This is a genomic window from Enterococcus caccae ATCC BAA-1240 (genome assembly GCF_000407145.1).
GTDB classification, from domain to species: domain Bacteria; phylum Bacillota; class Bacilli; order Lactobacillales; family Enterococcaceae; genus Enterococcus_L; species Enterococcus_L caccae.
The window spans coordinates 57,672-115,342 of record NZ_KE136472.1; the positions used below are offsets into that span (position 1 = coordinate 57,672).

The window sequence follows — 57,671 nt, forward strand, 5'->3', positions numbered from 1 at the left end:
TTGAACCCAGCGGTGACGATCGCAATGGCTATGACGGGAAGTTTTGAATGGAGTTTAGTTGTACCGTTTGTTGTAGCGCAAGTTCTTGGAGCAATTGTTGGGGCAGTTTTAGTGTGGTTGGCTTATTTACCTCACTGGCAAGCAACAGAAGACCAAGGTGCGATTTTAGGAACCTTTGCTACAGGTCCTGCAATTCGTAATTATCCAGCAAATATGGTTACAGAAGTGATCGGTACATTCGTTTTAGTTTTAGGATTACTTTCATTCTCACAACACAGTTTTACAGATGGTTTAAATCCATTAGTTGTTGGGGCTTTGATTTTATCGATTGGTTTGTCTTTAGGTGGACCTACAGGGTATGCAATCAATCCAGCGCGTGATTTTGGTCCTCGTTTAGCCCATCAATTATTACCGATTTCAACAAAAGGGGATTCTGATTGGAGTTACTCTTGGGTTCCAATCGTGGGACCTGTGATTGGAGCAGTGGTTGCTTCTGGTGTTTACATGATGATGGTTTAATTTTGATATGTTTATTCATAGGTTGGGACAGAAGCTTATTTCCGAAGGGATTGCTCCTGTTTCCACCGTTTATCTGGATTCCATGTGATTGGGGTATGACTCGAAGAGTTATGGCCCAATCACATTTTTTATTCGCTAACCAAGTGATTCAGGCAGAATTAAATTTATGATGAAAAAGACAATAATTTATTTACAAGAGGCTTGTTTTTCTGTACTCTTAGATTGAGTTTATTTTTCAAACATTGGGTGAAATGAATTAGTATGATGGAAAAAAGATAAAACATAAATGGAACAAAAAAACGTCACAGTGCTGTTTTCCTATTTTTCATCGATGCTAAACGGCTCACTCAACTTTCAAAATAAAGGAGGAACAAGTGTGTCCTATCAAGAAATATTGTTTCCGTTTCTCGGAGGATTAGGGATTTTTCTATTTGGTATGAAGTATATGGGGGATGGTTTACAGAAATCTGCAGGGGATTCCTTACGGGAGATTTTGAATACCTTTACATCTACACCTTTAAGATCTGTTTTAGCAGGATTAGTTGTCACGGCGATTATTCAAAGTAGTTCTGGTACGACTGTTTTAACTGTCGGGCTGGTCAGTGTCGGATTTATGTCATTGCGTCAAGCAATCGGTGTGATTATGGGAGCAAATGTCGGGACAACTGTTACAGCTTTTATTATTGGGTTTAATTTAAGTTCGTATTCATTGCCGATCATTGGTGTTGGATCGATTTTACTGTTCTTTTCAAAAAGAGAACGAGTCAATAATGTGGGGCAAATTTTGTTTGGTTTTGGTTGCTTATTTTATGGTTTAAAATTAATGGGTGAAGGAATGGCGCCTTTGAGCACGTTGCCTCAATTTGCGGATTTAATGGTAGATGTTTCTCATCATCCTATTCTAGGCGTAGGGATCGGAACCTTGCTCACGATGGTCTTGCAAAGTTCTAGTGCAACAATCGGAATTTTACAGCAATTGTATAGTCAGGGAAGTTTAGCAATTGGTGCTGTATTGCCAATTTTGTTTGGAGACAACATCGGCACAACAATTACTGCTGTGATTGCAGCATTAGGTGTCAGCGTCGCAGCTAAGCGAACAGCAGCTTCTCACGTGATTTTTAATCTAGTAGGTGCAATTATTTTTACAACGTTGTTGACGCCATTTACAGCGGTCGTTGTTCGTATTTCCAACTTGTTAGATTTAAAACCCGCAATGCAGATTGCCGTTGCGCATGGTTTATTCAATATTTCAAATTTATTGATTCAGTTTTGGTTTATTGGCAAGATTGAATGGCTTGTACGGAAAATTATCCCTGGCAAAGATAAGAGTATTGACTTTAAACCATCTAATTTAAATGAATCGATTATTCACAATTCAGCTACATTAGCTTTGAATCAAGCGAAAATCGAATTATCTCAAATGGGTGAATATGTTCTAGGTGCTTTTGAAGCGACGAAATCGTATTATGAGAAACAAGACAACATTGATAAGGAAAATGCGAGCCAATATGAGACTGCAATCAATGATACAGATAATCGCTTGACTGAATACTTAGTGCAACTTTCGGCAACAGAACTCACGATTTCTGAAAGCCATGAACAAACGATGATGTTAGAGCTAACCAAAGATTTAGAACGAATTGGTGATCATTGCCGTAATATTATACAAAACCTCAATGAAGCAATTCATCTTGAAAAGAAACAAAAAGCGAAAGAGAAAAAGGCGGGTAAAGCTTCTGACCGAGACACACTGATTTTATATGATGAAGATGTAGTAGATTTGTTTGAAAAAGTGTTGAAAAATATTCGTGATTCTTTAGTTGTTTTTGAAAATGATGACAAAGAAATGGCCGCTCATATGATAAGTCGGGAAGAGCAGATCGATCATATGGTCAAAATGCTTCGCAAAAAATATATTTCCATCATGAATAGTGGTAAAGGTCGAGCGGCTGATGGAGTTTTATTTATTGACATAGCCTCGAATTTAGAACGCATGAGTGATCGGACGATCCATATGGCTAAGTATGTTTTAGGCGAACGCTATGGGACCGAAGAAATTGTAATCGATCAGTCAGTGAATCCAGTCATTACTTTGCAAACACAGGAATAAAAAAAGAACCCTTTTTGACATGTTTTAAGCGTCATAAAGGGTTCTTTTCTATGATATGCTTGATTGACTGATATAAAATTTCTAGTGGTTGACTGCTATCGAGTTTTAAAACTGGACTTTTGGAATGGACGATTTGATAATTATGCTCAGCAAATGTCCCAATATCAGAAGGCGTTTGAGCGGTATAATATGTTTTGCACCACTCTAAAAAGTCATTGGTTTGGTATCCTTGTTCATCTAACCAGAGTGAGTCAATACCACCTCTAGCTATTTCTCTTTTTATTAAACGCTGGAATCGTTGCTCGTCATCTAACGTGAGAAAAACTAAAAGGTCTCGATCCGTAAAACCAGTAGGATTCCAAGAAAATACTGAGCCTGAAACGATAAAGCGCTCGAATGTTTCACGATCATCATGGTACATTTTTAAGCGCTGCTGGACTGGATAATTCTCAGAAAAATTTTCATCTTTCCAAAGATAGTCATCCGTATCGATCCACTTAATCTGCTCTTTTTCAGCAATATAATTTCCTAAGGTACTTTTTCCAGTACCAGAGGCGCCAATGAGTTGAATTTTCATCTTTATTCTTCCTCCGTTTAAATAAGAAATAATCTTAAAAGAAAATGCACATTAGACTATTTCATTTACTAAGAATACTTTATAATAAATACTATCAATTGAGAAGAGGGAAGAATATGAAACATAATACTTTTTTGTCATCCGATCAGACAACTACAAGTCATTTTATCTGCTGGGAACCAGAGAAAGAGGCAATCGGAACGGTTCAAATCATCCATGGAATGGCAGAGTATATTGAGCGTTATCATGATTTTGCTAAGTACTTAACTAGTCTAGGCTTTATTGTAGTTGGTCATGATCATTTAGGGCATGGCGAATCTGTAGCGAGCGATCAACCAAAACATGGGTATTTTGGTCAGGGAGAGCCGGTGACTTTTGTGCTGGAAGATATTCATCAGGTCAAAGAGTGGATCGAACATACTTATTCAGGCTTGCCACATTTTATGTTGGGGCATAGTATGGGTTCATTTGCTTTGCGCAATTATTTACAATTGTATAAATCTGAGATTAGCGGTGCTATTTTTATGGGAACTGGTAAAAATGCTTCGATGTTATCACTAGCTCTTTCTCTAACGAAAGGATTAAATCTTACCGCTCCCGAAAAACAAAATAAATGGTTGGATCATATGGCTTTTGGCTCTTTTAGTAAACAATTTCCAGAAGCGGGAAGCTTTAATTGGTTAAGTAAAAATCAAGAAAATGTAAGACGTTATGAAGACGATCCATTAACAGGTTTTACGTTTACGAATAATGGTTTTTATACGTTGTTCCGTTTAGTGGATGGAGCAAATCGTAATGGTTGGGCGCAGAATATTGATCGAGACTTACCGATTTTGGTCATTAGTGGTGAACAAGATCCAGTAGGAGATTTTGGTAAAGGTCCTAGAAAAGTTGCAAAAGAACTTGATGAGGCAGGAATCAGAGATGTATCACTTGTTTTGTTTACCGATTTGCGTCATGAAATTTTGCTGGAAGAAGAAAAAAATGAGGTTTATAAAGCGATTGGCAATTGGTTGGAAAAAAGACTACATCATGAACCAAAAGACTAGAAATCTAGTTGCTATTTAAAGGTTTTTTCTATAAACTACAGAGTAAGGTTAAAAAGATCAAGGAGTAAAAAATAAAGTAATTTATTGTGCTGAATTTTTCTGATAAAGGAGGGCTGGTTGTGGAAAAAACACAGCTAAGAAAACTAGGGTTGGCAAACTTAAAATGGCTTCAAGAACATCCAGAACTAAAAGTGCAAAAAGAACAAGAAATCAGCCAAACACTGTTTCATGATCCATGTTGGGAAAATGCAGAAACGATTGCGATCACTAAATCACTTGATTTTGAATTTGATACGCATATTTTACTTAGTAGAGGGTGGCAAGAAGGAAAACAACTGTTGATGCCGATCACTGGCAAGAATCGAGTGTTGACATTTCATAGGATCACTCCTGAAACCATTTTTGAAAGAACTGCATTTGGTGTAGAAGAACCGAAAGATGCATCTGAAGTTTCTGTTGAAACAATCGATTTAGTCGTTGTACCAGGGATCGTTTTTACGCATGAGGGATTTCGGATTGGTTTTGGCGGAGGATTTTATGATCGTTTTCTAAAACAATATCAAGGAGAAACATGTAGTTTGGTATTCAGTGAACAGATTCAAGAAAACTGGCAAGTAGAGCCTTTTGATTTGCCTGTAAAACGATTATTTATCAGCTAGGAGGAACACATGAATTATCAAACACAAATGAAGATAAAAAGAATATTGAAGCAGCCGCTAGTGACCTATGCCTTACTTGGAATTACAACGATTGTTTTTCTAGGGATGGAACTGACAGGTGGATCAGAAAACGGACAGGTTTTGGTTAACTGGGGTGCGATGTCGCGAGGCGAGATTCTTTATTTACATGAATATTGGCGCTTTTTTACTCCGATGTTTTTACATATCGGTTGGTTGCATTTTGTTGTAAATATGGTGACACTGTATTATGTGGGTTCTCAGGTAGAAAGTATTTATGGTCATTGGCGCTATCTCTTGATTTATTTATTGAGTGGTGTTGCTGGAAATATTGTGAGCTTTACCTTTGGCTCACCCAATAGTATTTCAGCGGGTGCTAGTACGGCCTTGTTTGGATTATTTGGTGCTTTTGTTATCTTAGGTCGTCATTTTAGAAATAATCCAGCCATTTCATTTATGGTTCAACGTTATGCGACGTTTATTGGAATCAACTTGATTTTTAATTTATTTAGTAGTTCTGTAGATATTATGGGACATATTGGCGGCTTGATCGGTGGGCTTTTAGTAGCATCTGCTTTAGCTGTACCAGATCGTTCTGACGAGTTCAATATCCATGAACGAATCATATCTGGTATCCTTTTTGTATTTTTATTAGGCGTTTGTCTACTCTTGGGTTTTAAAAAATTCGGTTTACTTGTATAATAAGGAAGTGCATTTAATGGAAACGCTATATGATGTACAGCAGTTATTTAAACAGTTCGGTATTTACATTTATGTAGGTGCCAGAATTTATGATATCGAGTTGATGATGATCGAATTGAAAAATATTTATGAAGGTCACTTGATCGATAGAGACACGTATCTCCATGCGAGAAGTATTTTACAAAGAGAACATCGAATTGAAGAAAGCAGAGCGACTGAGAAAGGAACCGAGTAAATGGATAAGAAATTGATTGGGATTGATTTAGGCGGAACAACGATTAAGTTTGCGATTTTAACAGCTGATGGAGATGTTCAGCAAAAGTGGAGTATTGAAACGAATATTCTGGATGAAGGTCGTCATATTGTGCCGGATATTATTGAATCAATCAATCATCGAATCTCTCTTTATGAGATGAAGCATGAGGATTTTATCGGAATCGGTATGGGCACGCCAGGTAGTGTAGATATTAAGAAAGGCACAGTAGTTGGTGCTTACAATCTTAATTGGACAAAAAAACAAAATGTAAAAAATCAAATTGAGGAAGCAACTGGAATTCCTTTTATTTTAGATAATGATGCTAATGTGGCCGCTTTAGGTGAACGTTGGAAAGGTGCTGGCGAAAACAATCCTGATGTTGTTTTTATCACACTTGGGACAGGTGTTGGCGGTGGCATTATTGCAGAAGGCAATTTATTACATGGTGTTAACGGCTGTGCTGGTGAAATTGGTCATGTAACGGTTGATCCAGGAGGATTTGAATGTACGTGTGGTAAACGAGGTTGTCTAGAAACTGTTTCTAGTGCTACAGGGGTGGTTCGGGTTGCTCGGCATATGTCGGAAGAATATGCAGGTGATTCTCAGTTAAAACAAGCCATTGATGATGGTCAAGATGTTTCAAGTAAAGATGTCTTTGAATATGCGCAAGCTGATGATCCATTTGCTTTGATGGTGGTTGATCGTGTGTGTTATTTCTTAGGTCTTGCAATTGGTAATGTAGGGAATACTTTGAATCCGTCTAGTGTGGTCATTGGCGGTGGTGTTTCTGCGGCGGGTGAATTTTTACGTAGCCGTGTTCAAACATATTTTGAAGAATTTACTTTCCCAGAAGTTCGTAACAGCACGCAAGTTAAACTTGCTCAATTAGGAAATGAAGCGGGCGTTATTGGAGCTGCTTCACTTGCGTTACAATTTATGGAGAAAGAGTAAGAAAGGGATTTTGGAATGAACGTTTTATGGATTATCAACGGAGTTTTATTAACGATTTTACTAGCAATGGGAATCAATGAATTATATCTTAGAATCATGGCAAAACGATCTGCCAAAACAATCACTGAAGAAGAGTTTAAAGAGGGCATGAGAAAAGCACAAATTATTGATGTCCGTGAGAAAGACTCATTTGATGCTGGTCATATTCTTGGTGCACGCAGTATGCCTTATACAACGATTAAAACAACGTTGAATTCCATTCGAAAAGATCAGCCTGTTTATATTTATGATCAAAAAAAATCATTAAGTATTCGTACAGCAAATCAATTACGTAAAAATGGTTATAAAGATCTTTATATTTTAAAAGGCGGTTATGAAGGCTGGACTGGTAAAACGAAAAAGAAAAATGCTTAATCAATAAAGTACAGAGAAATAAACGAGTGTTCAAGAGATGGACAACGTTTGCTTCTCTGTGTTTTTTTCTTCTAAAGAAAAATAGTAAATTGTTTCTTTTTTTATTCATTACGGTAAAATAAGGATGAGGTGTTGCATATGATTCAAATTAAAAGAGCGTATGAAGAAACCAGTCCTACTGATGGTTATCGTATACTAGTCGATAGACTGTGGCCTAGAGGAATGTCAAAGGAAAAAGAACACTTGGATGTATGGCTAAAAACTATCGCACCAAGTAATGAACTTAGAAAATGGTTTGGTCATGATCCCACTAAATTTGCTGAATTTAAAGAAAAATATATCGCTGAACTCAGGTCAGCAGACGGACAGAAATCGCTTCAAGAATTAGTAAAACTCATGAAAGAACAACCAACACTGACACTAATTTATAGTGCAAAAGATGAAAAAAATAATAATGCAGTCGTTTTAAAAGAAATCTTAGAAAAAATGAATCAAGCAAAGTTTTGAACTAAACTAGTTTGAAAGGAGGAAGTGAAATGAAAATTGCAATCATTGGCGGGGGTCCCAGAGGACTTTCAATTTTGGAACGAATTGTTGAGTGGTCAAGAGAAGAGCAAGTCATCCAAATTACAATGTTTGATCCATATGGTCCAGGTGGAAAAGTCTGGCGAGAAGATCAGCCGCTATCTTTGTTGATGAATTCGGTCGCTTCCCAAGTCACATTATTTACAGATGAAACCCTGAGTACCAAAGGTCCTGTAGCTAAAGGACCTAATTTATATGAGTGGGCTCAAATTGAGGGACCTGTTTTTATCAAAAAAAATAATATAGACAATAAAGTAAAACTACTGGAAGAATGTGAAACGTTAGGACCCAATGACCACTGCTCAAGAGTGTTTTATGGGATATATCAAAAATGGTTCTATGAATATGTTCAAACTCGAATGACAGAACAGACATCTGTAAAGTTTTTTAAAGATACCGTTCGAGCTGCGAAAATATCAAATAATAAGTTTCTGGTCTATACTAAAGCAGTTGAAACAACGGTTGACACGGTTGTTTTAGCTTTGGGTCATCAAGAAAATGAACTGGTCGGTCGTGAGAAAGAGTTAGCCGCTTATGCTAGGGAGCATCGCTTATTTTACTGTTCTCCTAAAAATGCAGCTGATGCATATCTTGAGGCAATCACTGAAGACACAACTGTGTTGATAAGAGGTTTAGGCTTGGTTTTTTATGATTATCTGACATTGCTGACGAGTGGTCGTGGTGGAACTTTTGAAGAGATAAATGGAACATTGGTTTATCAGCCATCAGGAAAAGAACCTAAAATCATTGCAGGTTCTAGTCGTGGAATTCCTTATCATGCTAGAGGTGTTAACCAAAAAGGTTACGGTGAAGAGTACCAACCACGGTTTCTAAAGGAAAAGAGCTTAAATAAGTTTAAAAGAAAAGGGAAGTTTCCAGCTGAACAGTTTTTTGAGCTTCTAAAGAAAGAAGTAGAGTTTGTTTATTATTCTGCACTAATCAAAACAGATTACCTTGATGTAAATAGCACTCGATTTACTGAGGACTTTATTCGAAGCAGAGGAGATCTGTCCGTTTTAAAAAAATATAGTATCCATGAAAAAGATTTTTGGGACTGGTCTGTTATTCAACACCCAGATCAAACAATAAGTAAGCAAGACTCTTTTCAGGAATTTACTGTAGCTTATTTAAACTGGGATTTAGAACAGGCAAAAAGAGGGACGATTTCAGGACCTTTTGCAGCAGCATTGGATAGCTTAAAAGATTTACGAGATGAGGTACGTTTTATGCTAGATCATCATCTATTTTCAGATGATGAGACCAAAAAATGGTTGTGGGATTGGTTTACACCATTAAATTCTTTTTTATCAATTGGTCCGCCTTTAGAGCGTACATCCGAACTAAATGCTTTAATCAAAGCGGGAATCGTAACGTTGCTTGGTCCAGAAATGGAGTTAACAACGACATCTGGTCAGTTCATCGGCTATTCTAGAAAAGAGCCGAACATAAAATATAAAACCCATTTTCTAATAGAAGCTAGATTATCTAAAACGGCTAATCAACTTAGTTTAAATCCAGTCGTCCAACAATTATTAGCAGATGAGATCGCAAGTTTGCATCAATTGGAATTAGATTCTGGTGAATATTATCAAACAGGAGCCCTTTTAGTTGATCATAAAACAAATCAAATTCGATCTAAATCTGGAGAAATCGTCAATGGTTTATTCTGTTATGGTATACCCACAGAAGGAATCCACTGGCTGACAGCGGCAACTTCAAGACCTGGGACAGATCCTTGGAATCTTAGGGAGGCCGATTTGATTGCTGAAACTATTTTTGAAGGAAAGAGAACGGTGAATGAGAATGACAAGGGTTGAGCTGTTATTTTCTTGCACTGTTGTTTATAGAAAAAATTTTTTACTCTTCAATCAGGGCTAACTAGCTCATCCAATTTTCGATAATCTAGTCACACAAAGGAACCCTCTATGAAAATAAATAATTTTCATAGAGGGTTAAACGTTTTGTTTATCGAGAAATACGTTTGCGCATTGCTTTTTTACGGTTTTCCTCAATCATATCTTCTTTTTCTTCGATTGGGTCAAGAACTGTTTTCTTGATTGTAGCCGCAAAGCCAACAACAGCAGCACATGTTACTGCTGTTCCCACAAGCATACCTGAAATAAATTTTTTCATATGTATTCTCCTTTCCATTAGTTAGTCAACTCCATTATGAACTAAAGTAAGAAAAAAATCCAATAGATTGTAGTAAACTTAAAGAGTACTTATATTTTCACTTTCTATGTCTACAGAGTTACTGCCCCATCTGGTTTGAAAACATTTACTAAAAAACTTGGTAAGATTTAGTAAATGTTTTGTAATTCATTTAAGAGGTGATTTTTTTTGGAAAATAAGTTAAAAAAACGATTTCTTGCTGTGTTTGGAAAAGACGAAGAAGCGTTTTTTTGCACCTGGAAGAATCATCTTGATTGGCGAACATACAGATTATAATGGCGGACATGTCTTTCTAGCTGCAATTACGCTAGGAATATATGGTGTTGTTAGGAAACGACAAGATCAGAGTATTCGCCTGTATTCAGAGAATTTTGCTGAAGTAGGAATCATTGAGCTTATATTAAATGATTTATCCTATAAAAAGGAAGATGGCTGGACAAATTATTCTAAAGGGATGGTTCATTATTTAATGAACGATAGCTATCCTATTGATCAGGGGATGGCTATTCTATTTTACGGTATGATTCCAAATGATGCAGGGCTCTCTTCCTCTGCTTCAATCGAATTGTTGACAGGTGTTATGTTAAACGATTTATTTGATTTGGATATTCACATGTTGAATCTTGTGAAGACTGGACAATGAGTCGGAAATCATTTTATCGGTGTAAAATCTGGAATTATGGATCAGTTTGCATTTGGTATGGGGATGTGAGACAAGGCTATTTTAATAGATACAAATACATTAGACTCTGAATTAGTATCAGCAAAATTCAGCGAATGTGTGATTGTAATCATGAACACGAACAAACGTAGAGAATTAGCTGATTCAAAATATAATGAACGACGGACAGAGTATGAACTAGTATTACGCCGCCTTCAAACTATCTTACCAATTCAATTATTAGGAGAATTGACAGAGGAACAGTTCGAACAACATAAAGGAATTATTGTGGATCCATGGTTAATCAGGCGAGCAAAACATGCAGTAACGGAAAATCAACGAACAATCAAAGCAAAGAATGCATTAGGAAAAAATGATTTAAAAGGCTTTGGTCAATTACTGAACGCTTCTCATACTTCATTAAAAGAGGATTATGAAGTGACTATTAGTAGCTACAGCACAAAAACAACCAGGTCTAGTAGGCGCGTGTATGACAGGCGCTGGTTTTGGTGGTTGTGCTATAGCCTTAGTGAAGGAAAAGGAATTAGAGTATTTTATTGAGCAAGTTGGAAAAGTATACAAAGAGAAGATTGGTTACTCAGCAGATTTTTATAGTGCAACTGTTGATGATGGAGCAAGAAAGCTGTAAAATAAAGAATACTTGAAAATACATTCTGTTTTCTGATACCGTTAAATCAAGGAGGCAAGAACATGGCAATTTTAGTTTTAGGTGGAGCAGGTTATATTGGTTCACATGCAGTAGATCAACTGGTTCATAAAGGATATCAAGTTGTTGTGATCGACAATCTCCAAACGGGTCATAGACAATCGATTCATGAAAAAGCTAAATTTTATCAAGGTGATATTAGAGATAAAAAATTTATGCAAGAGGTTTTAAAAAAGGAAACGATCGATGATGTGATTCATTTTGCTGCAAGTTCACTAGTTGGTGAGTCAGTAGAAAAACCATTGGAGTACTTTAATAACAATGTTCAGGGGACACAAATTGTATTAGAAGTCATGGAAGAATTTGGTATCAAAAATATCGTATTCTCATCAACAGCTGCTACATACGGGGAACCAAAAGAGATGCCTATGGTTGAAACGATGGCGACAAATCCGGAAAATCCATACGGTGAAAGCAAATTGATGATGGAAAAAATGATGAAATGGTGCGATAAAGCTTATGGGATAAAGTATGTTGCACTTCGTTATTTCAATGTAGCAGGTGCAAAATCGGATGCTTCAATTGGAGAAGACCATGATCCTGAAACACATTTAATACCGATTATTTTACAAACAGCTTTAGGGCAAAGAGCGTATCTAGGAATTTATGGTGATGACTACGATACACCAGATGGGACCTGTATCCGTGATTATGTTTATATTGAAGACCTAATTGCTGCTCACATTGCTGCGTTGGATTATTTGCAAAAAGGCAATGAAAGCAATGTATTCAATTTAGGTAGTAATACAGGCTATTCAGTTAAAGAAATGTTGGAAGCTGCACGAGAAGTAACAAACAAAGAGATACCAGCAAAAGTACTTCCGCGTCGTCAAGGTGATCCTAGTAAACTTGTCGCTTCAAGTGAGAAAGCTAAGGTGATTTTAGGTTGGCAACCTAAAGTCACAGACATTAAACAGATCATCGAAACCGCTTGGAATTGGCATGTTAGCCATCCAAAAGGGTATGAATAGTCTTCTATTGTTATTTATCTTCATAGGCTAACTTTTCAGGAAAAAAATGATTGTTATAAAAAACTCAGTCATTAATCCTATTTTCTACGAGACGGAGTGAGCCTGCTAGGCTTTTAAATTAGGAGGAATCGTTGTGTCAATTAGTCAAACTATTACTGATTTTGTCACGTTGGCAATTCAAGCTGGCGGTTGGATGGAGTTGGACCGTCTTTATTTACAGAATCGTGTTCTCGCGATGATTGGTGAAGAATCTTTAGATTCAGTTTCGCCAACAACAGTGACAAAAACATCGTTAGAATTACTAGATGAACTAGTCGATCGAGCGATAAAGAATAGCATTATTCAACAAGGGTCAGTTGATTTAGAGAGTTTTGAAGCACAATTAATGGATTTTTTAACACCACCGCCTTCAGTTGTTAATGCTTTATTTGCCCAACATTATGAAAAAGATCCAGCTGATGCGACTGACTATTTCTATAAATTAAGTAAAGAAAATGATTATATTAAGACTCGAGCAATTGCTAAAAATATTGTTTTCTCAGCAGAAACAGAGTATGGTCCATTAGAAATTACGATCAATTTGTCAAGACAAGAAAAAGAACCAAAACAAATTGCTGCAGCGCACCAAGTAACGCAAGCAGATTATCCAAAGTGCGTGTTGTGTATGGAAAATGAGGGGTACAAAGGTCGGGCTAATTATCCAGCTAGAACGAATCATCGGGTTATTCGGATGAATTTAGATGGAGAGAGTTGGGGATTTCAGTATTCACCATATGCTTATTATAATGAACATTCGATTATTTTATCTGAAGAGCATCGTCCCGTGATGATTTCTAAAGAGACATTTCGCCGATTGACTAGGATCATTGAAGTATTGCCGCATTATTTTGTCGGTTCAAATGCGGACTTACCAATTGTAGGTGGTTCGATTTTAATGCATGATCATTATCAAGCTGGACGGCATATTTTTCCAATGGAGAGAGCAGAGATTGAACATTATTTTGAATTGAATGATTTTCCGTTAATGAATGCAGGTCTTGTTAAATGGCCGATGTCTGTGATTAGATTGCAAAGTCCGAATTCAGAAGACTTAGTTGAAGCGGCCACATTGATTTTGGAGAAATGGCGAAACTATTCCGATGAGTCTGTCTCAATTCGAGCTTTCTCAGAGGATGGAACGCCACATCACACCATCACACCGATTGCTCGCCGCAAAGGTCAACTATTTGAACTAGACTTAGTATTGCGTGATAATAATACTTCTGCAGAGCATCCTGATGGCATTTTTCATCCTCATCCAGAGGTGCAACATATTATAAAGGAAAATATTGGACTGTTCGAAGTGATGGGATTAGCTGTATTGCCGCCTCGATTAAATGATGAGCTACAAGAAGTAGAAAAGTATGTTTTAGGGAAAGAAAATCGTATCGCTGATTACCATAAGGAATGGGCAAATCAAATGAAAAAAGACTATTCTCTTAAAGAAGGAAACGCAAAAGAAGTGATTCAACAAGAAGTAGGGAAAATATTTGCTCGCGTTTTAGCGGATGCTGGTGTTTATAAACGAACGGAAGAAGGTCACAAAGCGTTTAAACGATTTATTGACAGTCTATAAAGAAGGTAGGTGAATAGATGGCAACGATCAAAGACATTGCAAGACTAGCAGACGTTTCACCAGCTACAGTTTCCAGAGTATTGAACTATGATCCAGATCTTTCTGTTGGAATCAAGACAAAGCAAAAAATTTTTGAAGCTGCAGAAGAGTTAAATTATACAAAACATACAAAAAATGCAAAGACAGCTAAGATAAAACTTGTATTGGTTCAATGGTACAATGAATCTGAGGAACTTGAAGATATATATTATTTATCTATTCGTTTAGGAATCGAAAAGAAAGCGGAAGAAATGAATGTTGAATTAGTCAAACGTTCAATGGATGAGCTTGAGAATGAAACTGCTAATGGGATTTTAGCGTTAGGTAAATTCGATAAAGCGGAGGCGGATTATCTCTTCGATAAGAACCCTAATCTCCTGTTTATCGATTTTGATGCCCTTGATTTAGGTTATAATTCTCTAGTAATCGATTTTCACCAAAGCATGTCTTCTGTTTTGACTTACTTGACTCAACACGGGCATCAAAAAATTGGCATGATTGCTGGAGAAGAATATACTCGAGGAAGTCATGAATTCCTTGAAGATAAACGATTGACCTTCTTTAAAGAAATTTTAGAACAAAAAGAAATGTTAAACGAAGCATTTATTTTAAGTGCGCCATTTACGGTGGTCAGCGGTTATGAAGTAATGAAGCAGTTTTTGAAAGAGCACCCGAAGGAATTTCCAAGTGCTTTTTTCGCTTCTAGTGATGCTCTAGCTGTAGGGGTTTTAAAAGCGATTCAAGAAGTAGGTCTTAAAGTACCCGAAGATATTTCAGTAATTGGATTTAATGATATTAGCGTAGCTAAATATGTTAGCCCGCCATTGACTACAATAAAAATCCATACAGAATGGTTAGGAGAACTTGCTATTGAAACGATTCTTGCTCTTATTTATGAACAAGCGCCAATAGCAAGAAAAATTACGATTGCAACGGAATTGATAGAAAGAGCATCAACGAGATAAAACTCATTGATGCTCTAATTTTTTTATTTGTACGCAATAACAAAGACATTAATTGTATCATTAACACAGCTCTGAAGTGTGATGCGCTCGCCGCCACCTGTACCTACAGTAAGATCCCAGTAGTCAGTCCCTGTACCAACCTCGATACCATAATCATCTAATTGGAGCAATGTGCGTACCGTATACGTTGTAGGTGTACCATTTGCATCTGTCACAACGATTTGACTACCTGCTCCTAATGAAAAGACTGTAGAAAAAGCGCCAGGATTATGCCCGATAAAATGAGTATTTTGCCCATCATCGCCTGATTGGACAGCAGCCCCTCCCCATGTAGAGGCAACACCGCTAGGATTTGAATCGATCACACTTTGTCCACTGCCTTGCCCACCGTTTTGATAAGGTATCGTTTGTCCGTTCATTGTAATCGTCATTGGTGAAAAATCTGTTGCTACAGCTGCTGTTGTTGTAACAGGCTGTGGGACATCAATAGGTGTTGTAGCAGGTTCAATTTCTGGTTGCTCAGCTTGTGGTGCAGTGGCAATAGGTTCGCTTTTTGGAATAATATGGAATATTCTATCCGCGCTACCTGTATTACCAGTAGCATCTGTTACTGAATAATGGATTGTTTGAGTACCTAAAACAGATGTGTCCAACGGTTTATCCACTAATAAGTTTGCTGTCACATCTCCATCTTTATTATCAGTTGCCGTAACTTCCTCATAAATGTCGACCTGAGTGTTTTGTTCGATAGTTTCTTCAGGTGCAGTAATAGTTGGTGCAGTAGTATCTTTTGCAGTATTTGTGGCAACTATCTGTTCCTTTTTTTGTTTGTTTTTTGCTGTGGTTATTATTTTTTTGGACTCTTTGCCAGTTGGAACATTTTTTACTAAGATAACTTTTGCTTTTTTTGGTTCATCATTCAAGCTGTTTGCACGACTGTAAGTATCGGTGAAAATATAACCACCGATAAACAATAGAATACCTAAAATACCAATAAAACCAGCAATAATCGTGTGTTTAATTGTGTTTTTTTTCATGTAGAATCCCTCCCAAATTGTGGTGAGATTTTCCATTTATCGATAAATTTTAAATCCGCGCTTTTATATTTTTATAATAAGACCCAACTTTAAATAAACCAATTGAGTTGCGTTTTCGTTTAATTCAAAAACAACGATAAAGATGCTATAATTATTGTTAAATAAGGATTTCTTCAAAAATTTCTCAACTATTGGAAATTTTTGAAGAACTTAATAGAAAGTAAGAAAGAGGAGATAAAATGGAACGATTGTTATCGCCGTCGATGCATCGGAGAGTACTGTTGTTGAACTTATTAAACGGTCCGAACAGCTGGATTACCTCTGATTATTTAGCTGAAAGTATTGATTGCTCGAAAAAAACGATCATGTTGGATTGTCAGTACATAGAGGATCGTTGGTCAGATTATTTGACGATAGAAACATCCAGAAAACATGGAATTCGTTTGATTGCCTCGCCGCATAAGTCGATTTATGAAATTTATATTGAAATTATGAAAGAATCAAATGCTTTTACTTTGTTAGAATCAATTTTTTTTGAACCAATGCAACCTGCATCTTTTTGGGAAAAGAAATTATTTTTAAGCAATTCTAGTTTGTATCGGTTGTCTAATTTAATCAGTTCTGCTTTAAAAGACCGCAATATTCAAATGAGCCGTTCCCCATATTTTGTTCATGGTAAAGATGAGCGCCAAGTTCGTTATTTCTTTACAAGCTATTTTATAGAAGTGTATGGAATTCGTGATTGGCCATTTCATTTAGATCGTGAAAAAGTATTCAATCTTTCCAATAAAATCAACAAAAAATTTGATTTAGAGTTAAATGATAGTCAAATCGTTCATTTAGCTTATTCAATTGCAGTCACAATTATTAGAGAACGACAAGGTTTTTTAATTCAGAAACGAAAAGATCCCATCAATAGTTTTGTTAAAATGACAATTGATGTTAGAAAATACCAAGCGGATGTAGAAGAGATTGCTGAGCCATTAAACGTAGTTCTACCTGATAATTGGTATGAAGATTTTTGTTATTCCATTTTTTGGTGGGACTTTGGTTGGGACAATGAACAAGAGAAAATAAATGTTATTCACCAAGCTGAAAATTTGGTGACAACCATTAAAGATGCGCTTTCTATTTCCATTTCAGAACAAAGTAAAGTCAGCATTGTCCGTTTGATTGAATACATCTATGCAAAACACAAGATGTTTCCTTATAAAAAATTTATGGTTTACGATCGTTACTTATATTCTAGCAGGGCGATCAAACAGAATTTTATTGTTTTTACGGCAGTGGCTACTAAAGCACTTAGTGTGTTGGAGACGAAGATGAAGTTTCCTTGGAAAACAATGTATTTAGATGGAATCCTTCATGAAATGGCGATTCGCTGGCAAGATCTTAGTAGACTTACAGAAGAAATGAGGCATCAATTATCTGTTTTGGTTCTAAGCGATTTAGGGAAAGAGCACGCTCAATTGCTTAGCTCAGTTTTAAAAGAAAACTTCCAAAACAAGATTAAACTTTCTGTTCAGGAGAGTCATTTTTATGAACAGTTAGTGAATAGCTCCGATCAAAAGTATGATTTGTATGTCTCAAATTATGCAGTTGAAACAGTAGATGAAAAAATGAATATGATCGTAGAAGATATACCGTCGTTTAAAAATATTACAGATCTACGAAAATATATTGAAAAAAGACGGTTAGTCCTACCGAAAGATATTGCCTATTTAAATGCTTGAATCGTTATTTTAATTACTTGATCAAACTTATTATTTTTTTGAAATTAAAATAAAGATTGTCATTTAATAAATAAAAATGCTATACTAAAATAATAGTATTATTATTTTAAAGGAGAGAATTATGAAAAAGAAAGCGTACAGAAACACACCTGCATTTGTCTTTCTAAGTTGGGGATCATTTGCCTTTTTTGTGGCATTGATGTTGATTGGTTTATATACTTTAAAAGAACCATTGATGGTTAAAGGATATTATTTGATGGGATCAGTGGGATTGATTTCTTCCTCGTTTACACTGTCAAAAGTGATTAGAGATAATCAAGAAGATGAAGAACGTTATAACCAAATGTTCCGTGCGATGGACGGTCCAGCTAAAAATGAAGAAATAGATACACATATTTAATGTGTTTTAGAAACATACTGAGATTAGAAAAGGGAAACGTATCGAAAGATGAGTTTTTTCTATAATCTTAGTATGTTTTTTTGAAAGTTTTTTAATGAGTTTGCTTTTTTTAATGCCTTATCCATAAAAATCACGTATAATAGTAGATAGTGAAAATTCGAGGGAGGGGTAAAGTATGGCTTATCAAGCTTTGTATCGTGTCTGGCGTTCACAGCGTTTTGATGACGTTGTTGGACAAAAAGCAATTACGCAGACGTTAAAAAATGCGATCATCCAAAAGAAAACCTCGCATGCCTATTTGTTTACTGGCCCAAGGGGAACTGGTAAGACGAGTGCGGCGAAAATTTTTGCTAAAGCGATCAACTGTAAACATAGTGTGGATGGGGAACCATGTAATCAATGTGAAACCTGCGTTGCGATCACTGAAGGACGCTTGAATGATGTGATCGAGATCGATGCGGCGAGTAATAATGGTGTTGAAGAAATTCGTGATATCCGTGATAAAGCAAAGTATGCACCAACACAAGCTGAGTATAAAGTCTATATCATTGATGAAGTACATATGTTGTCAACAGGGGCTTTTAATGCATTGCTGAAAACGTTGGAAGAGCCACCGCAAAATGTTATTTTTATCTTAGCGACAACTGAACCTCATAAGATTCCATTAACAATCATCTCAAGAACGCAGCGTTTTGACTTTAAACGTATCAGTACACAAGATATCGTGGATCATTTAGGATATATTTTAAAACAAATCGATGTTGAGTTTGAAGAGCAAGCGTTATATGTTATTGGGCGAGCAGCAGAAGGTGGAATGCGAGATGCCTTGAGTATTTTAGATCAGACGATTTCATTTAGCGATGAAAAAATCACATTGCAAGATGCCATGCAAGTCACCGGTAGTTTAACGTATGAAATGATGGATCAATATATTTCGAGTTGTGTAACAGGTGATGTGGAGCAAGCTTTGGAAATACTGGAATCGATTCTCAGTTCAGGCAAAGAAGCAAGACGATTTTTAGAGGATCTATTATTATATTGCCGTGACCTACTAATGTTTCAACAGGCACCTAATTTGCTAGCAGAAAAAGTTGGTAATCTGACTGAGAACTTCAAAGGTTTGGCAGGCCAGACCGCTGCTGATAAAATCTATCAAATGATTCAAATTTTAAGTGATACTCAAAATGATATCCGTTTTACAAATAATGCGAATATTTATCTTGAGGTAGCCACAGTTAAATTGGCAAAATCTGTTAGAAAACCAGTCGAAATTTCAACTGAGGTACAACCTATAGCAACAGTCGAAATTGCTGATTTACAACAACAGATCGAACAATTGCAAAAAGAATTAACTGAATTGAAAAAACATGGTGTTACGGCTAAAGAAGCTGAACCTGTCAAAGTAACACGAGCAACTAGCAGTAAAAATGCTCTGCGAATTCCGACAGAATTAGTCTATAAAGTACTGAATGAAGCAACTAAAGAACATTTATTAAACGTTAAAAATGTTTGGGAAGATTTATTACAAATGATGTCTGTGACCCAAAGAGCTATGCTGAAAGCCAGTGAGCCGGTTGCCGCAGGTCCAAATGGGTTGGTAATTGCATTTGAGTATGAAATTGTCTGTGGTCGGGCTATGGAAGATGAAGAAATGCAGTTAGCTGTTCATAATAATTTAAGCCGTTTGGTGAATAATTATGCGCCTGACATGGTTTGTATAACCAAAGAAAGTTGGCCGAAGCTACGCCAGTCATTTATCAGCCAAAATAAAGAACCAGCAGAAGATCAACCAAACGAAGACCAATCTGTTTCAAGTCAAGAGAATCATTTATTAGCTGATGAAGAACCAGCAGAAGAAGTCAATAACCAAGTAGTAGACGAAGCGATCGCAATGTTTGGCGAAGCGCTTGTTGAAGTAATAAACGATTAAGAGGAGACGATAGTTATGATGCGAGGCATGGGAAATATGCAAGGGATGATGAAACAAGTCCAAAAAATGCAAAAAGATATGGAAAAAGCACAAGCAGAATTAAACGTAAGAGAATTTGTAGGAGCTTCAACGAATGATTTAGTTACAGCGACATTCACTGGCGACCGCAAAATGAAAGATATCGCTATTAAAGAAGATGTTGTTGATCCAGAAGATGTAGAAATGTTACAAGACTTAGTAATCATGGCTGTAAACGATGCATTAACAAAAGTTGAGAAAGAAACAGAAGCAACAATGGGTAAATATGCTAAAGGTATGCCAGGGTTCTAATCAAGGTATACTTCCAACGTAAACATCTAGATCGGATAAAATGAAAAGCCAAAAGATAAATGAAAAAGCATTTATCCTTTGGCTTTTTGTTGCTTTCTATAGTAATCAGACGTAATGATTCATTTAACCTCGATGAATCAAGCGTTAATAGAGCATCAATACCAATAACATACAATCAAAATTTGTTAGATGCCTAGGATGGGACAGAAGCGTTTAAGCCCGAGAACCAAGTAGGTACTGTGCCACAATGTTTATCTGCGACGAGCGAGAAAGCATCAATTCGTTGCTCGTTGTGTTTTACAGCAATTTCAGCTTATTTCTAAAGGGATTGCTTCTGCTTCCACCGTTTATTCGCATTTAGGGTGTGAAACAAAGGTGATTGTTCATCCTTGTTTTTTTGAGGTACCAAAGTGTAAGAAAAAATGTCGTAAAGTTTTTATTTTTATTTGAACGGAGACAGAACATATAGAAGCAAAGAAAAGTTATTATTCTGTAAAAACACTTATAAAAAATGGTATAATACATGTTAGCTCTACAATGAATACATAATTTACAACCAATCGTCCATCGTTTGTGTTTGAAAGGATTTGTTGAAATGCATTACCCAGAACCCATAGCCAAATTAGTCGAAAGTTATATGAAATTACCAGGTATCGGTCAAAAAACAGCTGTACGTTTGGCTTTTTATACACTTGATATGAAAGAAGAAGATGTGAATGCTTTTGCAAAATCTTTGATCAGTGTAAAACGTGATCTGCATTTTTGCAGTATCTGTGGAAATATTACAGAAGAAGATCCATGTGAAATTTGTCAAGATAAGAGCAGAGACCGCAGTATTATTTTAGTTGTAGAAGAATCTAAAGATGTGATGGCAATGGAAAAAATGCGTGAATATCACGGTCTCTATCATGTACTTCATGGTGTGTTATCGCCAATGGAAGGAACAGGACCAGAGGATATCAATATTGCATCATTGATCCAACGTCTCCACGACGATGAGGTCAAAGAAGTGATTATTGCTACAAATGCTACGACAGAAGGTGAAGCTACCGCGATGTATCTTTCTCGTCTGATTAAACCAGCGGGAATTGTAGTGACAAGATTAGCTCATGGCTTGTCAGTCGGTAGTGATATCGAGTATGCAGATGAGGTTACTTTATTAAAAGCTGTAGAGGGACGCAGGGAACTTTAAGATATAAACAAAAATGAGAATGGATAGAAGTGTTTAATCCCGAGAACCACGTAGGTACTGTGTGCCACAATGTTTATCTGCGACGAGCCTTTAGCGAGAAAGCATCAACTCGTTCCTCGTTGTGTTTTACAGCAATTTCAGCATATTTCTGAAGGGATTGCTTTTGCTCCTACCGTTTATCAGGATTCCATGTGAGTGGGATATGACTCGAAGAGTTATGTCCCACTCGCATTTTTTATTCTACAATACTAATGGTAAAACCATCATATCCTTTTACGCCAACTGTCTCTATAGCTGTCGAAGTCAGTTTAGGGGATGCAGCTAAATCGTCTATAAAAGATCGAACCCCTAAAACTCTATTGTCAGTACTATTTGGATCAATGACTGTACCATCACGTACCACATTATCACCAATAATAATAGTTCCAGAGCGAGCAAGTTGTAAGGCATAATCTAAATAAACGGAGTTACTTTCTTTATCTGCATCAATAAAAATCAAATCAAAAGGTGGTGTCTGATCACGCACCATATTTTCTAAGCTATCAGCAGCGGGGCCAACTAAAATTGTCGTTTTATTAGAAACTCCAGCTAGGGATAGATTTTCTGAAGCAACTTCAGCATGTTTCTTATCGAATTCAAGTGAAATAACTTCTCCATCTTTATCCAGTGCTTTAGCAAACCAGAGTGTACTATAACCACCTAATGTCCCGATTTCTAAAATTCGTTTGGCACCTTTGATTTTTGCAAGAAGATAAAGAAATTTACCTTGAGAAGGAGAAACATCGTGAGGTGGTAATTGATGTTTTTGGTTATTCGCTAGGATCTGATCAAAAATTGGGTCTTTTTCTATTAACTTTTCAATAAAATAATCATCAACTGCAGTAAAGACTTTTTCCAAATGACTCACTCCTATTTTTTATTGATGTTGCTAAACTAATTATACCTCTATTTTTGTATAGAGTGGCAGTTTTTGTCTTTTACATAGTGTGACGGTAGATTACTTCGTTAGATATGTTTTTATAATAGGTTTTTTTAAAAAAATAAATACATATAAAAAATATAATTATTGTATAATTTTAAAGTAGATAAAAAAACTAAATAAATTAGTAACAGGAGTGGAGAAGATGCAGGGGAAGTTTTACAACTCAATTAAGGTGTTTATTTTAAGTATTGTATTTATGGGTGCTTTATTCAGTTTAACATTGTTATTTAAAACAAAAACAGAAGCAAAAGAAATTAATAATGTGATTCAAAATGTAAAAATCACCAATGAAAATGGGGAAGATCAAACTTCCTTTAAATCGTGGGATATTATTCAAGTTAATATGGATTGGAGTATCCCAAATGGAAGTGCTCAAAAGGGTGACACAACATTGATCGATTTACCTGCTGAGTTAGATTTGGTCAATAGTTTGACTTTTGATGTACTGGATGAAAGTGGTGCAATTGTGGCTACCGCAGTTGCGGATAAAGGAGCAAAAACAGTTTTATTGACGTATACCGATTATGTCGAAACGCACTCTAATGTAAAGGGAAAATTGCAGTTTTTCAGCCGTTTTGATAGGCAAGTGATCGAGGAATATGGCACGATTCAACTAATATTCCCAATCAATAAAACTACAGAGATTTCTACAGAAGTTGAGGTTGAAAAAGCCACAGACGATCCGAATGAAGTCATCAATAAATGGTCTTGGTTTTCAGCGGATTCCCGAACACTCTACTGGGAAGTACGAGTAAATGCAAGCGGACAAGCGTTTCCTAATGCTGTAGTTACAGACATTTTTCAAACAGAAAACTATACATTAGTCCCTGCATCGATCAAAGTGACCTCAGCAGAATTTCCAGATGCAGATAAAGGAATTTTTGATAATCCAATCAATAAAGTTGATATTACCAATCAAGTAACCATCCATTATCTCCCAAATGGTTTTACAGTCGATTTTGGGAATATGCCTGAAGGAATCGGCTACCTTATTTCGTATGACACGTCGATTGATCATCAACCTCAAGATCAAGAAGTATTTGCTAATAGTGCAACTTTAGAAAGTAATGAAGTAACGATTGCTTCCAAAGAAGTTAACACACACTACTCTGATGGAAGCGGAACGGGAACCGGTGATGTATTCTCTATACAGTTAATGAAACTATCAGAGGATGGTGTTGTTTTAGCAGGTGCAGAATTTGATGTCTATAGAGATTCAAACAATCAGCGCGTCGGTCAAATTAGTACAAATGAGCAAGGCATAGGTGAAATAAGTAATTTATTGCAAGAAGATTATACAGTGATAGAAACTAAGGCACCTAGCGGATTTGTATTAGATACTACACCGATAAAGATTTCTTCTACTGATTTTCAAAACAAGATTGCCTTCAAACAAGTGACGAACAAGGCTGAACCAATCTTCGGATCTGTTCGATTATTTAAAATTGATCAGGCAACGAAGGAAAAATTAGCAGATGTTGTCTTTGAACTTCAAGACAGTGTTGGAAAGACGTTGCAAACAGATCTTGTAACGGATGGAAAGGGCCAATTGATCGTCCGAGGCCTGGTACCAGGTAAGTATCAATTTGTCGAGACTAAAGCTTTGAAAGGCTACATCATAAAGAAAGAGCCCATCCCTTTTGAAATTGTTTCAGGAAACACTGAACCTTTGGAAATAGTGGTTGAAAATCAAAAAGAAGAAACACCAGAACTATTTCAAGAGAGCAATACTAAAGGTCGGGTAGAGCAAAATAATGCTAATCAACAAAAAGATAAACGATTGCCAAAAGCTGGAGAAAAGGCAGTTAACAATTTATTTTTGCTTGGCAGTCTTTGTTTAAGCGTAGGAACAATTATTCTTTTTGGCAAACATAAAAAAGTTTAGGCAATTATGAATCAAAACAATAGAACTAGGCTAAAGTCCGAGAGACTTTTTAGTCTAGTTTTTTTATTCATCAGTATTTTTTTTAATTATAAGGAATTCAATTAGACTGATTGTAACAGATAAAGTATAATAGATAGAAGGAATCAAAGTAAGTAAGGGGATTAGTGAAGTGCAAGGTATTTTTATAACAATCGAAGGACCAGATGGCGCAGGAAAGACAAGTGTATTGAATGAGTTGTACCCAAGACTTGATTTGGCAGCAGAAAGAAGTATCATTAAGACCAGAGAACCTGGTGGTATTCCCATTGCTGAGAAGATTCGTCAAATCATTTTAGATCCGAAAAATCAGGAGATGGATGAGCGGACAGAAGCGTTGCTTTATGCGGCAGCTAGACGTCAGCATTTGATGGAGAAGGTTTTACCTGCTTTAGAAGCCGGAAAAATCGTTTTATGTGACCGCTTTGTAGATAGTTCTTTAGCTTATCAAGGAGCAGGTCGACGTATTGGTGTAGAAGCAATTGCTACAATCAATGAATTTGCGATTGAAGGAACTGTTCCTGATTTTACGATTTATTTGGATGTAGACTCTGATACTGGTTTAAATCGTATCAAAAATCATCGCCAGCAACAAATCGATCGGTTGGATTCAGAAGGTCTTGAATTTCACCAACGAGTTCGCCACGAATATTTAAAATTAGTAGAAGAAAATCCAGACAGAATCACGAAAATCGATGCCAGAATGAGTTTGGAAGATGTTGTGGAAGCAACGTTTCAAGCTATCGTAAACCGTTATCCAGAATACTTTAGAAATTAGGAAGGTGACCGAATATGAAAATTATTTTAGCAATTGTCCAAGATAAAGATAGTAACCGTTTAGCCAATGAATTTATTGATGCCAATATTCGTGCGACAAAGCTTTCATCAACGGGCGGCTTTTTAAAAGCTGGAAATAGTACGTTTATTGTTGGGATCGATGATGATCGAGTAGAAGAAGCATTGGAATTGATTAAAAAAACGTGCCAATCTCGTAAACAATATGTGTCAACTCCTGTAACACTTGATATTACGATGGATGGACAAGTACCTTATCCTGTCGAGGTTGAGGTAGGAGGAGCAACAGTCTTTGTTCTTCCAGTTGAAGGGTTCCATCAATATTAGAATGAATGAAGCCTTTGTTTTAAGTGAGCAACAACCGTTGCTTTACCAGCAACTTCAAAAAAGTTTTGAGCATGGTCGTCTTGCCCATGCTTATCTTTTTGAAGGCGATACAGGAACTGGTAAAAAAGAATTTGGTTTATGGATGGCAAAACATGTTTTTTGTACAAACCTGATGGATAACAATCCTTGTAATCAGTGTAATAATTGTTTAAGAATCAATGACAATGAGCATCCGGATGTACTGCGGATTGGACCCGATGGTCAAACGATCAAAGTCGATCAAATCCGATCGTTGAAAGCTGAATTTAGTAAAAGTGGGGTAGAGACAGCTCAGAAAGTTTTCTTGATAGAGCAAGCGGATAAAATGAGTGTAGGTGCGGCGAACAGTTTATTAAAATTTTTAGAAGAACCAGAGGGAAAAGTCTTGGCGATTTTAGAGACAACTTCTTTAGCCAAAATCTTACCAACGATTCAATCACGCTGTCAGGTTCTTCATTTTCAACCTTTAGTCAAGGAAAAATTAGTTCATGCTTTGACAGAGTCAGGAATCAACAAAATTACAGCAAATCTTTTAGCAGAACTCACCAATAGTTTTGACAAAGCAGTTGAAATCTCTCAAGATGAATGGTTTAATGAAGCTAGGGAAATTACTCAACAATGGTTTGATTATATGATAAAGGATGATTTACAAGCTTTTGTCTATGTTCAAAAAAAGATGGTCAAAGTTTTTAAAGAAAAGGACCAGCAAGCGTTGAGTTTTGATTTATTACTTGCTTATTATCGCAAGCAACTCACAGAAAGTGTAGCGCAAGAACAACTCAAAAAGGTGATAGAACAACAAGCACAACGAGTTGAATTGATTTTAAAGGCGAGGCAAAAGTGGGAAGCCAATGTCAGTTGGCAAAGCGTCTGCGAACAATTAGTAATACGTATGATCCACCCTAAAACATAAATAGGAGGATGAAAATGGTAGAAGTAGTAGGAGTTCGCTTCCGTGAAGCAGGTCATATCTATTATTTTGCTCCTGGAAAATCAGAGTATTTTTACAATGATAAAGTACTTGTGGAATCACAGCAGTCTAAACAGCTGGCCACAGTGGCGATACCGAAAAAAACGATCGATCCGGAAGATTTACCTGAGGAATTAAAACCCATTTTAAATAAAGCATCAGAAACTGATTTAGAAAAAGAACAAAAGAACGTGGATGATGCCCAAGCAGCATTAAGTGTGGCCAAAGAAAAAATTCGAGCACACGAATTAGAAATGAAATTGATTCGTGTTGAATATACATTTGACCGTAGCAAAATGGTCTTTTATTTTACTGCTGATGGTCGAATCGATTTCCGTGAACTTGTCAAAGATTTAGCCGCTATTTTTCGTACAAGGATCGAATTGCGTCAAATCGGTGTTCGAGACGAAGCGAAAATTTTAGGTGGAATAGGTCCTTGTGGCAGACAATTATGTTGTTCCACATTCTTAGGTGACTTTATGCCCGTTTCAATCAAAATGGCAAAAGATCAAGGTCTATCTTTAAATCCAGTAAAAATTTCTGGTTTATGCGGGCGCTTGATGTGTTGTTTAAAATACGAAAATGATGAATACGAAGCAGCGAAGAAAGAATTACCTGATTATGGTAAAGATGTGATCACGCCAGATGGAAAAGGCCGTGTAGTTGGTTTAAATTTGTTGAGCCGTATTATCAAAGTCCGATTAGTCGGACGTGAAACAGCAGTAGAATATGATTATGAAGAAATCAAAGAAGCAACAGAAAAAGCTCAAGCCGAAAAAGGTGATCACAATGGATAAACGTTCTTTATACGATGGTCTGAGTTCTTTAGAGACGGATCTACAAGGAACTTTGGGGCAATTATCAGAGATAAAAGAAGCTCTTCATGAGTTAGTTGAAAAAAATACAACACTTGAAATCGAAAATCAGCGTTTACGAGAACATTTGCAAGAACTGACTAAATTAGCCAGTGACCCTAATGATCCAGCTAAGCAAGAGTTGTCTAAATCTCGAATGAATTTAGAAAAACTTTATGAAGAAGGATTTCATGTTTGTAACATTTTGTATGGCTCACGTCGTGAGAATGATGAAGAATGTGCTTTTTGTTTAGATGTTATTTACGGTGAACGATATAAATAAATTTTAATCAATTCAAATGGAGAGAGGATGGGACAGAAGCGTTTATTTCCGAAGGGATTGCTTCTGCTTTCACCTCGCATTTAAGGTGTGAAACAAAAGTGACTTTTACTTTTGTCCCACACCCTCTTTTTATTATTAACCTAAGTGCTGAAAAGGAGTAATTATGCAAAAACAAAAAAGTTTTGATTCATCTAGCATTGGGCAACTATATTTGGTGCCTACACCGATCGGTAATTTGGAAGATATGAGCTTTCGCTGTATCAATAGTTTAAAAGAGGCAACAATCATAGCAAGTGAAGATACTCGTAATACACAAAAATTATTGAATCATTTTGAAATCACAACGCCCCAAATTAGTTTTCATGAGCATAATTACAAGGAACGTATTCCTCAGTTTATAGAACGTTTGGCAGCTGGTGAAATGATCGCTCAAGTCAGTGATGCGGGGATGCCGTCGATTAGTGATCCAGGCCATGAGTTAGTGGAAGCCTGTATTGAAGCGGGCATTAAAGTTGTTGCGTTACCTGGCCCAACTGCGGGGATCACGGCATTGATTGCTTCAGGTTTAACACCACAGCCGTTCACATTTTATGGTTTTTTACCTAGAAAGAAAAAAGAACAACTTGAAGTTATGGAAACACTGAAATCAAATCAGCCTACTCAAATTTTTTATGAGTCACCTCATCGAATCGCTACCACTGTAAAACATTTTTCAGAAGTTTTTGGGGAAGAGCGCAAAGCTGTAGTTTGTCGTGAATTGACGAAACTTCATGAAGAGTATTTGCGTGGTACTTTGGCTGAATTAAGGAATTATTTGGCAGAACATACAGTAAAAGGGGAGTGCTGTCTTTTAGTTGAAGGAATTGACGGATCAGAAGTAAGCGAAAATACAGATTTGGAACTTTCTATCAAGGAACATATTGAAGTGCTGATGAATACAGGCAGTTCATCAAAAGAAGCAATCAAAGAAGTTGCAAAGCTACGTGGATTGAAAAAACAAGAAGTTTATAAAGAATATCATGTAGATTGATTTGAATAATGCAGAAAGTGGCTGGGATGTGACTCGTGGAGTTATGTCCCGGCCACTTGTTGATTGGTATACTTGAATATAATTGAAATTAAATTGAAAACGTTCTATTGGTATAGATGTTATTTTTTGTAACGTGAATTGTCAGAAAAATCAAATTATTTTCATGGAACGAGGAATTTTTACTAGGATAAATTAAAAAACGATGCTAAAATAACCGACAAAGCTAAATGAAGGTTGGCTTAACTTGAGAGAATCGGAGGGGTTTTATGGAAACAGGAAATATCGCATTCATTATGATTTGCTCGGCTATGGTTTTTTTGATGACACCTGCTTTAGCGTTTTTTTACGGCGGCTTAGAACGAAGGAAAAATATTCTCAATACAATGATGATGGTGATTTGTGTGATGGGGTTGGCTTCAGTTCTTTGGATTATGTTAGGTTATTCTCTGTCTTTTAGTGGAGAAAACTTATTTGTCGGTAACGTTGATAAGCTGTTTTTTAAACATGTTTCGATGACCCAAGGTGATAAGATTCCAGAAGGATTGTTTGCTGGGTTTCAAATGATGTTTGCCTTGATCACGACAGCAATCATTACGGGTGCTGTCGTTGGTCGAATGAGGTTTTCGGCAATCTTTTTATTTATTGCTATTTGGTCGATCGTTGTGTATTATCCCATGGCGCACATGGTTTGGGGTGGAGGTTTTTTAGACAAGATAGGATCGATCGATTTTGCTGGTGGAAATGTAGTTCACATTAGTTCGGGGATTTCAGGGCTAGTTTTAGCTATTGTGTTAGGTCAACGTCGAGAATATCGGCAAACAGAATATCGTCCTCATAACATACCGTTTGTAGTTTTAGGTGCTGGCTTACTTTGGTTTGGTTGGTTCGGTTTTAACGCTGGTTCTGCATTAGCAGCCGATGGTTTGGCCATTCATGCTATGTTAACGACAAATACAGCGGCGGCAAGTGGAATGCTTTCATGGATGTTGATTGAAAAACTGGCAATCGGCAAACCAACTGTTGTTGGAGCATGTACAGGGGCTGTTGTGGGGTTAGTAGCAATCACACCAGGTGCCGGATTTGTTTCGCTGTGGAGTTCATTTGTTCTTGGGGCTTTAGTTAGTCCATTTTGTTATTATTTTATTTCGTTTGTTAAACATAAATTTGGTTATGATGATGCGTTGGATGCGTTCGGCTGTCACGGTGTTGGCGGGATTTTTGGCGGCATCATGACGGGGATTTTTGCAGATCCTGCTGTTGATGGAAAAACTGGCTTGTTGTATGGTGGAACAGAATTATTCGTGGCGCAAGTCGCTAGTATTGCTTTTACGATCGTATTTGCTGGTTTTGCTAGTTTTCTGATCATAAAAGGGATTCAATTATTTATGCCGATCCGAGTATCAGCTAAAGAAGAAGCAGTAGGATTAGATCGAATCGAGCACGATGAAACAGCTTATCCGACATTTATGGGGTTAGATTCATAGGAGGAAAATAGATGAAAAAAGTAGAAGCGATTATTCAGCAAGAAAAACTAGAAGAGCTGAAAGTAAAAATGGATAACAGTTTTGAAGCAATGGGGATGACAGTTACTCAAGTACTGGGTTTTGGCAATCAAAAAGGGTTAAAAGAATATGTGCGTGGCCAAGAAATCATCACAACGCTATTACCAAAAGTAAAAGTTAGTTTTGTTGTTTTAGACGAAAAAGTGGAAGAAGTGATTTCATTAATAATGGCTATTTGTCAAACTGGTGAAGTGGGGGACGGCAAGATATTTGTTTATCATGTAGAGGAGGCAATCAGGATCAGAACAGGTGAACGAGGGGCAAAAGCAATTTAATGATCCTCAAGAAAGAAGTGGAGCTAAGAATAGCTTTGCTTCTTTTTCTTTAAATAAAATAAGTTGTAAATGAACAAATGTTCGTATATAATGTTTGTAAAAGACAGCAGAAATATTAAGGAGAAAAAGATGATTGTTGAAGATGTTCTATATGGTTCATTTGAGGTTGAAGAAATTTTAGCCGCATTGATTTTATCAGATGAGGTACAGCGATTAAAAGATATTCATATGGCTGGTCCTGCATATTTGATCAATCCAGTTTGGAATGAAACGAGATATGAGCATTCTGTTGGTGTTATGCTGTTGATTAGACGTCTGGGAGGAAGCTTAGAAGAACAGATTGCCGGTTTACTGCATGATGTATCACATACTGCCTATTCTCATGTAATTGATTTAGCTTTAGCTAATGAAGCGGATGATTATCATGAAAAAATCAAATTTCAATTAATTGAAAAGTCAGCGCTCCCACTTATTTTAAACGACTATGGTTTTGACTATCAACAGATTTTATCTCATGATGAGCAATGGTCGTTGTTAGAACAAGATGCACCTTTAGTATGCTGTGATAGGATCGATTATACTCTGAGGGAAGTTCAACGTTACTTTTCTGTTCCTTTAGAAGAAATTCAACAATTTTTGAACGCAATCAACATAATAGAGAAGCAAATCATTTTAAATTCAAGTGAATGGGCGATATGGTTTATAGACCAGTATCGAAAAGTCGTGATCGACTTTTTCTATGATCCTTTAAATATTTGTAGCTATGAGTGGATGGCACAGGCAATTCGTATTGGATTAAGGAATCAAGAAGTTACATTAGATGATTTGCTGATGACTGATTCAGCATTTCTTAAAAAATTAAAGGCAAGCAACTCTGCTGAAATCCAACAATTATTGAATAAAATGGACCATCCACCCAAATATATAGTTTGTTCTATTGAGGATAATTATACTATTTACCAAAAGAAGAAGAGAAGATTTGTTGATCCTTTGGTAGAAGTAGCCGGGAAAGTTGCTCCAGTGTCTGCTATCTCTCAAATAGCTAAGACAAAGATTGATAAAATACTTGATGATAGTGAAAAGGGGATTTTTCTTAAAGTTGATTAAAACCCGATAGATACAATGAACCTCGTAGAAAGGAAGATGGCGATAATGATCAGTGAACTACGTTTTCCCTTAAAAAAGGATACTTCTCGTAAAATTATTCATATCGATATGGATGCTTTTTTCGCTTCTGTAGAAGAACGTGATCATCCTGAACTTGTCGGACATCCATTAGTAATTGCACGCCATCCTAGTGATACTGGGGGAAAAGGTGTGGTGACTACAGCCAATTATGAAGCAAGAAAATTTGGTATCCATTCTGCAATGAGCGCTCAAAAAGCCTATGAATTATGTCCAGATGCAATTTTCAAGCCAGGTAACTATGAGAAATATTCTGAAATTTCTCAGCAAATTCGAGAAATTTTTCGCCGTTATACGGATATTATCGAACCTGTTTCAATTGACGAAGCTTATTTGGATGTAACGATCAATAAAATCGACAGTAAATCTGCGATCAAGATTGCTAAATTGATTCAATATGACATATGGACTGAATTGCATTTGACTTGTTCAGCAGGAGTGAGTTATAACAAATTTTTAGCAAAACTTGCTTCTGATTTTCAAAAACCCAAAGGGCTTACTGTTGTGATGCCGGATGAAGCAGAAGCATTTTTGAAAGCTTTACCTATTGAAAAATTTCATGGAGTTGGGAAAAAGACAGTGCCCAAGATGCATGATTTAGGTATTTTCACTGGTGAGGACTTGTATAGAAAAGACGAGATGGAACTGATTCGTCATTTTGGTAAAATGGGTTATTCTCTTTATCGAAAGGTTCGTGGAATTCATGATTCTCCAGTAAATATAACAAGAGACCGCAAATCGGTAGGCAAAGAACATACATATGGTACGCCCTTAACGACTGAAGCGCAGGTAACAGCTCAATTAAGACAATTAGCAGAACGAGTGGAAGAATCGTTAGAGCGAGTCCAAAAACATGGAAAAACTGTTGTATTAAAAGTTCGGTATGCAGATTATACAACAGTAACAAAACGTCGGACACTTCCAGAATATATTTCTAAAAAAGAAGAGCTATATTATCAAGCAAATTTGATTTGGGAAGAAATTTTAGGTCTTGAACAAGGGATTCGATTATTAGGAATCACATTGACAAATCTTGACCCAATGGCCTATGAAAATATGGTACTACCATTGTGGGAAAAGCAAAAGACAGAGGATGATGATAAGCTCAATCGGTAAATAGCTGAGCTCGTTTTAGTTAAATCAAATAAACGACTTTAAATTTTAGTGATAATATGATATTTATGCTACGATTTATTCATAAATCTGAAAGGAAAAATCCAGTGGGCAAAACAATTATGTGGTTTCGCAAAGACCTTCGTTTAGATGATAATACAGCGTTTAATAAGATGTTGGAAGAGAGCAAAGAGAGTGATGAGTTGATCTGTATTTTTCATTTGAATCCGTTACAATTTTTAGAGAATAGTTATAATCACAATGCTTTTTTTTACAGTGTATCAACATTTTATAAACAGGCTAAAGCGAATAACGTTACGATTCATTTTGTATATGGAAATGTCGAGGAAAGTTTTACGGCGTTAAAAAGAGCATTTCAAGATTGGGATGCTATTTATTTTAATAAAGATGAGCGTGGGTTTGGAAGCGTTCGAGATCAGAAAATGACTGTTTTTTTTGAGGATAATCAGATTCAAGTACATTCTTATCAAGACAGTCATTTACATGGTGTGGAAGAAATTAAAAAGCCAACAGGGGAAAGCTACAAAGTTTTTACACCTTATTTTAGAAAATGGCTGGCAATGCCTAAAAGACCTTATCAAAGAACAATGAAAATCGATAAACAGTTTGAAAAGATTACTCATCCGTTATTTACTGAGGGTGAAAAACAATTTGGGCAACTTGTTGAAAAAATAGTTTTTCCTTTTGAATATGAGTGTGGTGAAGCAGTTGCTGAACAGTATTTAAAAGAATTTATAAAAACGCACTTGCATGATTATCAAAAAGGACGAGATTATCCTTTTTTGGATCAAACAAGTAAGCTATCAAGATTTTTGAGAACAGGAGAACTATCGATTCGTAAAGTTTGGTATGCTCTTAATGCTGAACCAGTGTCTGATGGTCGGCAGACCTTTATTTCGGAACTATGTTGGCGGGATTTTTATAACATGATCTATTATGAAAATCCAAAACAAAAAACACAAGAGATCAAAGAGCAATATCGGCAATTGCAATGGAGCTATAATCAAGAATTATTTGAGCAATGGAAAAATGGAGAGACAGGATTTCCAATCATAGATGCTGGAATGAGACAACTTGCTCAGACTGGTTGGATGCATAATCGATTACGAATGATCGTAGCTTCATTTCTAACGAAGGATTTGATGATCGATTGGCGGATGGGCGAAGAATATTTTCAGAAAAAATTAATTGATTATGATTCAGCAAGTAATATTGGTGGCTGGCAATGGGCAGCGTCAACAGGAACGGATGCAGTTCCTTATTTTCGGATATTTAATCCTACAACACAAAGTGAAAAATTTGATCATTACGGTGATTTTATCCGTCAGTTTATCCCAGAATTAAAAAACGTACCAAATAAATATATTCATGAACCAGGTAAAATGCCGATGGAATTTCAAAAGTCTATTAATCTGGTTATCGGTGAAGACTACCCGAATCCAATTGTCGATCATAGTAAAATCCGTTCAGAAATTCTTACGTTTTTCAAAAAAACAACATAAGTGAAATACAGTTAAACGGCGGGATCAGAAGCAATTCCCTCCTTTTTTATCGGAGTTAAATGACGCTTCGATCATCTTTTGAGAGAATGATTGAAGAAGTAAATCAAAAAAAACTGATATACAAACAAGAATTTCACTTGCTAGTATATCAGGTTTTGAAAGTTAGATCATTTTCCCTTTTTTTATTTGTTCATATTTTTGTTCCCCATCGTGGCATTTTTCCCAGATAACAGCTTTTCCACAAGATAAAGATTTTTTTACATCAAGAATTCGTTGATTACTACTGCCTCTAAATTGAAGATTTAAGTTTCTTTTGGATAATTCAAAACGTCCATCGACTAAAATATCAATTTTACTTAAAAGTTCCAACTTATCATCTGATTCTAGTAATAACTCTTCAAAAGTGTAACCTGACCAAGACCAAATATCTTTTTTAGTTCCAAATTCTTTACGGACGCGATCCACAACGGTCAGACAAACAGTTGTATTTAAGAAAGGTTCACCGCCTAATAAGGTTAGACCTTGTACATAATCATGAGCTAAATCTTCGATAATCTTATCTTCCAATTCTTTTGTGAAGGGTTTTCCATAGCGGAAATTTTGAACGGCTTGATTAAAGCAACCTTCGCAAGCAAATAAACAACCACTAACATACAGGCTATTTCTTACGCCTTCTCCATCAACAAAATTAAACGCTTTATAATCACCAACATAGTTTTGACTAAAATTCTCTGCTAACCATTCCTGTGGTTTAGGGTTTCTCATTTTTAGTTATCCTTTCAAATAAAAAACGATGCCAACAAGTTTTTGTACGGTGCATCGTTTTTATTGATTTTGTGTTTGACATAAGCTATAAAAGCCAACTCTTCGGAAAAAAGAACAATTACTAGTGACAAAGGCCGTCACAATCAAGAGTTCGTATTTTACAGTCAGAGTTAAACGACTCCTTTCGCTTTTTATTGAATCTAGCTACACAAACCAACTCTCAATAATAAGGAAGAAAAATCCGTGATAAAATGTATTGCTATATTGTTCTTCCTTATTAATCAAGAGATAGGCAGCTTATTCAGCTTTTTATTTCATATGTTTCACTCGTGATGAGATTTCTTTGTGTCGTCCGTGAACCATTGGTCTGGCTTGTGGGTTTCCTAGGTATCCACAAGTGCGTTTTACAACATCACATGATTTAGGATCATGATTGCCACATTGTGGGCATTCAAAGCCACGTTCTGTTGGATTGAAATCTCCTTCAAAACCGCATTCATAGCAGTGATCGATCGGTGTGTTTGTACCAAGGTAACCAACTCGATCATAAGCATAATCCCAAACAGATTCTAAAGCTTTTGGATTTTGTTGTAAAACAGGATATTCACAATAATGAATGAAACCTCCAGAGCAATATTGTGGATAATCTTTTTCAAAGTCAAGTTTTTCAAACGGTGTTGGATTTTTACGAACATCATAGTGGAAACTATTTGTGTAATATTCTTTATCTGTGATATTTTCCACGATCCCAAATTTTTCAGTATCTAAACGACAGAAACGATCAGTTAAACTTTCACTCGGTGTTGAATAGACGCTAAAGTGATAGCCGTATTCATTTCCCCAGTCATCTGCGTGGGCTTTTAAATCTTTTAAAATAGCCATCGTAAAGTCTTTAGCTTCAGGATTTGTTTCCCAATCACCACCATAAAAAGCAGAAGCAACTTCATATAGACCAATATAACCTAATGAAACAGTCGCACGTTTATTTTTGAATAATTCATTGACAGATTCTTTTCGAGACAATCTTTTTCCGAAAGCACCGTACATATAAAGAATAGGTGCATTTGCAGGTGTCGCTTCTTTACAACGTTCCACTCGGTAGACTAAAGCATCTTTCATTGTTTCCAAGCGTTCAGCTAAAAGCGTCCAGAATTTTTCTACATCTCCATGAGCTTCCATTGCGATTCTTGGTAAATTTAAAGTAACAACACCTAAATTCATTCTACCAACATTGATTTCTTCACCATTTTCATTTTTCCATCCTTGTAGAAAAGAGCGGCAACCCATGGGCACTTTAAAACTACCTGTCAAATCGACTAATTTATCATAATTTAAAATATCTGGATACATGCGTTTAGTGGCACATTCTAATGCAATTTGTTTTACGTCATAATTTGGATCCGAGTCATTTAAGTTTACACCACGTTTTAAAGTAAAAATCAATTTAGGGAAAATAGCCGTTCTATGCTCGCTACCCAAGCCATTGATACGAATTTGCAAAATTGCTTTTTGAATTTCACGTTCAAACCAGTTGAGACCTAAGCCAAATCCTAACGAAGTAAATGGTGTTTGGCCATTTGAGGTAAATAAAGTATTGATCTCATATTCCAAACTTTGCATCGCATCATAAATATCTTTTTTCGTTTTGCTTTTGGCATAAGCTTCTTGGCGTTCAGAGCCTTCGATCCATTCTTTAGCATCAGCTAAATGCTTTTGGTAATTCAACTCAGCAAATGGTGCCAATAATTCATCCACACGATCTGCTGAACAACCGCCATATTGGCTAGAAGCTACATTGGCAATGATTTGTGAAATTTGAGCAGTTGCTGTTTGAATGGATTTAGGTGCTTCAACTTCGGCATTTCCAATTTTAAAACCATTGTTCAACATTCCTTTAAAGTCGATCAAACAACAGTTAGTCATAGGTGTATAGGGATGATAATCTAAATCATGATAGTGAATATCACCTTTTTGATGTGCGTTGGCAACGTGAGGAGGTAACATTTTTAGTCCAATCGATTTACCAACGATTCCAGCGGTCAAATCACGTTGTGTATTAAAAACGTCACTATCTTTATTCGCATTTTCGTTGACGACAGATTGGTCTTTGTTAATCAACTTGCTGATTGTAAAATTGATATCAGTTGCTTTACTTCGTTCAAAATCGCGACGAGTCCTATAGTTGATGTATTCTTCTGCTAGCTCATATTCATTTCTTGCCAGTAAAATATGCTCAACGATATTTTGAATTTCATAGATTTTTACATCTTCAGTGAAACGATCTGAAATTTCTTGATCAATTCTTTCAACAATTTCTTGAATACGCTCATGGGCAAGTGGGTCTAAAGAACCACGAATATTTTGTTCAGCTTTGATCAAAGCATCATAAATCTTTCGATCATCAAAATCAACTAATCGACCATCTCGTTTTACGATTTTCATCGAGTGTAAGACCGGATCTGTAGAACTCACTTCATTATTAGCTTGTTTAATCTCCATCATTTGCTAGCCATCTCCTCGTAGATTTATTCCTTCCTTATCATAAATCAATTCTTAGAATCTTTCAACTATATGTAGTGTGAAATTTAATTTTTTGTCTATATATACAACTATATATAGTGTTTATGAGGAATGAAATAATAGTGAAAACAACTCCCTAAAAGGTTTGTGGAAAGTGTCACAACATTTCGACAGAGAAAAATAAATGATTGATGAATCTTTTATTATTATTACTTAATTGTAAGAGGAAACGATGTTCAGTTGCGCAAAATATTGGTAAAATAAGGACAATGAAAAAACTGGAGCGAAATCTATGAAAAAAATTTTAGAAGTAAACCATTTAAGTAAGTCGTACGGTTATCGAAGTAACAAAGTACAAGTTTTGAACAATATTTCTTTTTCTGTGGATCAAGGAGAGTTCGTTGGAATTATGGGACCAAGTGGTGCCGGCAAATCTACGTTACTCAATACGATTTCTACTATTTCTTTGCCTACAACTGGGACTGTTCGAATTGATGGACAAGATATATTAAAGATGCGAGATGGTCAAATTAGTGATTTTCGGCGTAAAAAACTAGGCTTCATTTTTCAAAATTTTAATTTGATGGAGACGTTAAATGTAAAAGATAATATCTTATTACCATTGGCTGTAGATCGTATGGCTTTAGCTGAGATGGAACAGCGATTGTCGCATGTTGCAGATATTCTAGGAATCGACCAATTGCTAAATAGTTTTCCTAATGCGATTTCAGTTGGACAAAAACAGAGAGTAGCAGCAGCTCGTGCGCTGATCACTAAGCCTAAAATTATTTTTGCAGATGAACCGACAGGATCGTTGGACTCTAAATCAGCTGCAGAATTACTTCAGTATATGACAAACATGAATTTGCAAGATGACGCTACGATTATGATGGTTACACATGATCCTTATACTGCAAGTTACTGTAATCGGATTTTGTTTATCAAAGATGGTGTCTTTTTTTCTGAGGTAGTACGCCAGGGATCTAGAAAAGATTTTTTTAACCGTGTGATCGATATGCAGGCAACAATTGGCGGAGGTGGTCGAGCAAATGATTTTTAATTTGTCTTGGAAAAATTTTAAAGGACAATTTCTTAATTATCTTGTTTATTTTGTAAGCATGACCTTTGCTGTAGTTGTTTATTATTGTTTTAGTGCGATTACATATAATCGCAATTTGGCAAACAGAGTGGGTCAGGAGATCCATATTGATAGTGCGATGAATTTGGGTGGGATTTTAGTGGTGATCATGATTTTAGGTTTCATGTTTGCTGCAAACCACTTCTTCTTGTTGAAAAGAGGAAAGGAAATTGGCTTGTACCACTTAATTGGTATGCGCAAAGAACAGATATCGTTTTTATTTTTTGTAGAAACATTGATTTTAGGGGCAGTTTCATTAGTCAGCGGTCTTATTTTAGGGGTCATTTTTTCCAAATTGTTTTCAATGATCTTGGCTAAAGCAATGTTTTTACAAGTGGAAAGTTTGTTTTATGCTTCAATTCCATCTATGGTACAAACAGGAATCGTTTTTGTTTTTATGTTAGTTGCAGTCTCACTAAGAAGTAGTTGGTTGATTTATCGCTATCAAGTATCAGACATGCTTAGTAAAACTAAAAAAAGAGACTTTCAATCAAATCAAATGTCTATTCTAAATAGTTGCCTAGGGGTTTTAGGGATTATTTTTATCTTGATTGGCTATATTTTGTCTTATAATGTGATTCGTTTTGGCACTTTTTTAATGAAGACAGCTTTTGGATTTTCTGGTTTTTTAATCGCACCATTAATAATTATGGTTATCTGTATGGTGGGAACCTATTTATTTTTTAAATATACGATGAACTTAGTGGTGTATTTGTTTGGAAAAGACAAATTTAACTATTATCGGAATTTAAATATGTTGGCATTAGGCAATACTAAACTCTATGTTAAACGAAGTGGAAATATATTATCGTTTGTCACCATTTTTATTGCAGTTGCTTTAGGAATGATCGGTGGAGCTGCATCTTTTTACACAATCGGGATGAATTCAGTGAATATTACTGCACCAACAGATTTTATTGTCGCTGAAGATGATTATGAGAAATTAACACAAGTAATTGAAAATAAAACGGATACAAATTTAGATTCCCTCATCAAATTGAATTATAAGTTGACGGGTAGCCGATTTCATCTTAAAATTGGACAGGAAGCTGAGGAATATAATACAAGTCCAATAAATCTATTATCACTTTCAAATTATCGAGAATTTCAAAAAATAAATCCTTATTTAAAGAAAATTGAGTTACATAATAAAAAAGATATCGTTATTTTGGATAGTATTCAAAATATTTTAGGTGGTTTTATTCGCTATGGCTCTGATTTTACGCTGTTGGATGGAGTAAAACTTCATGTTTCAGATGTGCGACCAGATTTTTTGGGGCAAAATTTATTAAGGTATAGCTTTCCGACAGTCGTTGTGTCTGATGAGCAATTTGATGAGATAGATTCAGGTGTCAACTATACATTGAGTGCATTTAATGTGCAAGCAAAAGATAAAGAAGCATTGACCAATAAGTTATCTGAAGAGGTAAAACCTAAATGGATTGCTCCTGTATACTATAAATATCAGTGGATTGACAATCAGTTAGTCGGTTACACATCCAAAACTAGCCAGAAGCCGGAAAATGAGCGTTCTGAAGAGTATTCAGAGGATAGTGAGCAGGAATATTGGCAATTGAATTACACCAATCGTTTTTCGGAACTAAGATATATTAGAAGAGCGATGGGATTGTTTATCTATGTCGCGATGTTTTTAGGGGTGTTAGCATTAATTATTACGGGGAGTATCTTGATGTTACAGCAGTTTTCAGAAGCTGAAAAAGAGAAAGAAAGCTATGATTTATTAAAAAAAATCGGTATTCCTAAAAAAGAAATTACGAAACTTGTTTATCAGCAAAACAGCATCATCTTTTTCCCACCGATGATCATTGGTGTTCTGCATGCAACGTTTGCGATTTATGTGTTTAGTAAATTCATTTCAAGCTCTGGTTATTGGTTGGCTTATCTGTCATGTGGGCTATTGATTTTGATTTATTTGTCTTATTACTTTTTGACATCAGCAATTTATTCCCGTATTATCCACGGAAAACATCAACAATAACTTAATTATTTTTAAATTTTTTTTAAATAATTAAATGTAGTTCTAAAAATGAATAAAATAGAAACATAACGTTAAAACAGTTAGTTCTTATACTTAAATGAGGGGGGAACAAAACCTTTATCCTTTTGTTCTGCCTTCTTTTTGTTGGAAGTGACAAAACTGTTAGTGGTAAAGAAGACTTTATTTGCGAATTTAGTTTCTTTTCTTAGCCGTTTTTATTACAATAGCAGTACCAAAATACGAATAGTGGAAACTTTGGAGGCTTGAAATAGAATGAAATCATTTTTTAATCAACCTAATGTGCAATATTGGGGGAAATTTATTGGAAGAACCGTGTTTTATTTCGGGATTCTTCTGATGTTGATCTACTTGTATCATTACAAAAATATTAATGGCGGTACATTTATTTACAATGAGTTTTAGGAGGGAAGTACTTCATGACGATTTTAAATATTATTGAAGCAATCGATCGTTGGGGGATGAAGGAGCCAAACCGTCCTGTTTATATTGAAGCCAATCGAACGTATACTTATGGAGAGTTGAAAAAAGACTCAGATGCAATTGCTGCTTATTTGCAAAAAAACATAGGGCGTAATCGCCCAGTCGTAGTTTATGGCGAATTAGAATTTGAAATGCTGACTTGCTTTTTAGGCGCATCTAAAGCAGGAAACGCTTATATACCAATCGAGGCACATACACCGAAAGAACGAGTTGAAATGATTTTAGAAGTCGCTGATCCGGCAATGGTTTTCGCTGTTAAAGAGTGGCCTGATATTAAAACTGCGGCTAAAATTGTTTCATTAGACCAACTAGGAAACATCTGTGTTGATGTAGAAGCTACAAGCTCTTTAGAACCAGTTGTTGGCTCTGAAACCTACTATATTATTTTTACCTCTGGAACAACTGGTGTACCAAAAGGTGTTCAAATCAGTCATGACAATCTTTTAAGTTTTGTTAATTGGGAATTGTCAGACTTTGGAATCACTGAAGGTATGCGCTTTTTATCTCAAGCACCGTATTCATTTGACTTATCAGTGATGGATCTATATCCTGCTTTGGCTTCAGGTGGCTCTTTAACACCGATGGCAAAGGAAGTTATCAATGATTTTAAACAACTATTTACATTGTTACCAACTCTGGCGATCGAAGTCTGGGTGTCAACGCCGTCGTTTATGGATATTTGTTTGATGGAGCCGACATTTGATGGTGAGCATGTTGACAGCTTGAAGGTTTTTCTATTTTGTGGAGAAGAATTACCTAAAGCTACTGCACAGAAACTGCTAGATCGTTTTCCGAAAGCGCGTATTTTTAATACATATGGGCCGACAGAAGCAACGGTGGCCATTTCTGGGGTGGAAATTACGCAAGAGCTATTGGATGAGTATAGTCGTGTACCAATCGGTCGTGTTAAAAAGGATACAGCTGTTTACATTATGAATAATGACCAAGAAGTTTCAGCTGGCGAGGTTGGCGAGATCGTAATTGCGGGACCAAGTGTTTCCAAAGGGTATCTTCATAATCCGGAAAAAACAGCGGCCGCCTTTTTTGAATATAAAGGCTTGTCAGCCTATCGAACAGGGGATGCTGGTAAATTGATCAATGATATGTTGATCTATGATGGCCGCATTGATTTTCAGGTAAAACTCCATGGCTATCGAATCGAATTAGAAGATATCGATCATCATTTAGCGAGTGTTTCTTATGTTAAGCAAGCGGCTGTCGTACCGAAATATCAACATCACAAGGTTCAACAGTTAGTAGCTTTTGTTGTGGCGAATCCTCATGAGTTCGAAAAAGAATTTAAATTGACGAAAGCAATCAAAGAAGAGCTGAGTTTATCAGTGATGGATTATATGATTCCACAAAAATTCATTTATGTGGAACAATTACCATTGACAGCGAATGGAAAGATTGACCGTAAAGGGTTAATGAATGAGGTGAACGCAACGTGATCGATTTTCCCCACATGATTCCTTATGCGAATCCGATTTATTTTATTTACCTACTGATTGCCCTTTTACCAATGATCCTTACATTATTGATCAAGGGAAAACGTTGGGCATGGTATCAGGTTTTAGTGACAGTTTTGTTCTTGTATATGAGCTTTGGTGGTGAAGATTGGAAACAGGGAGTAGCTTTGATTGGCTATGTTATCTGGCAGACGATTCTAGTTTGGTTTTATTTTCACTATCGCCAAAAGAAAAATGCAAGTTTAGTTTTTTATCTAGCTGTATTTTTAGCGATCTTACCATTAGTTTTAGTTAAAGTAGTTCCATTTGTTTCTGGACATGCATCCTTGTTAGGGTTTTTAGGTATCTCTTATCTAACATTTAAATCTGTGCAGATCATTATGGAAATGCGTGATGGTTCGATTAAAGAATATAATATCTTGCGCTATATCGAATTTCTACTATTCTTTCCAACGATTTCATCTGGACCAATTGATCGTTATCGTCGTTTTGAAAAAGATGTTGAAAATCCTCCAACACCTGAGAAATATGTTGATTTTTTAGGAAAAGGAATCCATAATTTTTTCTTAGGTTTTCTCTATAAATTTATTATTGGCTACTATTTTGGTCAAGTGTTGATGCCTGTTGTGGCGAAGATGGCTATGAAAACTGGCGGATTTTCGTGGGAACTTGTTGCATATATGTATATTTATAGTATGTATCTATTTTTTGATTTTGCAGGCTATAGTTTGTTTGCTGTAGGAACTAGCTATTTGATGGGATATGATACACCTGTTAACTTTAATAAACCTTTCTTAAGTTGGAATATCAAAGAGTTTTGGAATCGTTGGCATATGACACTGTCTTTTTGGTTCCGTGATTATATTTACATGCGTTTGATGTTTACCTTGATCAAGAAAAAAGTCTTTAAGAGTCGAATCGTTGCATCAAATGTTGGCTACTTTGCGTTATTCTTATTGATGGGAGTCTGGCATGGATTAACCTGGTATTATATAGCTTATGGATTTTATCATGCTGCTTTGATTTGTTTGACGGATGCTTGGCTGCGTTTTAAGAAAAAAAATAAAGAAAAAATTCCATCTAATAAGTTTACCCATGCTTTTGCAGTTTTCTTAACTTTTAATGCAGTTTGTTTTAGTTTCTTGATTTTTTCAGGATTTTTAGATACATTGTTCTTTAAATAAAAAATGTTTATTGATTAAAAACAAAATAATCCGCAGCTGAAAGCTGTATAAAATAGAGGAGAATGCCCCATGAACTTAGAAGAAACAGTTTTAGATATTTTAGAAGAAATCGCAGGTACCGATGAAGTAAAAGAAAATAGAGATGTCGATTTATTTGAAGAAGGCTTAATGGACTCATTAGCGACAGTTCAGTTACTAGTGGAACTTGAAGGTCAACTTAATGTCCAAGTACCTGTTTCAGAATTTGACCGCGATTTATGGAACACCCCAAATAAAGTTATCGAACAAGTGAAAGCACTACAATAATGAGTATGAAAAAAAAAATCTTTGCAATTTTTGGGCCAATCTTGATTTCTGCGGTTCTACTTGTCGCATTTTTCTTTGCACCATTTAAGATGGATTTAGATAGCAAACGTGTTTTGGAAGACGCTTCTACATCTATGGCAACAAATGTGTTAAGAGGAAATGCAATCAAGAATAAAGCGATTGGCTCAAAGGAGTATGTTCCATTTTTTGGTTCTTCTGAACTGAGTCGGATCAGTCCTTTTCATCCAACTGTTCTGTCAGATAAATATAATCGCAATTACCGCCCATTTTTATTAGGCGCACCAGGGACTCAATCATTGACACAAGCATTGATGATGCAGTCAATGGGGACCAATCTTGCACATAAAAAAGTAATCTTCATCATTTCACCACAATGGTTTGTTAAAGACGGAGTAACGAATGATTATTTCAACGCTTATTACTCTGAGTTACAAACCTATCAATGGGTCAGTGATTTAGAAAAAATAACAGATGCAGATCGGTATCTTGCTGAACGCTTACTGGATTTTCCTAAAGTAAAGGAAGATAAACGCTTAGATCGTGCGCTAAAAGCCATTATTTCAGGAGAACTACCAAGTTCATCGGATAAGCAATACATCAACTTAATGCTGAATATGTTTTCTCGTGAAGATGAATTGTTTGGTAAAATCGGGATGGTAAGTAAAGATAAAGCAATTAAGAAAGCAGAAAAACGTTTACCTGATACTTATAATGCGAAGGAATTGGATCAATTAGCTGCTGAAATCGGTCAAAAATCGACAAATAATAATGCATTTGAGATATCAAATCAATTTTATAACAAACGAGTGAAAAAGAAACTGAAAACTTTAGAAAATTCACAGAAAGATTGGGATTATCGTTTTTCTCCTGAATTTTCTGATCTACAATTAGTTCTTAGTCAATTGGCGCAAGATAACGCAGAAGTTCTGTTTATTATTCCGCCAGTAAATAAACATTGGACAGATTTTACAGGATTGTCACAAGAGATGCTACAAGGCTTTGCTAAAAAAGTAAAATACCAATTAACAAGCCAAGGATTCACTAATATTGCGGATTTTACCAAAGAATGTGACACTCAGTATTTTATGGCTGATACAATCCATTTAGGGTGGCGAGGATGGCTAGCTGTGGATCAACGAATTCAACCCTTTCTTGAAACAAGTTCACCGAAGACACCAAAGTATCAACTTGACAGGTCCTTTTATTCTAGAGAGTGGCAACAAAAAATACCAAATGATCTTAAATAAAAAAAAGCATAATTGTTTTCAAACAATTATGCTTTTTATTTTATATTTATATTAAAAAATATTGTAATTTTCTGTATCATAATTAAATTTATATGGTAAAATAATAACAGTTATATGTTTTTTTAATAAATAGAAAAGAGGGAAATGATGAAAAGACAGAAATTTTGGATAGTAATGGTGTTACTTTTAATGATTGCTAATTCTTTGATTCCTGTTGTTAGTTTTGCTGAAACATTCTTAACTGAAGAAACGTCTGAGATTTCGACTGATGCGCCAACAAGTGAAACGTTGAACACAGAAACTACTTCAGAAAACTCAGAAAGTGCTGTTATAAATGAGCCTTCTAAAGATGAGCCAGTTGATAAGAAAACGGAAGAATCAGTTATTTCTTCAACGAAAGAAGTATCAGAAAATTTCGTCCAAACAGCCAATAGTGAAGTTAAACTTGAATCAAGACAAGCAAAAGCACAACAAAATGAGAACTTAATAGCTAATGTGACGCTAACAGATCCTAAAGGCGTAGAATACAATACGACGACCAATCGTCCTCAACGACAAGCACCATTAAAGCTGTCACTCCAAGTTGGAACAGATAATCAGACGATTCAGGCTGGGACCTATGAGTATCAACTGCCAGAAGATATTGCAATTTCAAACAATATATCGGGTAAGCTAGAGACGGTAGGGAATTGGACTTTGGATACTTCTGGAAAACTTACCATGGTATTTAATGAAACTGTGGTCAATGGAAAATATCAAATTGAGATTGAAACGAGCTTTATTCCATATAGTGACGATAGTGACTTACTTAAAACGATTACTTTTTCATTAGCGAACAATCAAGAGAAAAAATATGAAGTATTATTCAAACTTTCAGGCGAAGGAAGTATTAGTCTGAAAAAAAATAAAAATTTTAATACTGATATCGTGGCAACTGAGATAAAAACGAATATCAATCGACAAACGATTCAACCAAATCAAGCAATAGTCGTAAGATCAAAGATTACTAAAAATGGATCAAGTGGGATTGAAAATGCTGCAGCCTATGTTACTGTGAAAAATGTGAAAGTGTTTTCGCAAGATGTTTCTATGGGCGGCACCCTAATTGGTGAACCTACTCTGTTAGGAAGTGAAGAGTATACGCTTCAACAAAATAATACTGATTTAACAGTGACTTTAAAGAAAGAAACGAATAAAGCAGTAATCATGACGTATGATTCTATTATTAAAGAAGAATTGATTGCGAATGAGGAATTGTACTCTCTGGGCACAGAAGCAACTGCCTATGGTGCCCTGCTTTCGAACTATGTTTATTTCCAATACAATCACAATCCTCACATGACCAAAAAAGGCGAGTACAATGTAAAAACAAATACGATTGTTTGGACGATCGATTATAATTTGGACAGTACTGAACTAGCACCAGGGACTAAACTTACAGATATTTTAACGGATGAAGTTCCAAATGACCTAACTTTTTCAAATCTAAAAATTTATAATCTTTATGTTTATGGTACTGGCTCGATCAGTTTAGGCGGCCTAGCGCCAAGCAATCATTGGGATACCAGTGGTTTTGGTCAATATACAACAGATTATATCTATACCAATAATCAAAGTCCTGCCTCAACAATGGCTTATCGTTTTGTCTATGAAACGGCTATCCAAAATCCTAGTCCCCGTGAAATAGAAAATAAAGTATCAGATTCACTAGGAAGTGACGATGCCAAGGTCAACCTAGCACCATCTAATATTTCCAAAGTATTGGAAGAAGATTCTTTAGATATGACAGCAGGAACTGTTGATTGGTCGATCATTGTCAATAATAAACACTGGGGTATGCAGTTTAATCAAATGATCGATCAATTTGGTGAACGAGTGAACGAACTTGTTGATGGATCTGAAGATTTTTATTATTACGCTAAAGGAGACGACAAAACCAAACATCCCTTAGTTGCTGGTCAAGACTACACTATTAGTAAAACGAGCTCTGGTTTTACCGTAAATATGTTAGGTGTTCATCAAAATGCTACAACTAATAAATATGTTCTGACCTATACCAGTAAATTTGACAATACAGACATCAAAGTAGGCGACGAATTAAGTAATAAAGTGTCCCTAGCTGGTAATGGAAATATTCCGATGGAAGCTTCTGCCTCATTTAATATTCCAAGCTTTTTGGTGGAAGGTGGCAAGAAAAATGTTAGTTATAATAGCAACGATGGCATTTTGACTTGGACGATTGGGATCAACGAAGAACGACATAAGTATAAAAACCTAATTTTAAATGATGATATTGAGTCTAGCCAAAAATTAGATAAAAACTCTATCGAGATTGTAGAACTAGATAAGATTGTCAATGATAATGGCAATATAACTGTAATGACTGGAGAAAAAATCCAGCCAGGGGATGATCGTTATCCAACTGTTATGGAGATCAAAGACAATCAAATTCATTTAGAATTTTCCGCAATCGGTAATAAAAAAGTAGCGGTAAGATACAAAACAGCACCAAGTACAGCACCAGTTTCTGATTACTATACTAATTTTACGAATATAGCCAAGATTAGTGATGAAGGAAATTATCCCCATGATTTGAAAGCTGAATTAACGGTTGCTTTGGGGATCAATACATTTAAAATAGGCAGAGTGTCTCAAACCGATAATAAGCTTGCCAACTGGAGTATTCGATCAAATGTTATGCCTGCCAACCGACCATATAAACAATTGGTTTTAGAAGATACTTTCACACTGAGTGATTTATCAAAAGCAGAAAATACTAATTTTGTGATTGGAACGGATGCTTTTGTTGTAAGAGATCTGATTACGAATAAAGTGTTAAGTTTAGGCGAAGACTATGATATCACCTTCACTTATGATGAAGATCAAAGCCCGGCAGGTTCTGCTCTTAAAAATTATGATACGAATTATTTTAAGATTACGTTTAAGAAAGAAACTAGAGGGGTTTCTGTCGAATATCAAACTGTTACGACCAAATCGGCGAATGTCAGAAATACTGCAGTTTTCACAAATGATAAAGCGATCAAAGCAGATTGGGCAACGGTCAATCATACCGTAACAAGTGGTTCTGGATCTGGAAAAGGTGTGGGGCAGATTCCGCTGAAAAAAATTGATGGGCATACTAAACAGCCATTAGAAGGTGCGGTTTTTGAGCTGTTTGATAAAGAGAGCCAGCAATCACTAGGCTTAAAGAGAACGTCGGATCAAGACGGAAATGTCGCTTTTCAGTCAGTGGCTGAAGGTGAATATTTAATTAAAGAAATTACAGCACCGGAAGGGTATAAGGTATCTTCAGACTATCAAAAAGGTGTAGTATTATCCACTAAATCAGATGATGACATCAATGATCCCAATTATGTGACGATCGTGGAAAATGAACCAATCATTACCACAGGATCCTTAGAATTAAAGAAAGTCGATCCAAAAGGACAAGCATTAAAAGGTGCAGAATTCATTTTATCTCATAGTGAGCAAGGTCAGACAACATTTTATCAAGAAAATGAACAAGGCGCCCCTAATTGGATAGCCAATCAAGAAGAAGCGAAAGTGTTTACCTCGAATGATGAGGGCTTAATCTTTGTTTCTGAAATGAGTGCTGGAACCTATTCCTTTATAGAGACAAAAGCGCCAGCAGGTTATCAATTAGATTCAAAACCAGTTTCGTTGGAATTAACAAAAGACAAAATAGAGTCTGAAACAAAGGTAACAGGGCGCAAAGAGAATCAATTACTACTAGGATCGCTACGCGTAAACAAAATCGATCTGGAAACAAGGCAAGCACTTAGCGGTGCAGAATTTACACTCGTTTCCCAAGATGATCCAAATAAGAAAATCAGCAAGACCACCAATCAAGATGGGATTGCAGAGTTCAAAGACTTACCACAAGCAACGTATACCCTTGTTGAAACCAAAGCACCTGTTGGCTATCAATTGAAAGAAATTGGGGAAATTATTGAAATTAGTCCAGAGCATTTAAATCGTGAAACAACGATAGAAAATGCGCCTATAGTTGGAGAAATTAAATTCCACCATATAGATACTAACGGCAATGACATTGCGAATGATGATGTCATACAAGGAAAAGTTGGAACGACCCAAAAGGTTCAGCCAAAAGAAATCAAAGGCTATCGTTTCAAAGAAAAACAACAATCAACATCTCGACTAAGAGTTAATTTAGCTCAACTCTTAAGTACAGATGAAGTTATGTTCACTGAGGCACCCCAAACGATTGTTTATGTATATGAACAAGTATCAGTGCCACCGATCATTGATCCAACGATACCAAAAGAAAAAGATGTAACAAAAATTGAAAGTAAGACAACAAAAACAACTTTACTTGCTAAGAAAAAATTACCAAGAACAAATGAGCAAACAGGATATTGGTACAGTGTTTTAGGGAATAGCGTGCTGATTAGTCTGCTAGGTTACTGTGTTATGGATTACTATAGAAAAAAACAACTAGATTAAAACAAACGTTTCTTAAAAGAGGAGAAAGCGATAGAAAATGTCCGCACAAAGGATGTTTCTATCGCTTTCAGTTTAAAAATAGATAAGATATCATTAGTTTTTCCATTGATGAAAAGAAATGATATAATACAATAATGATAATGGCAGAGTTAGAACATTGTTACTGTGTTTTATCTAGCTATGCGGGCTAGCTCTTCGGAAAAAAGATAAAATCTGCCTGTGACAAAAAGCGCCACAAGCATATTTTCCTATTTTTCTGTCAGAGCTTAACGAGCCCGCTACGCTTTTAGTGTTATCTAGCTATGCGGGCTAAACTCTATGAAAAAAGATAAAAGCTATCTGTGACAAAAAGCGTCACAACTATCTTTTCCTATTTTACTACGAGTTTTAACGAGCCCGCTAGGCTTTTAGTGTTATCTAGCTGCACGGGCTAGCTCTTCGGAAAAAAGATAAAATCTGCCTGTGACAAAAAGCGCCACAAGCGTATTTTCCTATTTTTCTGTCAGAGCTTAACGAGCCCGCTACGCTTTTAAATTTAGGAGGGAATATTTTGGAAAAAAATGAAGAACAGTTATTAATAGACTTAACAGATGCTAAGGGTGTTCCTGGTAATGAAGGGGAAGTTCGGGAGGTCTTTAAGAAGTATGCGGCACCTTTTGCGGACAAAATCATGTATGATGGGTTAGGCAGTATTATTGCGAAACGTGTTGGCGATAAAGAAGGTCCAAAAATCTATTTTTCAGGACATTTGGATGAAGTTGGGTTTATGGTAACGCAGATTACAGAAAAAGGGTTTATTAAATTCCAAACACTTGGTGGCTGGTGGGGTCAAGTTATGCTAGCTCAACAAGTACAAATCAAAACAGGCAAAGGTGATATCTATCATGGGGTGATTGGATCAAAACCACCACATGTTTTGACAGCAGAAGCTAGAAAGCAACCGTATGATGTTGCGGATATGTTCATCGATATTGGTGCATCTAGCGATCAACAAGTGGCAGAATGGGGCATTAAACCTGGAGATATGATAACTCCTTATATTGAATATCGCCGAATGAATGATACTAAATTTATGTTAGCGAAAGCATGGGATAACCGTATTGGTACGGCTGTGTCACTAAGAGTTTTAGAAAATTTAGCGGCAGAAGGGCATCCTAATATTTTATTTGCAGGCAGTGATGTGCAAGAAGAAGTTGGTTTGCGTGGAGCTCAAACAAGTACACATTTAGTTGATCCAGATATTGCTTTTGCGTTAGATACTGGAACCGCTGGGGACACTCCAGGGATGACACCTAAAGAAGCTGATTCTGAGTTAGGAAAAGGACCGCAAATTCTGATTTTCGATGCTTCGATGATTCCGCACAAAAAATTACGTGATTTCGTGATTCAAGTTGCTGAAGAGAATAATATTCCTTTCCAATATACGGTAATCACGGGTGGCGGAACAGATGCAGGTAGAATGCATTTGACGCGAAATGGTGTTCCTTCACTTGCAATCACTGTTCCGGTTCGTTATCTACATTCTCATACCTCAATGATTCATGAGGATGATTATTTAAACACAGTGAAATTGGTTACAGAAGTTGTGAAGCGATTAGATAAAGAAACAGTCGATAAGCTTCGCAGTTATTAAAAAAGAGGTGATGGTTCAAATGAAAAGTCAAATAACAAATGCAATGCATCGAGAACAAGCTCGAACATCTTTAAAAAATCAATGGGGAACTATGGCATGGATTACATTTTTAGCTGTATTTATCCGTATTATGATTAGCTCAGTGATTGGCAGTGTAGCTAATTTACCAAAAGAAAGTGCCAGTAATAATGTTATGTCCTTTTTACTAAATAACTTTCTCTTTTTCGCTATTACCTATGGTACTTATTATTGTGCCTTACAAGTATTACGAGGTAAGAGAGTTCAAGCAGGAATGTTAACAACTATTTTTCAAGGGAAATTTTATCTGCCAATGTTATTAATCAACTTTATCCAATATATTGTTGAATTAGTATTGAACCTAATTGTGTTGTTACCAGTCCTTTTATCATACGGGGTAACAATGTATTTCGGATTAATGTTTAATACTGTTTCAGTTGATCGTTTTCAATCGGAAATGGGCGGAGATATCTTTTTAGCATTGTTATTACTTCTTTTCGGATTTTTGATGATTTTAGTCGGTGTTTTTGTTAGTGGCGTGTTTCAATTTGCCGTTTGGGTAAAACTTGATGATCCCGAATTATCAGTTGGGGATGCGCTAAAATACGCATTGTTCTTGATGAAAGGCCGATTTGGGCAATATTTACTACTACAAATTTCGTTTATTGGTTGGTTTATTATTGGTGCATTAGTTTTCGGAATCGGTTTATTATGGGTAGTTCCATATCATGATGTTGCTGTGGCAAGTTTTTATGACACAGCTCGTGAGGAAAAGGGTGCGCCGATTGTTGTAGCATAATGAATTAAAAAGTTTTGTCATAGGTAATGGATTATATAAATAAAATCTCTTTTGTTTGTTTTTGATAATTAAAACATTGAACAAAAGAGATTTTTTTATTATGTACATATCTGATATTTAAAAGAGAAAACATTTTTTTTGAAAGATAAATATAATGAAGAGATAGGAGCGTTTTTACTATACATAACGAACGTTTTCAATTAATATTGTTTAAAATCAAAGTGTGATAGGAGAATAGTTGTGAAAAAAATAAGCCTTACATTACTTTTTACATTATTAATAAGTATTTGCCAACCTAGTTTTATTTTAGCTGAAACAATTGATAGCAGTACTCCAAAAATCAGCAATGATTCAAAAGAAGCAATAGAAGATTCAAGTGAAGAAGCCATAGTTTCAGATTCTTCAGAATCTAGTGAAACCATCAAATCAACCGAATTGTCGAATAGTCAGGATAAGACTGGTTTTACAGTTCTACAAGATACTAGTGCAAGAGAAGTTTCCGCATTTGATGTATCTACGACTGATATTGCGACAGGTACCTTTGGAACAAGTGATTGGTCTATAGATGATACGGGAGTACTTCATATTCAGCAAGGTGAATTTGATGATACACCAGAAGTTGGCGCGTTTCGCCAAAGTCCTTGGTTTGATTATAGAAATTCTATAAATAAGATTGTTTTTGAAGGACCAGTTGTAGCGTCAGCTATTATGGAACGTTTGTTTGAAAGTCTATCTAATGTGACTGAAATTGAAAATATTTCCTACCTAGATACTTCAAATGCAATCAATATGGAGCGTACTTTTGCTGATTGTACCAGTCTAGTCTCATTAGACTTAACCAGTTGGAATACATCTAAAGTGCAAGATATTTTTTCTATTTTTAATGGATGTGTAAATATGGAGAATCTAGATGTTTCAACTTGGGACACACAGAGTATAACTGCGATAACGTATGCATTTGCAAGTATGACAAAATTAAAGGCATTAAACTTATCAAATTGGAAGCTGTCACCGATGAATTCAGCACAAGGAGTTTTTATGGAAGATAGTTCCTTAGAGTCTTTAGACTTATCTGGATTTGACATGACCAAACTAGATTCCAATAATGCATACTCAACATCAAGGTTTTTCCAAGATGCTACCGCATTAAAAGAATTAACGCTTAGTTCAAGTTTTAGATTTATAGGCAGAAGCTCGCTTCCTAATCCTGAATTACCGATGATTCCTGCAAACGATACGTATACTGGAATGTGGCAGAACATCGGTGAAGGTACCCGTAATAATCCTAAAGGGACAGATATCTGGACAAGTCAAGAATTGATGAGCAACTTTGATCTTGCTCCAAGAAATGACACGTATGTTTGGCAACCTGTTACTAGAGCAGCAGCGGATGTTACCGTAATTTATCTGGATGAAACAGGGGAAGAAATTCATATGGCTCAACCAATTAGTGGAAATATCGGAGATTCATATGACGCAACAATTCCAGCATATAAGCTAGAAATAGATGGCTATACATTAGATGAAAGTCGTCTACCAGAAAATGCTAAAGGAACATTAAGTGAAACGGCCCAAACCGTTGTATACAACTATACAAAAAATCCAGTAAAAGCAGCAGATGTTACTGTAACCTATGTAGATGAAACAGGAGTAGAAATCCATGTCGCTCAACCAATTAGCGGAAATGTTGGCGAAACTTATGATGCAACAAGTGCTGAGTATAAGCTAGTAATAGACGGTTACACATTAGATGAAAGTAACCTACCAGAAAATGCCAAAGGAACACTAAGTGAAACAGCCCAAACTGTTGTATACAACTATACAAAAAATCCAGTAAAAGCAGCAGATGTTACTGTAACCTATGTAGATGAAACAGGAGCAGAAATTCACGCAGCTCAACGAATTAGCGGAAATATTGGAGAAACTTATGACGCAACAATTCCAGCATATAAGCTTACAATAGAAGGTTATACACTAGATGAAAGCAAGTTGCCTGAACATATGACAGGAGTATTAAGTGATAAACCAATAACAGTGAAGTATGTTTATAAAAAAAATCCAGCAAAAGCGGGAACTATCACGATAATCTATGTAGATGAAACAGGCAAGAACATCCATGGTCCTAAAACAATCAGTGGTGACATTGGCACACATTATGATGTTTCCACCCCAAACTACAAACTCGCGATAGATGGATACACATTGGATGAAAACAAATTGCCTAAAAATACGAAGGGGACATTTGAAAAACAAAACCATACAGTAACATATGTTTATAGGCAGAATAAAGAAATTAAAAATAACCAAAACGATAAAAAGCTTAAAGAACAATTGCCTTTAGCAGGGGAGAGCAACAAAAAATCTCTGATGCTCATGGGTGGAGGACTTATAGTATTATGTGGTGTTCTATATCTTTTGAAAAAAAGAAATCAAAAAAATCGCTGATTCAACGACGCTGATTGAATTTTTTTATGGAAATTAGCGGACTAAAAAATAACTGTTTAAGTTACTTTTTAGTCTTTTTTTGTTGAATCATGTCTGTTTCTATCAATGATTTCCTTTTTTGTGGTACCATTAAGTGAAAACTAATCAAGGAGGTCGATGAAGTTGAAGATAACCGTTTTAGGCTGTTTAGGTGCTTATCCTTATAAAGGAGAAGGAACTAGTTCTTACTTGTTAGAATCAGATGATTTTAAGCTGTTGTTAGATGCTGGAAGTACAACCTTAGTCAATTTAGAAGAGCATATTGATCCATTAACCTTAGATGCTGTGATTTTATCACATTATCATTATGATCATATTGCTGATTTGGGGGTATTGCAGTATTATCGTCAGCTATATCCAGTGATGGAACCGACACCTGTATTGCCGATTTATGGACATACAGATGATGCTGTTCATTTTGAGTCCTTAAATATGCCAAACGTATCAAAAGCAGTTCCCTATTTTGAAGCAGAAGAGTTAAAACTAGGGCCTTTTCTTGTAACGTTTATGAAAACAATCCATCCTGTTCCATGTTATGCGATGCGCTTTGTAGAAGAAAAATCAGGGAACGTATTTGTTTTCACAGGTGATTCAGGTTATTTGGAAAGCTTTGTTGATTTTGCCAAAGATGCGGATGTCTTTTTAGCTGATACTTATCTATTTGAAGGAAATGAAAATCATCATGCCCATTTCACCTCAAAAGAATCAGGGGAAATTGCTAAGGCAGCACATGTCAAAAAACTGATTCTGACTCATTTACCTCAACATGGTTCGTTAGAAGAATTGAAAAATCAAGCTGAAAAAGCTGCTGGTAGTCAAGTTTCTGTTAGTTTAGCTGAGAAAAATTTAGTGATTGAAATTTAAGGAGTGGTGAACGTGATTTTTGTACCAAATGAAAACAATGACCCAAGAGTCAACTTAGCAATCGAGACGTATTTATTAAAAGAAAAACCTTTAGACGAGCCGATTTTATTATTTTATATTAATGATCCATCCATTATTATTGGCCGTAACCAAAATACGATTGAAGAAATCAACAAAGAATATGTGGATGAACATGGGATTCACGTTGTTCGTCGTTTAAGTGGCGGTGGTGCTGTTTATCATGATCATGGGAACTTGAACTTTAGTTTTATCATGCCGGATGACGGGAATTCTTTCCGTGATTTTGCGAAAGTAACGCAACCAATTATTCAAGCGTTGCATGAGCTAGGTGTTTCTGGTGCTGAATTAAAAGGACGCAACGATTTAGTGATCGATGGGATGAAATTTTCTGGAAATGCGATGTATGCAACTGCAGGAAGAATGTTTGCTCATGGTACGTTGATGTTTGATAGTGATATTGATGAAGTAGTGAATACATTGAAAGTTCGCAAAGATAAAATTGAATCTAAGGGGATTAAATCTGTCCGTTCGCGAGTGACGAATATTAAACCATTCTTACCAGCAGACAAACAAGATATGACTACAGAAGAATTCCGTGAAGATATCTTGTTGAAAATTTTTGGTGTTGATTCTGTCGATCAAGTTAAGACTTATGAGCTAACGGATGACGATTGGGAAAAAATCAACAAAATCTCAGACGATTATTATCGTAACTGGGATTGGAACTATGGTAAATCACCAGCCTTTAACTTGGAGCGTCATCAACGTTTCCCAATTGGTTCTATCGATGCGCAAATGAATGTGGAAGATGGAGAAATCAAGGAAATTAAAATCTTTGGCGATTTCTTTGGATTAGGTGAAATCAAAGATGTAGAAAAGATTTTAACTGGTACAAAGTATGAAAAATCAGCAATTGAAGCGGCTGTTGATCAGATTGATCTTAAAAAATATTTTGGCAATATTGAAAAAGAAGATTTGGTTGGTTTGCTTTATTAAGAAGCAGAAAATAAAGCATCTGTAGTAAAACGATTCGTTTTACTACAGATGCTTTTCTTATATCCAACTACTTAGTAAAACAAAGTAGTTGACAATCCATCTACTAAGTTATACTATATACCTGTACTTAATAATACTTAGTAGTTAGAGGAACAAAAGGAATCAAAAGAAAGAACAGGTGATGAACACGATGAACGGGATAACAGAAATGCTCAAAGGTGTTTTAGAAGGTGTCATTTTGGAAATTATCAATCGTCATGAAACCTATGGTTATGAAATAACCAATAATTTACAAGAATATGGGTTTGAAGATATTGTTGAAGGAACGGTTTATACGATTCTTTTACGTTTGGAGAAAAAGAATTTAGTTTCTGTTACAAAGAAAAAATCAACAGTTGGACCGATGCGTAAATTTTATTCCTTAAATGAAGCAGGGCAGGAAGAACTCGCATTATTTTGGCAACGCTGGACCTTTATTTCAGGTCAAATCGAACGATTAAAGGAGGAAACAGATGATGAAAAATAAAAACGTCATCAATTATTTTAAACAAGTTCACGCAGATAAGGTAGAATATAATAAACAAATGGCACGCTTAAAGGAGCTTCCTTCTGATTATCAAGTTGTTTATAAAGAAGTTCAAAAATTTTTATGGGAATTTACCGCAGGTGATGGCATGGATATGCTTCCGCCAATGCTGGAATTACTAGACTTTTTTGAAGAAGGTGCTGCAAATAATATCCCTGTTTTAC

At 35.9% G+C, this 57,671-nt stretch carries 51 protein-coding genes and 1 pseudogene (2 of these 52 cut by a window edge); 46 read left to right on the plus strand and 6 right to left on the minus strand.

The window, feature by feature from the left end; translation table 11 throughout:
* On the plus strand, positions 1-519 hold the 3' portion of the coding sequence (locus tag I580_RS00265; protein WP_010773328.1) for an MIP/aquaporin family protein. It extends 201 nt beyond the left edge of the window; 519 of the gene's 720 nt are visible here — the last part of the coding sequence; its start codon lies beyond the left edge, outside the window; the stop codon is at positions 517-519.
* A gap of 376 nt (positions 520-895) precedes the next feature.
* Positions 896-2,629 carry a Na/Pi cotransporter family protein gene (locus I580_RS00270; RefSeq protein ID WP_010773327.1) on the plus strand — a complete coding sequence of 578 codons (1,734 nt, stop codon included), beginning with the start codon at positions 896-898 and terminating at the stop codon, positions 2,627-2,629.
* 31 nt (positions 2,630-2,660) lie between these two features.
* Here I580_RS00270 and I580_RS00275 read toward each other — a convergent pair whose 3' ends face one another.
* Positions 2,661-3,206 (minus strand): AAA family ATPase, encoded by a 546-nt coding sequence (locus I580_RS00275; RefSeq protein WP_010773326.1) that lies wholly within the window; start codon positions 3,204-3,206, stop codon positions 2,661-2,663.
* A gap of 116 nt (positions 3,207-3,322) precedes the next feature.
* On the opposite strand from I580_RS00275, the gene I580_RS00280 reads away from it, so the two are divergent.
* The 8 genes from I580_RS00280 (at position 3,323) to I580_RS00315 (ending at position 9,657) form a co-directional block, all read left to right on the plus strand.
* Positions 3,323-4,255 (plus strand): alpha/beta fold hydrolase, encoded by a 933-nt coding sequence (locus tag I580_RS00280; RefSeq protein WP_010773325.1) that lies wholly within the window; start codon positions 3,323-3,325, stop codon positions 4,253-4,255.
* 119 nt (positions 4,256-4,374) lie between these two features.
* Positions 4,375-4,914 (plus strand): 5-formyltetrahydrofolate cyclo-ligase, encoded by a 540-nt coding sequence (locus tag I580_RS00285; RefSeq protein WP_010773324.1) that lies wholly within the window; start codon positions 4,375-4,377, stop codon positions 4,912-4,914.
* A 9-nt stretch (positions 4,915-4,923) separates the two neighbouring features.
* On the plus strand, positions 4,924-5,634 hold the full coding sequence (locus I580_RS00290; RefSeq protein WP_010773323.1) for a rhomboid family intramembrane serine protease: 711 nt from the start codon (positions 4,924-4,926) through the stop codon (positions 5,632-5,634).
* 16 nt (positions 5,635-5,650) lie between these two features.
* A complete protein-coding gene (locus I580_RS00295) occupies positions 5,651-5,869 on the plus strand; it encodes a YqgQ family protein (protein ID WP_010773322.1) in 219 nt (72 codons plus the stop codon).
* Positions 5,870-6,841, plus strand: a complete 972-nt coding sequence (locus I580_RS00300) for an ROK family glucokinase (RefSeq protein ID WP_010773321.1) — start codon at positions 5,870-5,872, stop codon at positions 6,839-6,841.
* A 15-nt stretch (positions 6,842-6,856) separates the two neighbouring features.
* A complete protein-coding gene (locus I580_RS00305) occupies positions 6,857-7,255 on the plus strand; it encodes a rhodanese-like domain-containing protein (RefSeq protein WP_010760502.1) in 399 nt (132 codons plus the stop codon).
* Between the two features lie 138 nt (positions 7,256-7,393).
* The gene (locus I580_RS00310; RefSeq protein ID WP_010773320.1) at positions 7,394-7,762 is read left to right on the plus strand and encodes a DUF488 domain-containing protein; all 369 of its coding nucleotides are present in this window, start codon (positions 7,394-7,396) and stop codon (positions 7,760-7,762) included.
* Positions 7,763-7,791: 29 nt separating this feature from the next.
* Entirely contained in the window at positions 7,792-9,657 is a 1,866-nt protein-coding gene (locus I580_RS00315) for an FAD/NAD(P)-binding protein (RefSeq protein ID WP_010773319.1), read from the plus strand.
* Between the two features lie 148 nt (positions 9,658-9,805).
* Here I580_RS00315 and I580_RS16585 read toward each other — a convergent pair whose 3' ends face one another.
* On the minus strand, positions 9,806-9,973 hold the full coding sequence (locus I580_RS16585) for a DUF3042 family protein (RefSeq protein WP_010760505.1): 168 nt from the start codon (positions 9,971-9,973) through the stop codon (positions 9,806-9,808).
* A 207-nt stretch (positions 9,974-10,180) separates the two neighbouring features.
* On the opposite strand from I580_RS16585, the pseudogene I580_RS00320 reads away from it, so the two are divergent.
* The 4 genes and pseudogenes from I580_RS00320 to I580_RS00335 all read left to right on the plus strand — a co-directional run bounded on the left by I580_RS00320 (position 10,181) and on the right by I580_RS00335 (position 14,990).
* Positions 10,181-11,322 (plus strand): annotated as a pseudogene (locus I580_RS00320) (galactokinase).
* A gap of 62 nt (positions 11,323-11,384) precedes the next feature.
* A complete protein-coding gene (gene galE / locus I580_RS00325) occupies positions 11,385-12,371 on the plus strand; it encodes a UDP-glucose 4-epimerase GalE (protein ID WP_010773316.1) in 987 nt (328 codons plus the stop codon).
* Between the two features lie 133 nt (positions 12,372-12,504).
* A complete protein-coding gene (galT, locus tag I580_RS00330; RefSeq protein WP_010773315.1) occupies positions 12,505-13,986 on the plus strand; it encodes a UDP-glucose--hexose-1-phosphate uridylyltransferase in 1,482 nt (493 codons plus the stop codon).
* A 17-nt stretch (positions 13,987-14,003) separates the two neighbouring features.
* Positions 14,004-14,990, plus strand: a complete 987-nt coding sequence (locus I580_RS00335) for a LacI family DNA-binding transcriptional regulator (RefSeq protein WP_010773314.1) — start codon at positions 14,004-14,006, stop codon at positions 14,988-14,990.
* A 23-nt stretch (positions 14,991-15,013) separates the two neighbouring features.
* Here the strand turns inward: I580_RS00335 and I580_RS00340 are convergent, their stop codons facing one another.
* Positions 15,014-16,027 carry an immunoglobulin-like domain-containing protein gene (locus tag I580_RS00340; protein ID WP_010773313.1) on the minus strand — a complete coding sequence of 338 codons (1,014 nt, stop codon included), beginning with the start codon at positions 16,025-16,027 and terminating at the stop codon, positions 15,014-15,016.
* A 239-nt stretch (positions 16,028-16,266) separates the two neighbouring features.
* Between I580_RS00340 and I580_RS00345 the strand changes: the two genes are divergently transcribed.
* The 5 genes from I580_RS00345 to recR all read left to right on the plus strand — a co-directional run bounded on the left by I580_RS00345 (position 16,267) and on the right by recR (position 21,612).
* Entirely contained in the window at positions 16,267-17,760 is a 1,494-nt protein-coding gene (locus I580_RS00345; RefSeq protein WP_010773312.1) for an AcpB/EbpR/MafR family transcriptional regulator, read from the plus strand.
* 121 nt (positions 17,761-17,881) lie between these two features.
* Complete coding sequence (locus tag I580_RS00350) at positions 17,882-18,160, plus strand: YiaA/YiaB family inner membrane protein (RefSeq protein WP_010773311.1); 279 nt, start codon at positions 17,882-17,884, stop codon at positions 18,158-18,160.
* Between the two features lie 175 nt (positions 18,161-18,335).
* On the plus strand, positions 18,336-20,090 hold the full coding sequence (gene dnaX, locus I580_RS00355) for a DNA polymerase III subunit gamma/tau (protein ID WP_010773310.1): 1,755 nt from the start codon (positions 18,336-18,338) through the stop codon (positions 20,088-20,090).
* Between the two features lie 15 nt (positions 20,091-20,105).
* Positions 20,106-20,420, plus strand: a complete 315-nt coding sequence (locus I580_RS00360; RefSeq protein ID WP_010773309.1) for a YbaB/EbfC family nucleoid-associated protein — start codon at positions 20,106-20,108, stop codon at positions 20,418-20,420.
* A gap of 595 nt (positions 20,421-21,015) precedes the next feature.
* Positions 21,016-21,612, plus strand: a complete 597-nt coding sequence (recR, locus tag I580_RS00365) for a recombination mediator RecR (RefSeq protein WP_010773308.1) — start codon at positions 21,016-21,018, stop codon at positions 21,610-21,612.
* A 235-nt stretch (positions 21,613-21,847) separates the two neighbouring features.
* Here the strand turns inward: recR and I580_RS00370 are convergent, their stop codons facing one another.
* A complete protein-coding gene (locus I580_RS00370; protein ID WP_245558665.1) occupies positions 21,848-22,519 on the minus strand; it encodes an O-methyltransferase in 672 nt (223 codons plus the stop codon).
* 217 nt (positions 22,520-22,736) lie between these two features.
* Between I580_RS00370 and I580_RS00375 the strand changes: the two genes are divergently transcribed.
* The 12 genes from I580_RS00375 (at position 22,737) to I580_RS00430 (ending at position 34,471) form a co-directional block, all read left to right on the plus strand.
* Positions 22,737-24,479: a SpaA isopeptide-forming pilin-related protein gene (locus tag I580_RS00375; protein WP_010773306.1), complete on the plus strand. Its 1,743-nt coding sequence runs from the start codon at positions 22,737-22,739 to the stop codon at positions 24,477-24,479.
* 169 nt (positions 24,480-24,648) lie between these two features.
* A complete protein-coding gene (tmk, locus tag I580_RS00380) occupies positions 24,649-25,293 on the plus strand; it encodes a dTMP kinase (protein ID WP_010773305.1) in 645 nt (214 codons plus the stop codon).
* Positions 25,294-25,307: 14 nt separating this feature from the next.
* Positions 25,308-25,637, plus strand: coding sequence for a cyclic-di-AMP receptor (locus I580_RS00385; RefSeq protein WP_010760520.1), 330 nt, complete (start codon positions 25,308-25,310; stop codon positions 25,635-25,637).
* A gap of 1 nt (position 25,638) precedes the next feature.
* Complete coding sequence (gene holB / locus I580_RS00390) at positions 25,639-26,589, plus strand: DNA polymerase III subunit delta' (RefSeq protein WP_034860499.1); 951 nt, start codon at positions 25,639-25,641, stop codon at positions 26,587-26,589.
* A gap of 14 nt (positions 26,590-26,603) precedes the next feature.
* Positions 26,604-27,443, plus strand: coding sequence for a PSP1 domain-containing protein (locus I580_RS00395; RefSeq protein WP_010773303.1), 840 nt, complete (start codon positions 26,604-26,606; stop codon positions 27,441-27,443).
* Positions 27,436-27,783 carry a DNA replication initiation control protein YabA gene (locus I580_RS00400; protein WP_010773302.1) on the plus strand — a complete coding sequence of 116 codons (348 nt, stop codon included), beginning with the start codon at positions 27,436-27,438 and terminating at the stop codon, positions 27,781-27,783. The genes I580_RS00395 and I580_RS00400 overlap by 8 nt, the downstream gene beginning before the upstream one ends.
* Before the next feature lie 163 nt (positions 27,784-27,946).
* Entirely contained in the window at positions 27,947-28,813 is an 867-nt protein-coding gene (gene rsmI / locus I580_RS00405; protein WP_010773301.1) for a 16S rRNA (cytidine(1402)-2'-O)-methyltransferase, read from the plus strand.
* A gap of 266 nt (positions 28,814-29,079) precedes the next feature.
* Positions 29,080-30,297: an ammonium transporter gene (locus I580_RS00410; protein WP_010773300.1), complete on the plus strand. Its 1,218-nt coding sequence runs from the start codon at positions 29,080-29,082 to the stop codon at positions 30,295-30,297.
* A gap of 11 nt (positions 30,298-30,308) precedes the next feature.
* A complete protein-coding gene (locus I580_RS00415; protein WP_010773299.1) occupies positions 30,309-30,650 on the plus strand; it encodes a P-II family nitrogen regulator in 342 nt (113 codons plus the stop codon).
* 129 nt (positions 30,651-30,779) lie between these two features.
* On the plus strand, positions 30,780-31,757 hold the full coding sequence (locus I580_RS00420) for an HD domain-containing protein (RefSeq protein WP_010773298.1): 978 nt from the start codon (positions 30,780-30,782) through the stop codon (positions 31,755-31,757).
* Between the two features lie 45 nt (positions 31,758-31,802).
* Positions 31,803-32,951 carry a DNA polymerase IV gene (dinB, locus tag I580_RS00425; protein WP_010773297.1) on the plus strand — a complete coding sequence of 383 codons (1,149 nt, stop codon included), beginning with the start codon at positions 31,803-31,805 and terminating at the stop codon, positions 32,949-32,951.
* Positions 32,952-33,055: 104 nt separating this feature from the next.
* Positions 33,056-34,471, plus strand: coding sequence for a cryptochrome/photolyase family protein (locus I580_RS00430; protein ID WP_010773296.1), 1,416 nt, complete (start codon positions 33,056-33,058; stop codon positions 34,469-34,471).
* Positions 34,472-34,633: 162 nt separating this feature from the next.
* Here the strand turns inward: I580_RS00430 and nrdG are convergent, their stop codons facing one another.
* Together nrdG and nrdD are read right to left on the minus strand one after the other, a co-directional pair.
* The gene (nrdG, locus tag I580_RS00435) at positions 34,634-35,236 is read right to left on the minus strand and encodes an anaerobic ribonucleoside-triphosphate reductase activating protein (protein WP_010773295.1); all 603 of its coding nucleotides are present in this window, start codon (positions 35,234-35,236) and stop codon (positions 34,634-34,636) included.
* Positions 35,237-35,545: 309 nt separating this feature from the next.
* Entirely contained in the window at positions 35,546-37,738 is a 2,193-nt protein-coding gene (nrdD, locus tag I580_RS00440; protein WP_010773294.1) for an anaerobic ribonucleoside-triphosphate reductase, read from the minus strand.
* Between the two features lie 310 nt (positions 37,739-38,048).
* Between nrdD and I580_RS00445 the strand changes: the two genes are divergently transcribed.
* The 15 genes from I580_RS00445 to I580_RS00515 all read left to right on the plus strand — a co-directional run.
* Positions 38,049-38,816 (plus strand): ABC transporter ATP-binding protein, encoded by a 768-nt coding sequence (locus I580_RS00445; RefSeq protein ID WP_010773293.1) that lies wholly within the window; start codon positions 38,049-38,051, stop codon positions 38,814-38,816.
* Positions 38,806-40,893: an ABC transporter permease gene (locus I580_RS00450; protein ID WP_010773292.1), complete on the plus strand. Its 2,088-nt coding sequence runs from the start codon at positions 38,806-38,808 to the stop codon at positions 40,891-40,893. Before I580_RS00445 ends, I580_RS00450 begins: the two co-directional genes overlap by 11 nt.
* Before the next feature lie 273 nt (positions 40,894-41,166).
* Positions 41,167-41,316 carry a teichoic acid D-Ala incorporation-associated protein DltX gene (locus I580_RS00455; RefSeq protein ID WP_010773291.1) on the plus strand — a complete coding sequence of 50 codons (150 nt, stop codon included), beginning with the start codon at positions 41,167-41,169 and terminating at the stop codon, positions 41,314-41,316.
* A gap of 14 nt (positions 41,317-41,330) precedes the next feature.
* Positions 41,331-42,845 carry a D-alanine--poly(phosphoribitol) ligase subunit DltA gene (dltA, locus tag I580_RS00460; protein ID WP_010773290.1) on the plus strand — a complete coding sequence of 505 codons (1,515 nt, stop codon included), beginning with the start codon at positions 41,331-41,333 and terminating at the stop codon, positions 42,843-42,845.
* Positions 42,842-44,047 (plus strand): D-alanyl-lipoteichoic acid biosynthesis protein DltB, encoded by a 1,206-nt coding sequence (gene dltB, locus I580_RS00465; protein ID WP_010773289.1) that lies wholly within the window; start codon positions 42,842-42,844, stop codon positions 44,045-44,047. Before dltA ends, dltB begins: the two co-directional genes overlap by 4 nt.
* Positions 44,048-44,116: 69 nt before the next feature.
* Entirely contained in the window at positions 44,117-44,353 is a 237-nt protein-coding gene (gene dltC, locus I580_RS00470) for a D-alanine--poly(phosphoribitol) ligase subunit DltC (protein WP_010773288.1), read from the plus strand.
* Positions 44,353-45,621, plus strand: coding sequence for a D-alanyl-lipoteichoic acid biosynthesis protein DltD (dltD, locus tag I580_RS00475; RefSeq protein WP_010773287.1), 1,269 nt, complete (start codon positions 44,353-44,355; stop codon positions 45,619-45,621). The genes dltC and dltD overlap by 1 nt, the downstream gene beginning before the upstream one ends.
* A 147-nt stretch (positions 45,622-45,768) precedes the next feature.
* Positions 45,769-50,106, plus strand: coding sequence for a SpaA isopeptide-forming pilin-related protein (locus I580_RS00480; RefSeq protein ID WP_010773286.1), 4,338 nt, complete (start codon positions 45,769-45,771; stop codon positions 50,104-50,106).
* A 550-nt stretch (positions 50,107-50,656) separates the two neighbouring features.
* Positions 50,657-51,739: a M42 family metallopeptidase gene (locus I580_RS00485; RefSeq protein WP_010773285.1), complete on the plus strand. Its 1,083-nt coding sequence runs from the start codon at positions 50,657-50,659 to the stop codon at positions 51,737-51,739.
* Positions 51,740-51,758: 19 nt separating this feature from the next.
* Positions 51,759-52,556, plus strand: a complete 798-nt coding sequence (locus I580_RS00490; protein ID WP_010773284.1) for a DUF975 family protein — start codon at positions 51,759-51,761, stop codon at positions 52,554-52,556.
* A gap of 240 nt (positions 52,557-52,796) precedes the next feature.
* A complete protein-coding gene (locus tag I580_RS00495) occupies positions 52,797-55,001 on the plus strand; it encodes a MucBP domain-containing protein (RefSeq protein WP_010773283.1) in 2,205 nt (734 codons plus the stop codon).
* A gap of 162 nt (positions 55,002-55,163) precedes the next feature.
* Positions 55,164-55,904, plus strand: a complete 741-nt coding sequence (locus tag I580_RS00500; protein ID WP_034860493.1) for an MBL fold metallo-hydrolase — start codon at positions 55,164-55,166, stop codon at positions 55,902-55,904.
* 12 nt (positions 55,905-55,916) lie between these two features.
* Positions 55,917-56,921 carry a lipoate--protein ligase gene (lplA, locus tag I580_RS00505; protein WP_010773281.1) on the plus strand — a complete coding sequence of 335 codons (1,005 nt, stop codon included), beginning with the start codon at positions 55,917-55,919 and terminating at the stop codon, positions 56,919-56,921.
* A gap of 190 nt (positions 56,922-57,111) precedes the next feature.
* Positions 57,112-57,447 carry a PadR family transcriptional regulator gene (locus I580_RS00510; RefSeq protein ID WP_010773280.1) on the plus strand — a complete coding sequence of 112 codons (336 nt, stop codon included), beginning with the start codon at positions 57,112-57,114 and terminating at the stop codon, positions 57,445-57,447.
* A protein-coding gene (locus tag I580_RS00515; protein ID WP_010773279.1) for a DUF1048 domain-containing protein crosses the window boundary here: on the plus strand, positions 57,437-57,671 show its 5' portion. 128 nt of this gene lie beyond the right edge of the window; 235 of the gene's 363 nt are visible here — the first part of the coding sequence; its start codon is at positions 57,437-57,439; its stop codon lies off the right edge, out of view. Before I580_RS00510 ends, I580_RS00515 begins: the two co-directional genes overlap by 11 nt.

What these genes read in the sequence shown, in the direction of transcription:
- dltC (WP_010773288.1), top strand. Translation starts at nt 44,117, where the DNA reads ATGAACTTAGAAGAAACAGTTTTAGATATTTTAGAAGAAATCGCAGGT.
- I580_RS00510 (WP_010773280.1), top strand. Translation starts at nt 57,112, where the DNA reads ATGAACGGGATAACAGAAATGCTCAAAGGTGTTTTAGAAGGTGTCATT.
- I580_RS00420 (WP_010773298.1), top strand. Translation starts at nt 30,780, where the DNA reads ATGATTGTTGAAGATGTTCTATATGGTTCATTTGAGGTTGAAGAAATT.
- I580_RS00445 (WP_010773293.1), top strand. Translation starts at nt 38,049, where the DNA reads ATGAAAAAAATTTTAGAAGTAAACCATTTAAGTAAGTCGTACGGTTAT.
- dltA (WP_010773290.1), top strand. Translation starts at nt 41,331, where the DNA reads ATGACGATTTTAAATATTATTGAAGCAATCGATCGTTGGGGGATGAAG.
- dnaX (WP_010773310.1), top strand. Translation starts at nt 18,336, where the DNA reads ATGGCTTATCAAGCTTTGTATCGTGTCTGGCGTTCACAGCGTTTTGAT.
- galE (WP_010773316.1), top strand. Translation starts at nt 11,385, where the DNA reads ATGGCAATTTTAGTTTTAGGTGGAGCAGGTTATATTGGTTCACATGCA.
- I580_RS00400 (WP_010773302.1), top strand. Translation starts at nt 27,436, where the DNA reads ATGGATAAACGTTCTTTATACGATGGTCTGAGTTCTTTAGAGACGGAT.
- I580_RS00450 (WP_010773292.1), top strand. Translation starts at nt 38,806, where the DNA reads ATGATTTTTAATTTGTCTTGGAAAAATTTTAAAGGACAATTTCTTAAT.
- I580_RS00295 (WP_010773322.1), top strand. Translation starts at nt 5,651, where the DNA reads ATGGAAACGCTATATGATGTACAGCAGTTATTTAAACAGTTCGGTATT.
- dinB (WP_010773297.1), top strand. Translation starts at nt 31,803, where the DNA reads ATGATCAGTGAACTACGTTTTCCCTTAAAAAAGGATACTTCTCGTAAA.
- rsmI (WP_010773301.1), top strand. Translation starts at nt 27,947, where the DNA reads ATGCAAAAACAAAAAAGTTTTGATTCATCTAGCATTGGGCAACTATAT.
- I580_RS00455 (WP_010773291.1), top strand. Translation starts at nt 41,167, where the DNA reads ATGAAATCATTTTTTAATCAACCTAATGTGCAATATTGGGGGAAATTT.
- I580_RS00340 (WP_010773313.1), bottom strand. Translation starts at nt 16,027, where the DNA reads ATGAAAAAAAACACAATTAAACACACGATTATTGCTGGTTTTATTGGT.
- I580_RS00315 (WP_010773319.1), top strand. Translation starts at nt 7,792, where the DNA reads ATGAAAATTGCAATCATTGGCGGGGGTCCCAGAGGACTTTCAATTTTG.
- I580_RS00275 (WP_010773326.1), bottom strand. Translation starts at nt 3,206, where the DNA reads ATGAAAATTCAACTCATTGGCGCCTCTGGTACTGGAAAAAGTACCTTA.
- I580_RS00280 (WP_010773325.1), top strand. Translation starts at nt 3,323, where the DNA reads ATGAAACATAATACTTTTTTGTCATCCGATCAGACAACTACAAGTCAT.
- I580_RS00350 (WP_010773311.1), top strand. Translation starts at nt 17,882, where the DNA reads ATGAAAAAGAAAGCGTACAGAAACACACCTGCATTTGTCTTTCTAAGT.
- dltD (WP_010773287.1), top strand. Translation starts at nt 44,353, where the DNA reads ATGAGTATGAAAAAAAAAATCTTTGCAATTTTTGGGCCAATCTTGATT.
- I580_RS00335 (WP_010773314.1), top strand. Translation starts at nt 14,004, where the DNA reads ATGGCAACGATCAAAGACATTGCAAGACTAGCAGACGTTTCACCAGCT.
- nrdD (WP_010773294.1), bottom strand. Translation starts at nt 37,738, where the DNA reads ATGATGGAGATTAAACAAGCTAATAATGAAGTGAGTTCTACAGATCCG.
- I580_RS00395 (WP_010773303.1), top strand. Translation starts at nt 26,604, where the DNA reads ATGGTAGAAGTAGTAGGAGTTCGCTTCCGTGAAGCAGGTCATATCTAT.
- I580_RS00415 (WP_010773299.1), top strand. Translation starts at nt 30,309, where the DNA reads ATGAAAAAAGTAGAAGCGATTATTCAGCAAGAAAAACTAGAAGAGCTG.
- I580_RS00300 (WP_010773321.1), top strand. Translation starts at nt 5,870, where the DNA reads ATGGATAAGAAATTGATTGGGATTGATTTAGGCGGAACAACGATTAAG.
- recR (WP_010773308.1), top strand. Translation starts at nt 21,016, where the DNA reads ATGCATTACCCAGAACCCATAGCCAAATTAGTCGAAAGTTATATGAAA.
- I580_RS00360 (WP_010773309.1), top strand. Translation starts at nt 20,106, where the DNA reads ATGATGCGAGGCATGGGAAATATGCAAGGGATGATGAAACAAGTCCAA.
- nrdG (WP_010773295.1), bottom strand. Translation starts at nt 35,236, where the DNA reads ATGAGAAACCCTAAACCACAGGAATGGTTAGCAGAGAATTTTAGTCAA.
- I580_RS00410 (WP_010773300.1), top strand. Translation starts at nt 29,080, where the DNA reads ATGGAAACAGGAAATATCGCATTCATTATGATTTGCTCGGCTATGGTT.
- I580_RS00345 (WP_010773312.1), top strand. Translation starts at nt 16,267, where the DNA reads ATGGAACGATTGTTATCGCCGTCGATGCATCGGAGAGTACTGTTGTTG.
- I580_RS00310 (WP_010773320.1), top strand. Translation starts at nt 7,394, where the DNA reads ATGATTCAAATTAAAAGAGCGTATGAAGAAACCAGTCCTACTGATGGT.
- I580_RS00375 (WP_010773306.1), top strand. Translation starts at nt 22,737, where the DNA reads ATGCAGGGGAAGTTTTACAACTCAATTAAGGTGTTTATTTTAAGTATT.
- I580_RS00290 (WP_010773323.1), top strand. Translation starts at nt 4,924, where the DNA reads ATGAATTATCAAACACAAATGAAGATAAAAAGAATATTGAAGCAGCCG.
- I580_RS00385 (WP_010760520.1), top strand. Translation starts at nt 25,308, where the DNA reads ATGAAAATTATTTTAGCAATTGTCCAAGATAAAGATAGTAACCGTTTA.
- I580_RS00490 (WP_010773284.1), top strand. Translation starts at nt 51,759, where the DNA reads ATGAAAAGTCAAATAACAAATGCAATGCATCGAGAACAAGCTCGAACA.
- I580_RS16585 (WP_010760505.1), bottom strand. Translation starts at nt 9,973, where the DNA reads ATGAAAAAATTTATTTCAGGTATGCTTGTGGGAACAGCAGTAACATGT.
- I580_RS00305 (WP_010760502.1), top strand. Translation starts at nt 6,857, where the DNA reads ATGAACGTTTTATGGATTATCAACGGAGTTTTATTAACGATTTTACTA.
- I580_RS00480 (WP_010773286.1), top strand. Translation starts at nt 45,769, where the DNA reads ATGAAAAGACAGAAATTTTGGATAGTAATGGTGTTACTTTTAATGATT.
- holB (WP_034860499.1), top strand. Translation starts at nt 25,639, where the DNA reads ATGAATGAAGCCTTTGTTTTAAGTGAGCAACAACCGTTGCTTTACCAG.